The organism is Noviherbaspirillum sp. ST9 (assembly GCF_048799745.1).
GTDB lineage: Bacteria > Pseudomonadota > Gammaproteobacteria > Burkholderiales > Burkholderiaceae_D > Noviherbaspirillum.
In genome coordinates this window covers 171,068-228,738 of the sequence record NZ_JBLWFR010000002.1, presented here as the reverse complement: position 1 = coordinate 228,738, position 57,671 = coordinate 171,068, and the positions used below count along the sequence as shown (strand labels likewise).

42 protein-coding genes (2 of these 42 running past the window's edge) are annotated in these 57,671 nt (G+C 62.4%); 24 read left to right on the top strand and 18 right to left on the bottom strand.

Features of this window, described 5'->3' with window-relative positions; translation table 11 throughout:
• Positions 1-63, bottom strand: partial view of an EAL and GGDEF domain-containing protein gene (locus ACNOHI_RS04415; protein WP_420473434.1) — the 5' end (the start) only. The gene continues 2,439 nt to the left of window position 1, outside the view; 63 of the gene's 2,502 nt are visible here — the first part of the coding sequence; it begins with the start codon at positions 61-63; the stop codon falls past the left edge of the window.
• 128 nt (positions 64-191) lie between these two features.
• Between ACNOHI_RS04415 and ACNOHI_RS04410 the strand changes: the two genes are divergently transcribed.
• Complete coding sequence (locus ACNOHI_RS04410) at positions 192-371, top strand: hypothetical protein (protein ID WP_420473433.1); 180 nt, start codon at positions 192-194, stop codon at positions 369-371.
• Here the strand turns inward: ACNOHI_RS04410 and ACNOHI_RS04405 are convergent.
• Positions 368-538 (bottom strand): hypothetical protein, encoded by a 171-nt coding sequence (locus tag ACNOHI_RS04405; protein ID WP_420473432.1) that lies wholly within the window; start codon positions 536-538, stop codon positions 368-370. The two genes, ACNOHI_RS04410 and ACNOHI_RS04405, sit on opposite strands and share 4 nt — an antisense overlap.
• A 298-nt stretch (positions 539-836) precedes the next feature.
• On the opposite strand from ACNOHI_RS04405, the gene ACNOHI_RS04400 reads away from it, so the two are divergent.
• Positions 837-2,765, top strand: a complete 1,929-nt coding sequence (locus ACNOHI_RS04400; protein WP_420473431.1) for an AAA family ATPase — start codon at positions 837-839, stop codon at positions 2,763-2,765.
• 244 nt (positions 2,766-3,009) lie between these two features.
• Positions 3,010-3,417 (top strand): hypothetical protein, encoded by a 408-nt coding sequence (locus tag ACNOHI_RS04395; protein WP_420473430.1) that lies wholly within the window; start codon positions 3,010-3,012, stop codon positions 3,415-3,417.
• A 50-nt stretch (positions 3,418-3,467) separates the two neighbouring features.
• On the opposite strand, the gene mnmH is transcribed toward ACNOHI_RS04395, so the two are convergent.
• From mnmH to nosP, 3 genes are read right to left on the bottom strand one after another with little or no spacing between them, the layout of a single operon-like run.
• Positions 3,468-4,517, bottom strand: coding sequence for a tRNA 2-selenouridine(34) synthase MnmH (mnmH, locus tag ACNOHI_RS04390; protein ID WP_420473429.1), 1,050 nt, complete (start codon positions 4,515-4,517; stop codon positions 3,468-3,470).
• A 28-nt stretch (positions 4,518-4,545) separates the two neighbouring features.
• Complete coding sequence (locus ACNOHI_RS04385; protein WP_420473428.1) at positions 4,546-7,464, bottom strand: EAL domain-containing protein; 2,919 nt, start codon at positions 7,462-7,464, stop codon at positions 4,546-4,548.
• Positions 7,457-8,614, bottom strand: a complete 1,158-nt coding sequence (gene nosP / locus ACNOHI_RS04380; protein WP_420473427.1) for a nitric oxide-sensing protein NosP — start codon at positions 8,612-8,614, stop codon at positions 7,457-7,459. The genes ACNOHI_RS04385 and nosP overlap by 8 nt, the downstream gene beginning before the upstream one ends.
• Before the next feature lie 160 nt (positions 8,615-8,774).
• On the opposite strand from nosP, the gene selD reads away from it, so the two are divergent.
• From selD to ACNOHI_RS04350, 6 genes are all read left to right on the top strand, one after another.
• Positions 8,775-9,833 (top strand): selenide, water dikinase SelD, encoded by a 1,059-nt coding sequence (gene selD / locus ACNOHI_RS04375; protein ID WP_420473426.1) that lies wholly within the window; start codon positions 8,775-8,777, stop codon positions 9,831-9,833.
• 346 nt (positions 9,834-10,179) lie between these two features.
• On the top strand, positions 10,180-11,865 hold the full coding sequence (locus ACNOHI_RS04370; RefSeq protein WP_420473425.1) for a TolC family protein: 1,686 nt from the start codon (positions 10,180-10,182) through the stop codon (positions 11,863-11,865).
• A 3-nt stretch (positions 11,866-11,868) separates the two neighbouring features.
• Positions 11,869-12,672 carry an efflux RND transporter periplasmic adaptor subunit gene (locus ACNOHI_RS04365; protein WP_420473424.1) on the top strand — a complete coding sequence of 268 codons (804 nt, stop codon included), beginning with the start codon at positions 11,869-11,871 and terminating at the stop codon, positions 12,670-12,672.
• A gap of 45 nt (positions 12,673-12,717) precedes the next feature.
• On the top strand, positions 12,718-22,272 hold the full coding sequence (locus ACNOHI_RS04360) for a VCBS domain-containing protein (protein WP_420473423.1): 9,555 nt from the start codon (positions 12,718-12,720) through the stop codon (positions 22,270-22,272).
• A gap of 13 nt (positions 22,273-22,285) precedes the next feature.
• Complete coding sequence (locus ACNOHI_RS04355) at positions 22,286-23,650, top strand: efflux RND transporter periplasmic adaptor subunit (RefSeq protein WP_420473422.1); 1,365 nt, start codon at positions 22,286-22,288, stop codon at positions 23,648-23,650.
• A 2-nt stretch (positions 23,651-23,652) separates the two neighbouring features.
• Positions 23,653-25,767, top strand: a complete 2,115-nt coding sequence (locus ACNOHI_RS04350) for an HlyD family efflux transporter periplasmic adaptor subunit (RefSeq protein ID WP_420473421.1) — start codon at positions 23,653-23,655, stop codon at positions 25,765-25,767.
• Positions 25,768-25,773: 6 nt separating this feature from the next.
• Here ACNOHI_RS04350 and ACNOHI_RS04345 read toward each other — a convergent pair whose 3' ends face one another.
• The gene (locus ACNOHI_RS04345; RefSeq protein ID WP_420473420.1) at positions 25,774-26,898 is read right to left on the bottom strand and encodes an ABC transporter substrate-binding protein; all 1,125 of its coding nucleotides are present in this window, start codon (positions 26,896-26,898) and stop codon (positions 25,774-25,776) included.
• Between the two features lie 237 nt (positions 26,899-27,135).
• Between ACNOHI_RS04345 and ACNOHI_RS04340 the strand changes: the two genes are divergently transcribed.
• From ACNOHI_RS04340 to ACNOHI_RS04310, 7 genes are all read left to right on the top strand, one after another.
• On the top strand, positions 27,136-27,900 hold the full coding sequence (locus ACNOHI_RS04340) for a DeoR/GlpR family DNA-binding transcription regulator (RefSeq protein ID WP_420473813.1): 765 nt from the start codon (positions 27,136-27,138) through the stop codon (positions 27,898-27,900).
• Positions 27,901-28,055: 155 nt separating this feature from the next.
• A complete protein-coding gene (locus tag ACNOHI_RS04335; RefSeq protein ID WP_420473419.1) occupies positions 28,056-28,829 on the top strand; it encodes a ferredoxin--NADP reductase in 774 nt (257 codons plus the stop codon).
• Between the two features lie 229 nt (positions 28,830-29,058).
• On the top strand, positions 29,059-30,084 hold the full coding sequence (locus ACNOHI_RS04330) for a glycosyltransferase family 4 protein (RefSeq protein WP_420473418.1): 1,026 nt from the start codon (positions 29,059-29,061) through the stop codon (positions 30,082-30,084).
• Positions 30,085-30,118: 34 nt separating this feature from the next.
• Positions 30,119-32,287 carry a glycogen debranching N-terminal domain-containing protein gene (locus ACNOHI_RS04325; RefSeq protein WP_420473417.1) on the top strand — a complete coding sequence of 723 codons (2,169 nt, stop codon included), beginning with the start codon at positions 30,119-30,121 and terminating at the stop codon, positions 32,285-32,287.
• Between the two features lie 159 nt (positions 32,288-32,446).
• Complete coding sequence (locus ACNOHI_RS04320) at positions 32,447-33,076, top strand: DUF4254 domain-containing protein (RefSeq protein WP_420473416.1); 630 nt, start codon at positions 32,447-32,449, stop codon at positions 33,074-33,076.
• Positions 33,073-33,906: a glycosyltransferase family 2 protein gene (locus tag ACNOHI_RS04315; protein ID WP_420473415.1), complete on the top strand. Its 834-nt coding sequence runs from the start codon at positions 33,073-33,075 to the stop codon at positions 33,904-33,906. The genes ACNOHI_RS04320 and ACNOHI_RS04315 overlap by 4 nt, the downstream gene beginning before the upstream one ends.
• 5 nt (positions 33,907-33,911) lie before the next feature.
• Complete coding sequence (locus ACNOHI_RS04310) at positions 33,912-34,985, top strand: glycosyltransferase family 9 protein (RefSeq protein ID WP_420473414.1); 1,074 nt, start codon at positions 33,912-33,914, stop codon at positions 34,983-34,985.
• Here ACNOHI_RS04310 and ACNOHI_RS04305 read toward each other — a convergent pair.
• From ACNOHI_RS04305 to ACNOHI_RS04295, 3 genes are all read right to left on the bottom strand, one after another.
• On the bottom strand, positions 34,964-36,022 hold the full coding sequence (locus tag ACNOHI_RS04305; protein WP_420473413.1) for a glycosyltransferase family 9 protein: 1,059 nt from the start codon (positions 36,020-36,022) through the stop codon (positions 34,964-34,966). The two genes, ACNOHI_RS04310 and ACNOHI_RS04305, sit on opposite strands and share 22 nt — an antisense overlap.
• Positions 36,023-36,164: 142 nt before the next feature.
• On the bottom strand, positions 36,165-37,271 hold the full coding sequence (locus tag ACNOHI_RS04300) for an SRPBCC family protein (RefSeq protein WP_420473412.1): 1,107 nt from the start codon (positions 37,269-37,271) through the stop codon (positions 36,165-36,167).
• 187 nt (positions 37,272-37,458) lie between these two features.
• Positions 37,459-37,926 carry a CreA family protein gene (locus tag ACNOHI_RS04295; RefSeq protein WP_420473411.1) on the bottom strand — a complete coding sequence of 156 codons (468 nt, stop codon included), beginning with the start codon at positions 37,924-37,926 and terminating at the stop codon, positions 37,459-37,461.
• A 66-nt stretch (positions 37,927-37,992) separates the two neighbouring features.
• Here ACNOHI_RS04295 and ACNOHI_RS04290 point away from each other — a divergent pair, with 66 nt between their 5' ends.
• The 5 genes from ACNOHI_RS04290 to ACNOHI_RS04270 all read left to right on the top strand — a co-directional run bounded on the left by ACNOHI_RS04290 (position 37,993) and on the right by ACNOHI_RS04270 (position 42,898).
• Entirely contained in the window at positions 37,993-38,277 is a 285-nt protein-coding gene (locus tag ACNOHI_RS04290; protein WP_420473410.1) for a hypothetical protein, read from the top strand.
• A gap of 27 nt (positions 38,278-38,304) precedes the next feature.
• Complete coding sequence (purT, locus tag ACNOHI_RS04285) at positions 38,305-39,519, top strand: formate-dependent phosphoribosylglycinamide formyltransferase (RefSeq protein ID WP_420473409.1); 1,215 nt, start codon at positions 38,305-38,307, stop codon at positions 39,517-39,519.
• A 208-nt stretch (positions 39,520-39,727) separates the two neighbouring features.
• Positions 39,728-40,291 (top strand): alkyl hydroperoxide reductase subunit C, encoded by a 564-nt coding sequence (ahpC, locus tag ACNOHI_RS04280; RefSeq protein WP_420473408.1) that lies wholly within the window; start codon positions 39,728-39,730, stop codon positions 40,289-40,291.
• Between the two features lie 157 nt (positions 40,292-40,448).
• A complete protein-coding gene (gene ahpF, locus ACNOHI_RS04275; RefSeq protein ID WP_420473407.1) occupies positions 40,449-42,035 on the top strand; it encodes an alkyl hydroperoxide reductase subunit F in 1,587 nt (528 codons plus the stop codon).
• Positions 42,036-42,220: 185 nt separating this feature from the next.
• Positions 42,221-42,898 carry a DUF6064 family protein gene (locus ACNOHI_RS04270; RefSeq protein ID WP_420473406.1) on the top strand — a complete coding sequence of 226 codons (678 nt, stop codon included), beginning with the start codon at positions 42,221-42,223 and terminating at the stop codon, positions 42,896-42,898.
• Here the strand turns inward: ACNOHI_RS04270 and ACNOHI_RS04265 are convergent.
• From ACNOHI_RS04265 to ACNOHI_RS04255, 3 genes are all read right to left on the bottom strand, one after another.
• Positions 42,892-44,247, bottom strand: a complete 1,356-nt coding sequence (locus ACNOHI_RS04265; RefSeq protein WP_420473405.1) for an HD-GYP domain-containing protein — start codon at positions 44,245-44,247, stop codon at positions 42,892-42,894. The two genes, ACNOHI_RS04270 and ACNOHI_RS04265, sit on opposite strands and share 7 nt — an antisense overlap.
• A 145-nt stretch (positions 44,248-44,392) precedes the next feature.
• On the bottom strand, positions 44,393-44,809 hold the full coding sequence (locus tag ACNOHI_RS04260) for a response regulator (RefSeq protein ID WP_420473404.1): 417 nt from the start codon (positions 44,807-44,809) through the stop codon (positions 44,393-44,395).
• A gap of 49 nt (positions 44,810-44,858) precedes the next feature.
• Positions 44,859-45,485: an MEDS domain-containing protein gene (locus ACNOHI_RS04255; RefSeq protein WP_420473403.1), complete on the bottom strand. Its 627-nt coding sequence runs from the start codon at positions 45,483-45,485 to the stop codon at positions 44,859-44,861.
• A gap of 223 nt (positions 45,486-45,708) precedes the next feature.
• Here ACNOHI_RS04255 and ACNOHI_RS04250 point away from each other — a divergent pair, with 223 nt between their 5' ends.
• The 3 genes from ACNOHI_RS04250 (at position 45,709) to ACNOHI_RS04240 (ending at position 52,580) form a co-directional block, all read left to right on the top strand.
• Positions 45,709-47,505: an autotransporter assembly complex protein TamA gene (locus ACNOHI_RS04250; protein WP_420473402.1), complete on the top strand. Its 1,797-nt coding sequence runs from the start codon at positions 45,709-45,711 to the stop codon at positions 47,503-47,505.
• A 31-nt stretch (positions 47,506-47,536) separates the two neighbouring features.
• On the top strand, positions 47,537-51,439 hold the full coding sequence (locus ACNOHI_RS04245) for a translocation/assembly module TamB domain-containing protein (RefSeq protein ID WP_420473401.1): 3,903 nt from the start codon (positions 47,537-47,539) through the stop codon (positions 51,437-51,439).
• 61 nt (positions 51,440-51,500) lie between these two features.
• On the top strand, positions 51,501-52,580 hold the full coding sequence (locus ACNOHI_RS04240; protein WP_420473400.1) for an alpha/beta fold hydrolase: 1,080 nt from the start codon (positions 51,501-51,503) through the stop codon (positions 52,578-52,580).
• 17 nt (positions 52,581-52,597) lie between these two features.
• On the opposite strand, the gene ACNOHI_RS04235 is transcribed toward ACNOHI_RS04240, so the two are convergent.
• The 6 genes from ACNOHI_RS04235 to ACNOHI_RS04210 all read right to left on the bottom strand — a co-directional run.
• The gene (locus tag ACNOHI_RS04235) at positions 52,598-52,945 is read right to left on the bottom strand and encodes a hypothetical protein (RefSeq protein ID WP_420473399.1); all 348 of its coding nucleotides are present in this window, start codon (positions 52,943-52,945) and stop codon (positions 52,598-52,600) included.
• 99 nt (positions 52,946-53,044) lie between these two features.
• Entirely contained in the window at positions 53,045-53,545 is a 501-nt protein-coding gene (bamE, locus tag ACNOHI_RS04230) for an outer membrane protein assembly factor BamE domain-containing protein (protein WP_420473398.1), read from the bottom strand.
• A 101-nt stretch (positions 53,546-53,646) separates the two neighbouring features.
• Entirely contained in the window at positions 53,647-54,600 is a 954-nt protein-coding gene (locus ACNOHI_RS04225; protein ID WP_420473397.1) for an AAA family ATPase, read from the bottom strand.
• 302 nt (positions 54,601-54,902) lie between these two features.
• Complete coding sequence (locus ACNOHI_RS04220; RefSeq protein WP_420473396.1) at positions 54,903-55,808, bottom strand: ribose-phosphate pyrophosphokinase; 906 nt, start codon at positions 55,806-55,808, stop codon at positions 54,903-54,905.
• Positions 55,809-55,828: 20 nt separating this feature from the next.
• A complete protein-coding gene (locus ACNOHI_RS04215; protein ID WP_420473395.1) occupies positions 55,829-57,367 on the bottom strand; it encodes a thymidine phosphorylase family protein in 1,539 nt (512 codons plus the stop codon).
• A gap of 2 nt (positions 57,368-57,369) precedes the next feature.
• On the bottom strand, positions 57,370-57,671 hold the end of the coding sequence (locus ACNOHI_RS04210; protein WP_420473394.1) for an MBL fold metallo-hydrolase RNA specificity domain-containing protein. It continues 1,060 nt past the right edge of the window; 302 of the gene's 1,362 nt are visible here — the last part of the coding sequence; its start codon lies off the right edge, out of view; its stop codon occupies positions 57,370-57,372.

The window sequence follows — 57,671 nt, the reverse complement described above, 5'->3', positions numbered from 1 at the left end:
GCGTGCTACGGGACTATCGGCAACCGGGCTGCGTAAAGATAGGGAAAGGGAACTGGAGGCCATGTTGCCGATATGTTACCACTTTGACACGTTCCAAAGATGGTGCGGCGCAGCGGAACTAAGGGTGCGTTCATCGCGTCACAAGAGGGATTTCCCAAAAGAATTTCTTCTACCCAACGAGGGCGGTAAAGATGAAAAACCATCACAACGAATTGAGACGCGACGAAATCCTGGAACTGGCTCACCAAGCCAGGTTAATGATCGTCGATGGGGAGTTGTACTACCTGAACGACATGGCGACGGACAAGGAGCTGTTGAATTTTGCCCGAATGATCGAGGCCCGCTTTGCCGAGCACAAGCAGGCTGTCTAGAAGCCTGAGTCTGTCTGAACGGGTAACACTAGCGTATTTCCCTGCGCGGTGCGCGGACCGTCGGTAATTTCGTCGATCTCATTGAGCTCGATGATCGCAACGACAAATACGCCGACGACAAGCGCCGCCGTCAGGACCGCCAATGCCAGTATGATTGTTGTCACCATCGCCCCTGTCTCCTGAGACGCGCTGTCCGATAGAGTCCATTTAAGCACCTCGTCTCCCGTGCGACTTGCGCACGATCAAGAGCCAGTTGCGCCTCGACATTGTTTCTGTGCGAAACCTTTTCTCCTGTCGAACCTCGGCTCTATCGCTCCCATAGAAAAAATCTGTGGATTTTTCTTTTGTGCGGGGCAACCAAAGTCCGCATGCCCTGTCCTATTGGCTTCTGACCAGAAACGTTGCGCGACGCTGGACATTGCATCCGGGACACGCGCTCTTAGTTACCCCTCAAAGGACGAACGAATGCCAAGATGTTCCAAGGTGTATGAAGCCTTCAACAATGCCTATGTCGGCGCGGTTCTGATGGTGCTGCTGGCCTTTGCCAGCGTGGCTGCCGTCGTATTCAAGCCGCTGGCGCTGCGCGACGCCAACCCGATCGTGCACTCCCAGGATATTTCCGAAATCACCCGTCTGGCCACCAACCCGGCTCGTCTCGAATACCTGCTGGTCGCGCAGCCGCTGTCGGACTTTCCCCGTTATGTATTCAAATACAAGGACGCCGCGCAGATCAATGTCGTCAAGGTGCCGAGTACTTCGCATAGCAACCTTGAGCGCGAAGTTCTGCTGAAAAACGGCATTCCGTACGCGATTGCCAACGCCGAGTACCTCGCCGCGAACAAGGAAATCCTCGAGGACAAGGAAACCAAGGCCAGCGCTGCCAGCGAAGTTGGTGCATTTCTCGCACGCAATGCGCTTGGTATCGCGCTCCTGATTTTCCTGTTCGTCGGCCTGCGCAAGGGCCTGCCGGGCATGGGCTTGGGCGGCGGCGCATCCGTTGTCAAGCCGGAAAACCTCAAGGGCAGCATGGACGACCTGATCGGGATGGAAGACATCAAGCAGGAAGTCGCGCACCTGGAAGAAATGATCCGCAACCGCGACCTGTACCGCTCGCACAATATCGACAAGCCGTTCAACGTGATGCTGACCGGCCCGGCCGGTACCGGCAAGACCAAGCTCGCCGGCTATCTCGCCAAAAAGCTGGACATCCCGCTCATCCAGGCATCCGGTTCCGGCCTCGAATCCGGTCTCGTCGGCGGCGGCTCGAAGGCCCTTAACGCGATCTACAAAAAAGCGTGCTCGATGGAACGCTGCATCATCTTCCTGGATGAAGCGCAGAGCCTGTTCATGCCGCGCGGCCGCGGCGACAAGAAGTGGGACGACGATACCGCGAACACCCTGCTCTCCCTGCTCGACGGCATCAAGAGCGACAAGGGTTCCGGCGTGATCTGGGTGGTCGCCTCCAACTTCAACGACGCCACCACGGCGATGGACGAAGCGATGCTGCGCCGTTTCGCGGTGAAGATCAATTTCCGTCTGCCGAACAAGGCGGAACGCCGTGAACTGCTGAACGTCTTCCTGGCGAAGAAGGATCCGGAGTGCGTCGACTGGGCGAACCTGAACCTCGACTATGCTGCCGAGATCACAGCCAACCTCAGCCCCGCGCTGCTGGAAACCGTGGTCGACCGCGCCAGCATGATCGCGATCCAGGAAAAGATCCTGATCACCACCGATGTCATGTTCCGAGCCTTCGAGCGTTCGATGATCGGCCTGACGGACCGCGCGACGACGGCGGATCTGGACAAGAAGCGCGAGCGCGTCGCACTTCACGAACTCGGTCACTTCTTCATGCAGATCGATCCGTTCCTGCGCCAAGGCATGAGCTGGGACGAGGTGAAAGCCAAGTCGCCGCTGCTCAAGATCAGTACCGAGTCGGTGTCCAAGGTCGGCGCGCTGGGCTATGTTCTGTCGTCCAACGAAGATGTCTCGCTGCAGACCCTCGAAGAAATGGAACAGGACGTCATCCAGCTCTATGGCGGCGTCGCGGCCGAGGAGTTGTTCTATGGCGCGCGCGGCATCTCGACCGGCAGCCAAAACGATATCCAGAAGATCACCGCCAAGCTGGACCTGATGGTGAACCAGCTGTCGATGTACTCCCGTTCGAAAGTGGACTACACCCAGTTCAAGCGCGATGGCGCCAGCGACGACGCCATGCGCCAGGTCGAATCCAAGGCGGACGAGCTGTACACCCGCACCCTGGAATCGATGAAAGCCTACAAGGATGTCATGTGGTCGCTGAAGGACACGCTGCTCGAGCGCTATGTGCTGTCCAAGGATGAAGTCTTCGAACTGCTCTCCGATATGAGCGTCCCGCAGCAATCCGAAGCTGCCTGACGTTTCACGCTTACCCGCATTTGGCCCCGGTGATCCCGGGGCTTTTTTTTTGCCCCGTTCCCGAATCCGGGAAAAATTCTGTCCCGCAATCGGGACTTTTTTGCGTTGAGAATCGCGCAAACCGGCTGTTTACCCCGCCAACACGTCAGACGAATGCTGCTGGCGCGAAAGATGCTTTATCGGGAAACGATTCTGAAAACGACAGGCTGCCTGTCGTTTCTTTACCTACAAAAGGACAATATCGATGAAAGCCATCTCCGCCCTGTTTGCACTGGCCGCCCTGACCGCCGCCGTTTCCGTTCAGGCCGCGCCCGCCGGGCATCCTTCTCCGTCCATGTCCGCCGGGCATCCCTCGCCGGCCATGTCCGCCGACATGCTGAAGGCCCCCAAGAACACGCCGGATGCAGACCTGCCGCTCAAGGGCAAGGTGCTGAGCACGCTGGAAGCAAGTGAGTACACCTATATCGAAGTCGCCCAGCAGGGCAAGGAAAAACTGTGGCTGGCCGCGCCGAAGGTCGCCGTGAAGAAGGATGCCGTGGTGCGTTTCGAGGATGGCGCCGTCATGACCAACTTCCGCAGCAAGCTGCTGGACCGCACCTTCCCGAGCGTGATGTTCGTGAACCGCGTCGTGGTCACCAACGAAAAGTTCTGATTATTGTTGTCTCCTCCCCTTCCGGGCGGCATTGCGCCGCCCATTTTTTTTTACGTTTCCCGAACGTCCACGGCAACGTCAAACCGCGCACGCAAGTCCTCCGCCACCGGCAGCAATCCATTGATCGAGAGATCCTCGAGATGGATCATGGGCGACTTGTCGATCTCCGGATAGTTGCGCAGGATGGAACGGCGATAGGTCGGATCGTAGTGGTTGCGCATCAGGCGCTCGAACAGCGCGGGGACTTCCCGGCGCTCGGCCAGATCTTCCCATAGGGAGAATTCCTCGCCGCCGATCATCGGGCGCAGGAAAACCAGGCGCTCGATCATCGATTTCGGGTCCTGCTCGAAATGCGCGTAATCTTCCCGCAACAATTGCACGCGCTGCGGCATCGATGCATCGACGGCGATGGTCTGTCCGTTGCGCATGGCGCCGAGCAAGGCATCCGGCAACTGCACCTGTCCGATCTTCTTGCTTTCGGACTCTACCCACACCGGCCTGGCCGGGTCGAATTGCATGAGCTGTCGCAGCAGCATGCTGTCGAACATCTTCTGCGTCGGCTGCTTTTTCCCCGGAACCGCGCCGATGATCGAACCGCGATGCGTCGCAATTCCCTCAAGGTCCAGCACCTGCGCGCCCGCCTTGTGCAATGCCCCGAGCAATCGCGTCTTGCCGCAACCGGTCGGCCCGGAGACGACGATGTACTTGAATCCGGACGGGAAGACGGCCATCTCCTCGTTCACCCAGCGCCGGTAGGCCTTCCACCCGCCCTTGAGCTTTTCGACGCGATACCCGATGGTGTCGAGCACGTCGAACCAGACCTTGCTGCGCTTGCCGCCCCGGAAGCAATACACCAGGATACGGCTCTTACCCGGATATTTCGAGATGCACTGCTCGATGTGACGGGCGATGTTCATCAGGGAATAGCGCGCGCCGAGCTGGTAAGCGGCCAGAGGATCGGTTCGGTGCAGGATGCCGACTTCGGCGAATTCCGCATTGTCGACGACAGGCAGGTTGATCGCGCCGGGAATATGGTCTTCCTCATATTCGCGCGGACTGCGGGCGTCGATGATGAGGTCGTAGGAATCGAAATTTTGCATCCCGCCATTGTACTCGCAGGGACACGCGCTACGGTGTGTCGGGACTGGAACGCGGAAGGGTTGATTCGCGGAGCGCCGCATACAAGCCGAATGCCTCGCGGATATTCTCGATGAGCAATTGGTCGACCCATGGCTTGACCAGGATCTTGTAGATCGCCCCCTTGTTGATGGCATTGACCACCGTGGCGATTTCCGCCTCACCGGTAAGCAGGATGCGGATGGGATCGGGATGCAGGCTTTTCGCGCGCGCAAGGAATTCGATCCCGCTGTCGCCGGAAATGTCCAGGTCCGCAAGGATGACGCCGACGCTGTTCCTCGCCAGGAGCTCGAATGCCGCGTCCACGCGCGTCGCGCACAGCACATGGAGACCCTCCTTGTGCAGCAGGCGCTTGAGCGCTTCGCCGACCCGGGCGTCATCGTCGACCACCAGCAGCGTATGGTCGCCCAGCGGCAAGTGCGAATACAGGGGAATCCGCCTGTCGGACTTCAGCAACGCGGTCATCTCCTCCGCAGGGAAAGGCGGGCTGAACAGGTAGCCCTGGATCTCGCCGCATCCCTGTTGCCGCAGGTAGCCCAGTTGCGCTTCCGTCTCAACGCCTTCCGCAATCGCGCCGAGGCCGAGCTTCTGCGACAGGGCGAGGATGCTGCGCACGATGTCCGCGCCGCCGCTGTCCGAGGTCATGTCTTGCACGAACGAGCGGTCGATCTTTACGCGATCCACCGGGAAGCGCCGCAGGTAGGACAAGGAGGAATAGCCGGTGCCGAAATCGTCGAGCGAAAGGCTGACGCCCATGCGCTTGAGTTCATTCATGGCATGGATGACGCGTTCCGAACCGTCGAGAATCAGGCTTTCGGTGATTTCCAGCTCCAGCCATTCCGGCCCCAGGCCGGTCTCCTGCAGCGTGTCCGTCACGGTGCGCACGATATCGTCGCCGGCGAACTGCCGCGCCGACAGGTTAACCGCCAGCCGGATCGGCGGCAGCCCCATTTTCTGCCACTCCGCAGCCTGGGTGCAGGCTGCGCGCAGTACCCATTTGCCGGCTTCGGCCATCAGGCCGATTTCTTCAAGGATGGGAATGAACTGGGCGGGCGGAATCAACTCGTCCGCGCCGCGTTTCCAGCGCACCAGCGCTTCGACGCCCACGATGGCGCCGGAGCGCAGGCTGACCTGCGGCTGGTAGTGCAGCACGAACTCCTCGCGCGAGACGGCCTGGCGCAACTGGTTGGATGCGATGAGGCGCTGCTGCGCGGCGACGTTGAGCGCGGGGGTGAAAAACTGGTAATTGGCGCGCCCTTTCGACTTGGCGTCGTACATCGCCGTATCCGCCGCGCGCATCAACGCTTCCACGTTATCCCCGTCGAGCGGATACAGGCTGATGCCGATGCTGCTGCCGATCTGGAGCGCATGGCCGTCAATCAGGAAATCCTCTCCCAACGCTGCCTGGATCTTCTGCGCCACGGCCGCGGCGTCACGGTTGCGGCTGATCTCCGCCAGGCAAATGACAAATTCGTCGCCACCCAGGCGCGCAATGCTGTCGCCGTCGCGCAGGCAGGCGTGAAGGCGCGTGCCGACGGACTGCAGCAGCCTGTCGCCGACGTGATGGCCGAGGCTATCGTTAACGTGCTTGAAGTGGTCGAGGTCGATAAAGAGGACGGCCACCAGCGTCCGATAGCGTACGGCGCGCGAGATCGCCTGGTTGAGCCGGTCTTCGAGCAGCAGGCGGTTGGGCAGGCCGGTCAATGCGTCATGATGCGCCATATGCCGGATATAGGCTTCATCCTGCTTGCGCTCGATGGCGATACCGGCAATGCGAACGGCCAGTTCGACAAGCTTGCGTTCCTCCGGCTCAGGGAGGCGCGCCTGGCGGTAGTAGACGGTAAATGCACCCAGCACCTTTCCCGAGCCCGACATGATGGGATGCGACCAGCACGCCTGCAAACCGCCGGCGGCCGCCAGCTCCTGCTGCCCCCGGCATACCGGATTGACCAGGATATCCATGACGACGACCGCTTCACGCCGGTGCATGGCCGCTCCGCAGCAACTCGATGCGGGACCGACGGAACATCCTGCCAGGACCTGCGCATACGATGCAGGCAGGCTCGGCGCAATGCAGACCCGCGTCTTTCCACCCTCCTCGTCGAGCAGCACGATCGACGTCAGCATGCCTGGGTACTGCTCCTCGATACACCGCTGCATTGCGCCGAGCGACTCCTCCAGCGGCGCGTCGACGGCGATCATTTCAAGCACCCGGTTCTGCCCTTCGCGCAGCGCGTCGGCACGCTTGCGTTCGGTGATGTCGCGCGCGATGCCGGTGAAGTAGCGCCGGCCGTTCTGCACGAATTCGCCGAAGGAGAACTCGAGCGGCACAACCCTGCCGTCCTTGTGCACGCCGGGTATCTGCACGCCCAGCCATGCCATTTTGCGCACGCCCGTCGTCAGGTAGCGATGCATGCCCTTTCGGTGCGCCTCGCGCCGGTCCTGCGGCATCAGCATGCCGACATCCTGTCCGATCACCTCCCCGGGCGCATAACCGAGAGTGGCCTCGATGGATGAATTGACGAAGACAACTTTGCCCGCCTCATCCACCGTGATGAAGATATCCCGCGCGGCTTCCGTTGCAGTCCGGTAGCGCTGCTCGCTCTGGTAGAGCGCATCCTGCGCCTGCTGCCGCTGTCGGATTTCCTTTTCCATGCGCGCCGTCGCATTCTGCAGCGCGCGGTTGATCTTTTCATTCTCACGGAGCGCAGCCTCAAGATCCTCGGTGCGTCGGCGGACCTGGTCTTCCAGCATGACTGCGGTCTGGAACAGGCTGAAGTCGGAGCCGCGCGCGCTGGTACTCCGCTCGGCGCGGTTCATCAGCGCCACGACCATTTTCTTGAGCCGTACGATCTCGTCGCGCAGTGCCTGTGCTTCGTCGGCGCGGCTGCCAAATTCAGGATCATTCATCGGCGGACTTTCGCGAATGGCCGATGGCGATGGCGGTAAAAGTTTGATTGACGTGGACGCCCGCGAACTGCTCGCCGTACGTGTTGAAACCGACGGTGTTGTAGTCGCGCAGGACGGCGGCGACGCGATCCTTCAGGCCGCATTGCGACATCTCGAGATGCCGCAGGATACAGTCGCATCCGAAGACGACCTGCGGATGCCCGATCTCGGACACGACGCGCTGAAAGGCATGCTGCAGGTTCTCGACCAGATCCACCCCGCGCGCCACACGCAGCACCAGGCCTTCCTCGATGGCGCAATAGAAAGTCAGGCTGCCGTCCGGATTGGCCTTCTGGATCGCACGGACATAGTCCACACCGTCAATCAGCACAACGACGGGTGATGCGGCAAAGCGCATCGGGTCGAGGTCGTTGACGTCGACGCCCATGATCCGTGCATACTCCTGCGCCGCGGGCAGGCCGTTGATTTCCCGCACGATCCTGTTTTCCGCATCCGCCTCGGTCACCACCATTCTCTCCTCGGTGGAAACGAAATGCTGCGTCTTGAAGATCCTGAATGGCAACGTGGTCGTCGCCAGGATCAGGACCGCGCTGTCGCGGTGAAAACAGCCCTCGTGAAAGACCTGGGTCGAGGAAAATTTCAGGTCGTCGCCTGCCGAACCGCCGAACATGGGGATACGCCCGAGGGCATTCTGCAATGACCGCGTAACGGGTTCCTCGCGCACGGACATGCCGTCGATCAGGAGGAAGGCAAAGCTGTTGTGCGCGTCTGTGCCCGGCGCCTGGATTTCGAGACGCTGCAGCAGGGAATGCGCGAAGACTTGTCCGCGCGCGATCTCGAAATTCCTCAGGCCGTCGAGGTGGCCTGTCACGGCGGTGCACGTGCCCGAAGGGAAACCGGCCCCGGCAAGGCTTTTACCCCGGTAACCAGCGGGCCCGATCTCGCCGGCCGTAGTGCAGCCCACCACGGGAATACCGGCGAACATCCGCCGCATCTCGTCCGCGACGGTGTCCAGGTCGTATTCGATGGAGCAGAAAAACACCACAAGCACCGTATCGGCGCATGCAACACCCGCATGGAACTCGCGAACGGCTTCGCGGGGATCCAATGCACAGGACTGCGCAGTACGTATCTCTTGCGGCATGCTCATGGTGGTCTCCGTCACCCTGCCTGCTGTGTTTTGCAACCGATAGTCTCTTGACTATAGTCAATAAAATTACGAAACGTCAATATGACGACGAGCGCTTTCCGGAGTATTCTTGCGCCTTCCCGGCCGCCCGGCCCTGCCACCGTCCTTTATCCAGAAAACGATGAACAAACCTGTCGATACCAGCATCCGCCTGACGTCCTTTTCCCATGGGGGCGGTTGCGGCTGCAAGATCGCGCCCGGCGTCCTGGCGGATATCCTGAAGCGCTCGAGCGGTTTTCCTGTTCCCAAGGAATTACTTGTCGGAATTGAAACGTCCGACGATGCCGCGGTCTACAAACTCAATGACGAGCAAGCGTTGATTGCCACGACCGACTTCTTCATGCCGATCGTGGACGATCCCTACGACTTCGGGCGGATTGCGGCGACGAATGCGATTTCGGATGTGTACGCCATGGGCGGTACACCCATCATGGCGCTGGCGCTGGTGGCCATGCCCATCAACCAGCTTCCGGTCGATGTGATCGGGAAGATCATCCAGGGCGGCGAAGCCGTCTGTGCGGACGCTGGCATTCCGATCGCGGGCGGCCACACCATCGACTCGGTTGAGCCGATTTACGGTCTGGTTGTCATGGGACTGGTGCACCCGGACAAAGTCAAGCGCAACGCGGATGCGCGGCCGGGGGATGTACTGGTACTCGGCAAGCCCCTTGGTGTCGGCGTGCTGTCGGCGGCGCTCAAGAAAAACGCGCTCGACGACGCTGGATACCGGGCAATGATCGACAACACGACGAAACTCAACAAACCGGGCAAGATGCTTTCGGCCATGCCGGGTGTGCATGCGTTGACCGACGTCACCGGCTTCGGGCTGCTGGGGCACACACTGGAGCTGGCGCGCGGGGCGCGCGTCACCATCGAGCTGGACATGAAGAATGTCCCGCTCATTCCGCAGGTGCGCGAGCTTGCCGAACGCGGCTTCGTCACCGGCGCTTCCGCACGCAACTGGGCAGGATACGGCCGGGATGTCACACTTTCCGCCGGCATCGGCCCTGTCGAGCAAGCCCTTCTTACCGATCCCCAGACGTCGGGCGGATTGCTCGTTTCCTGTGACGAGAGCGCGTTGGATGGCGTGCTCGCACTGTTCCGCAACGAAGGCTTTGACCATGCCGCAGTCATCGGGCGTGTCACCGACGGCGCCGCCCGCGTCTGCGTGAACGTCTGATTCCTTCCTCGTACCATTGGGGAATTGCCCTTGAGGAAATTCCCTCTCTCCTCCCGACTTCTCGCCACTGACAGACGCGACAGTGTTTGTCCTACACCCCTTTACCACTTTCGCCAGTTATTTTTCCACACGGAAATTTATTGTTGCAGGGATGTTCTTTCAGCCGAGATTTATTCCCGAAATCACGCATTCCGTGAATCAATATTTCTCATGGGACAGTACAATTGATATAAATCAACTACTCGGGTCAATTTTGTTTACAAAAAGCAACAAAAGCACGTCTGTCGCCGTATAGCCGCGCTGCCCGAATCCGCCGTCTTCTCCCGGATCCTTTTTCGTTCCCGCCATGATTGCTTCGTCTCGCGTCGCGTCCCGACCGTTTCCCCGCCTGCGTGCCACCAGCGCCGCAGTCGCCGCCGCCCTTGTACTTGGTGCCTGCGGCACCGTGCAGGTACAACCGCTCAGCACACCAGAGATCGCCGAACAGGCCGCGCTCGATCGCGAAACCGCCCGCGCCGGCGTGCAGCCGATTACCGGCGAGCTCTCCATGGACGAGGCGATTGCGCGCGCACTGAAGTACAACCTGGACCGGCGCACCCGCCTGATGGAGGAAGCACTGGCGTTCAATCAGCTCGACAGCACCAACTGGGACATGCTGCCCAAGCTGACGGCCAACGCCGGCTACTCCACGCGCGACAAGGACTTGATTACGCGAAGCGTCGACTCGGTGACGGGCCTGCCCTCGCTTGCCAATCCGTTTATTTCGTCCGAACGTTCGCACGCTTCCTATGATCTCGGCCTGACCTGGAACATCCTCGACTTCGGATTGAGCTATATCTCCGCGAAACAGCAGGCCGACCGCGTGCTGATTGCGTCCGAACGCCGCCGCAAGGCCATGCACACGCTGATCCAGGACGTCCGTTTCGCCTTCTGGCGCACCGCAAGCGCACAGCGCTTGAAGGAAGACGTGCGCACCGCAATTGCCCTGGCGGAGGATGCCCTGGAAGATGCGCGCAAGGCGGAGAACGAACGCCTGCGCAACCCGGTGGACGCGTTGCGCTACCAGCGCCAGCTGCTCGAAAACCTGCGCCTGCTTGAAAGCATCGAACAGGAATTGTCGACCGGCCGGATCGAGCTCGCCAACCTGATCAATGCGCCGCTCGGCCAGGATATCAAGGTGCAGGAACCGAGCGACAAGGTCGACGCCTCCCTGCTCGACGTTCCCGTCGAGCGCATGGAACAGCTCGCCGTCGAGCAGAACGCCGAATTGCGCGAACATTTCTACAGCGCGCGCATCGCCGTCGAGGAAACCCGCCGCACCATGCTGCGCCTGTTCCCCAACCTGTCGTTCCGCTACACGGCGCACTACGACACCGATCGCTTCATGATCAACAACAGCTGGAACGACGCGGGTCTGCAGCTCTCCTACAACCTGCTCAACCTGCTGAGCGCGCCGTCGCAAAAGGCCCTGGCCGACGCCGGCGTGCAGCTCGCCGATCAGCGCCGCGTTGCCGCGCAAATGGCCGTACTGACGCAGGTGCACCTGTCGCGCCTCTCCTACACGATTGCCTACCGCCAGTTCCTCCGCGCGGATGCGATCTGGCAGGCCGACGCGAAAATCTCCGCTCACATCCGAAACCGTGAATCGGCGGAAACGCAAAGCAAGCTGGAGCAGGTGGCCAACAGCACCACCGCGATTCTCAGTCTGCTGCGCCGCTACCAATCGCTCTCGCAACTCCAGGGTGCGGGCAGCAAGCTGCAGGCAACGATCGGCCTCGAACCGGCGATCGGAAGCACGACCGACATGCCGCTCGACGAACTGACGAAGAAGGTATCCGATGCACTGCGTGACTGGAACAAGGAAGTGGTCAAACCCGCCGCGGCAGCACCTGCGCCTGTCGAAGCGCCGGCCGCTGCAAAGAAGCGTACCGCTGCGGCAGCGCCGCTCAAGCTGAAACTCACGCGCGCGCCGGTAGGCTGGCAACGCCACACCGAACCGGTCCTGGCCTTCACGCGCGACGAGGAGAACTGAACCATGCCGCGCCATCTCCACTTTTTTTCCGTTTCCCTGGCGCTGCAGGCCGTCGTCCTGTCCGCCTCGGCGCAGGTTGCGCAACCTGCCGCGCCTGCGAAGGCAGTCACGTCCGCGCCCCGGCCCAGCATTGAGAAGCAGGACATTCGCGCGCAGCTTTCCCCGCGCCGCTTCACGACAATCGCCGCCGAGATCGGCGCAAAGATCAGTCGCATCCCGGTGGTGGAAGGCGGCAGTTTCCGTGCCGGCCAGGTTCTGGTGTCGCTCGACTGCTCACTCCAGCAGGCGCAACTCCAGAAAGCGCGCGCCGCACTGTCGGCCTCCGAGCGCACCTTTGCGGCAAACAAGCGGCTCAACGAGCTCAACTCCGTCGGCAAGGTCGAGCTGGATGTCTCCGAATCCGAAGTCGCCAAGGCGCGCGCCGAAGTCTCGCTGATGAATGTCTCCCTCGAGAAATGCCAGGTCACCGCCCCCTTCGCCGGGCGCGTTGCCGAGCAGCGGGTGCGGGAACAGCAGTACGTACAGCCGGGACAGGCAATGCTCGACATCCTCGACGACAGCGTGCTCGAACTGGAATTCATCGTGCCATCGCATTGGCTTGCGTGGCTCAAGCCGGGTTACGGGTTCCAGGTAAGGATCGACGAAACCGGCAAGTCTTACCCGGCAAAAATTCTTCGTATTGGTGCGCGCGTGGACCCGGTCAGCCAGTCCGTGAAGACGGTGGCCGCGATTGACGGCAGCTACAAGGAACTGATGGCTGGAATGAGCGGCAAAGTATCGATCGTGCCGCCATCGGGACAGAACTAAGAAAAGTCAGACAAAGCGCAGCGGCCTTCCCCAAGGAACAAGAACATGAAGACAACGAACAGGAATCGCAACCGGCTTGTCACGGCGAAGCCACGTCCCCTTGCGCTGGAAGCGCGCATCATGTTTGACGGCGCTGCCATGGATGGAGCGCTGGCACCACGGCAGGCGGCGGACGCGATCGTGAAGGAAGCCGCCCCAAGCGAAGCGTTTGCCAAGCCTTCCATGCAAGCGGCGGCGCCGGCGGCTGAGGCTCCCGCCCTTCCTCGTGACCGTGCAGATGCATCGTCCGACCTGTTTGTTACGGGCGCATCTGGTGCGACCGTTGTCGACGCCGCTTCCGCCGCTGCGCAGCACATTCGCGACTATCTCATGGCGAATCCGGACAACGCTGCACTGTTCGCACTGTTTAATGGCGGTCAGGAATCGGCCTCGCAGGAATGGCTAGAGGCCGCGCGTGCACTTCGCCAGGACATTCAGGACGGCCGCTACACGGTGCAGATTCTTGCCATCAGCGGAAACGATATCGGCGGTGTTTTCGCTGCATTCACGGCGGACGGCCCCGGCGGCGATCCGACCATTTTCGTGAACCGCGACTGGCTGGCGTCCGACCCGGCACCCGCCGCGCTGACCCGCGTCCTCGTGGAAGAATTCGGCCACAGTATCGACGCCGCGTTGAATGCTGGCCGCGACACACTGGGCGACGAAGGCGAGGCCTTTGCCGCTGCGGTCCTGCACGTTGACCAGAGCGAGGCCGACCGGCTGCGCATCGCCGCGGAAAACGACCGTTCCACGATCATGGTCGACGGCCTGACCTATGAAGTGGAAGAGGCGGCAATCACCTTCAGCGTCGTGTACACCGGCACACCGAGCTCCTGGAGCGAAGAAGCCAACCAGATCGAGAACGTGTCATTGGTGAATGGTACCCAGTTCCGTTTCACCTCGGCCGATCCGAACGAGCCGTATTTCAAAGGCAACAACGTATCCGGGACGCTGAGTTACTTCGACGTCAACAAGCAAAAGGTAGAAATCTTCGGCGTCGTGAGTCGTCTGTTCAAGACAAACGGCGTCGTGTACGGCTTCTATTTCTACGCCCCCGGTAACACCATTGCCATTGGTGACGGCGGTCTAGGCGGCGACGTGAACGAACGCGCCTATCTGTTCGCGATGGATCCCAGCAAATTTTCAGCCGGCAGTACCTATCGCACCAGCTCGGACCCGGTGGACACTGGACTGAACACCTACCTGTTGCCGAACAGGGTGCCGGTGGCGAACAACGATTCGGCAAGCGTTTTGGAGGATGCGAACGCGCCGGTGACCGGTAACGTTCTAACTAATGATACTGACGCGGATGCCGATACCTTGCGTGTCAGCGGCTTCTCGTTCTCGGGACAGAGTTATACGATCAATGCCGGCAGCAGCCAGAGCGTAGTGGTGGCCGGGATCGGCACGCTGGCGATCGGCAGCGACGGCGCCTACAGCTTTCAGCCGGCAACAAATTATTCGGGCCCCGTTCCCGTGGTCACCTATACGGTAACCGACGGTTCCGCCACCGCCTCGGCAGTTCTATCGCTCAGCATCACCCCGATCAACGACGCGCCGTCGGGTGCTGACAAGACTCTCGTACTCAAGGAAGGCAACGCCTACACCTTCTCGGCGGCAGACTTTGGCTTTTCCGACCCGAACGACAGTCCTGCCCACACCCTGGCATCCGTAATCATCACTACGGTACCGCCCGGCGGCATCCTGACGCTGAACGGCGTCGCCGTCATCGCTGGGCAGGAACTTTCGGTTCAGGACTTGACCAAGCTGCAGTTCAACGCCAGCACGCCGGGCACGGCGAGCTTCACGTTCCGCGTGCGTGATTCCGGCGGCACAAGCAACGGCGGCATCAACCTCGACCCGACGCCGAACACGATCACACTAGAGATTGCGGCAAGCAACAGTGCGCCGGTGGCAATCTCTGGTTCCACGACGGCTGTCGAAGCTGGCGGAGTATTGAACGCCACGACGGGCACTAACCCGACCGGCAACCTGATCACATCCTTCGCCACGGATCCTGATAGCGATAGCCTTGTTGTGAGCCAGGTACAGAGCGCGACCGAGTCGAAGACCGTTGCCGGTTCCGGAACGACGCGAATCGAGGGCATCTATGGTGCCCTGGTCATCGCCGCCAACGGCAGCTACACCTATGAAGTTTCCAACACTGCGGAAGTCACGCAGGCCTTGCTAAGCAACAGCGGCACCGATGTCTTTACGTTTACCGTAACGGATCCTTCCGGTCTGACCTCGACCAACACCTTTACAGTGACCGTTAACGGACGCAATGACGCCCCAGTTGCCGTCAATGATTTCAACAGCGTAAAGGAGCCTCATACCGGGGCAAGCTATACCGGCGTAAGCACGGGCAACGTACTGACGAACGACACCGATGTGGATGTCGGCGACACGAAGACGATCGTCGGCCTGCTAGCGACGGCCGATGCGGTATCGAGCACTTCGGCGACTGCCTCAACCATCAAGCTGTCCAATATTTCGGGTTTCGATCCATCGAAGGACTATGCGGTTTATCGTGGTTCGGATCAAACCACGCGTATCGGGACGGTAAGCAAGAACACGATGAACCTGACCGACGTCGACGGAGCGGGGCCCGGCACGATCGGTACCATCACGCTGGATTCGGCGATTACCGTCACCAATGGCGAGACGCTGACCTTTTACCAGCGCAATGGCGCCAGCTCGAACTTCAGCAGCCAGTCGATCACGACAACGGCCATCGTGTCGGGTAGCAGTACCACCATTGTCGTCTCGAACGTTTCAGGCAGCATCCTTGCCGGAATGACTGTCAGCGGCGGGGGAGTTTCGGCCACGGTGGCGAGTGTAAGCGGCTCTACCGTGGTCCTGAACACCGCCGTCACGTTGAGCAGCAGCACAGGGCTCACCTTTACCGGTGCTCCCGGTGGCACGATCACGGGCACACGCGGCACCCTCGTGCTCGATGCCAGCGGTGGCTATTCCTACACCGTCACAAATACGGGCCTGCTGGTCGGCCAGACCGCCGACGAAGTTTTCACCTACACCATGCGGGACGCTGCCGGCCTGACGAGTAGCGCGACCCTGACCATCCGAATCGAAGGCACGACCGACGCCACCGAACCGGTGGCGACGAACGCGACCGCAACGGCCATCGAGTCCGGATTCGCTGCAAATGGCGCCGCCGTCGGCACCAATCCTGCCGGAAGCGTGAGCTGGACTGGTGGCGGCACTGTCACCGCAGCCTGGTCCGAATCGGCTCCGTCGACCGCCGGCATGTTGGTCTCCGGCAGCTATGGTTCGCTTACCATTGCAGCCAATGGAAGCTATACCTACACGCTCAACAACAGCAATGGGACCGTCGACGCGCTCAACATCGGCGCCACGCTTAGCGAGGTGTTCTTCTATCGGGTGACCAACGGGTCCAAGACTGACGTTGCGAAATTGACGGTCACCATCCAGGGCGCCAACGACGCGCCCGCGGCGGTATTGGACACTGCGATCGCGATGGAAAAAGGCGGAGTGGCCAATGGCAGCGGCGGCCTTGATCCAGCCGGAAATGTGTTGATCAACGACACCGACGTCGATGCAGGAGACACAAGGACGGTCACGCGCGTTGTTGCAGGTGCCGCGGCGCCTTCCATGGCAGTAGCTGCCAGCAGTACATCCAGCTCGAACGCGACCCAGGTAATCGGAAGCTACGGTACGCTTCGCATCGGTGCTGACGGCAGTTATACCTATGCGGTCGACAATGCGAATGCAGCGGTGGAGGCCTTGTCGGACGGGCAGAGTCTGAACGAGGTGTTCACCTATCAAGTGACCGACGTCAACGGCAAGACCGCAATGGCCGCGCTCACAGTGACGATCCACGGAACGACCGACGTCAATCCTCCCGTCAACACGCTACCGGCCGCCCCTACCCTGGCCGAATACCAGGTGCAGGCGCTGCCGCTGTCCGTGACCGATACCGACGGCGACGTGACCAGCGCACGGGTGACGGTCACCCATGGCAAGCTGAATATCGACACGGCCCATGCCGCCCTGATTTCCTCCGGCGCCAACGGCTCGAATGCCATTACGTTGAACGGCACACAGGCGCAGATCAATACGGCGCTGGCGACACTCACCTATACCGTTGGCAGCACGTTTGCCGCCAACGACACGCTGATGCTTGTCGCCACGGATGCCGCCGGCAATACCGACACAGATACCCTGGCCATTACCGTGACGTCCGACGACAGGGACCTCACAGTCGACAGTCCGACTGTCAATGAAGCTTCACCCTATGCGGTCTTCACGGTCGGTGGGGAAGCCGGGCAACGCGTAACGCTGACGCTGGCGCAGACAGGCTCAGGGGCCGGCCACGCCGACAGTGGCCTCGATTATCTGCCCAGCATCGAATACTTCAACGGCAGCGGCTGGGTTACCTACGAGGGCGTTCCGGTAACAGTCCCCGGGACAAGCGGTGCGGCGAACCTGCTGGTGCGCGTGGCAATCCTGAACGACGCCAGCTACGAAGGCGCCGAGACCTTCACGCTGACTGCAGCCAACTCCTCCGGAGAGAGCTTCACGGGCACCGCTACCATCGTCGACGACGGTAGCGGAACCGTTTACAAGCCGGATGGAACGACGGATCCGGCAGCCGGCAAGGACGACGACCGTCAGGTCACCGTGAACGACATCACGGTCAATGAGGATTCGGCGTACGCGATCTTTACCGTTACCGGCTACGATGGCCAGCGGATTGCGCTTTCCCTGGTCAACGGCACCGCCGGCGTCGGCGCCGACACCGGCACCGGGCTCAAGTACTACGACGGCATCAGTTGGGTCGACTATGACGGGGTTTCGGTCACCATGACTGGCAGCACGCTGCTGGTGCGCACCACGATCGTTGATGACAACACGTTTGAAGGCGTGGAGAGCTTCGGCTTGCGCGCAACCAGCCTCGGCGGTGGCGCATCGGCACTTGGTGTCGGACGCATCGTCGACGATGGCACCGGGGTCAAGCATACCGGGTCGGTCAGCAATGGCGCACCGGACACAAGCGCAGCCGGCCTGGACGACGACCGGACGGTCACGGTGTCCGCCCCGATCGTCAACGAAGCTTCGCCGTTTGCAGTATTTGCAGTGACCGGCAATGCCGGCGAGCAGGTCTTACTGCAGCTCATCGACAATAGCAGCAGCGGCAGCGTTGCTGGCCAAGCCAACGTCGACGAAACCCAGACATTGCAGTTCTGGAACGGTAATGCGTGGGAAAACTTCGACGCGAATTTCCTCCCGGCGGTCCCCACCGGTGGCGTGCTGTATGTGCGCGCCAGTATTGTCGACGAGCGCGACAATGTGTTTGAAGGCTCTGAAACCTTCCAACTGCGCGCGACGTACGCGATGGGCGGTGCCGGCATTGCAGGAACCGGGACAGCATCGATCCTGGATGACGGCAACGGTGTTCGTTATCCGGATGCCAGCATTAGCAACGGCCCCTCAACCGATAGTACGGGACTGGACGATGACCGCGTACTGACCGTCAGCAATCCGACCGTCAATGAGGGTTCGCAATGGGTAGTCGCTTCCGTAACCGCCACACCTGGCCAGGCCCTGACCCTTGCCTTGCAAGAGGGCTCCGGCAATGGTTTTGCTGACATAGATGAAACCCAGAAGATTCAGGTGTGGGACGGTACCGACTGGGTCGACTATGCAGGAAATAACCTGACCGTTTCGTCCAGCGGCGTTATCTACGTAAGGATCGACATTTCGAAAGAAGCGGATAGTCCGTTGGAAGGTGCGGAGACTTTCCAGCTGCGTGCCACCTACACCAGCGGCGCCACGCGGGCATCGGATGGCACGATCACCATCGTGGACGACGGAACCGGCGTCAAGTATCCCGGTACGTTTAACGGCGGCGGCGAGCCGCATACCGACACGACCAATCTCGACAACGACAATGTCACTCCCGCGCCGGTGGTCATCGCCGATGCTGAATCGGCAACCGAAGCCGGCGGCACCAGCAACGGCACGGCCGGAACCAATGCGAGCGGTACGGTGATCGCTAACGACACGGGCAGCAGCATCACCGTGGTCAAGGCGCAGGCCGGGAACACGCTCGACAGCAATGCGTCCGCGGTTGTAGCGTCCAGCACCTCCGTCATCAACGGCACCTCGGTCACCGGCAGCTACGGCACCCTGGTAATCGGTGCCGACGGCAGCTACACCTACACCGTCGACAACAGCAACACCGCCGTGCAGGCGCTCAATTTGGGCGACTCGCTTTCCGACACCTTCAGCTACCAAGTCAAGGATTCCGCCAACCAGACTGCGAACACCACGCTCACGGTCACCATCAACGGCGCGAATGATGCACCGGTGGCCTCCGTGGCTGCAGGCAAGACCGCAACTGTTGGTTCGGCCATGACAGCCTTTACGGTCGGCGCCTTTACTGATGTCGACAATCATTCACTCACCTACAGCGCCACGCTTGTCGACGGCAATACCCTCCCCGCATGGCTGAGCTTTGACGCCGCCACCCGCACTTTCAGTGGCACGCCGACAGCAGGCGCCAGCGGCGTCTACAGCATCCGGGTGACTGGCAGCGACGGCAGCCTGAGCGGCAGCACAACTTTCTCGCTGACGGTTAACAACCCCGGCGGGCCGAACACGGCCGCCGATACCGCGACGGCGACGGAAGCCGGCGGGACCAGCAACGGCACGGCCGGAACCAATCCGAGCGGCACCGTGACCGATAACGACACCGGCACCAGCATTACCGTGGTCAATGCGCAGGCTGGCAATACGGTCGATGGCAGTGCATCCGCGGTTGCTGCGTCCAGCACTTCTGCCAGCAACGGTACCTCGGTCAACGGCACCTACGGCACGCTGGTCATCGGCGCCGACGGCAGCTACACCTATACCGTCAATAACAACAACGCCGCCGTGCAGGCGCTCAACACGGGCGACTCGCTGACCGACACCTTCAGCTACCAGGTCAAGGATTCCGCCAACCAGACTTCGAGCACTACGCTCACGGTCACCATCAATGGCGCGAACGACGCACCGGCAGCGTCCGTGGCGGCCGACAAGACGGCGACCGTTGGTTCGGCCATGACTGCCTTTGCGGTCGGCGCATTCAATGACGTCGACAACAATTCGCTTGCCTACAGCGCAACCCTTGCCGATGGCAATGCCCTGCCGGCCTGGCTGAGTTTTGACTCTGCCACGCGCACCTTTAGCGGCACCCCGACGACGGGCGCCAACGGCACTTACAGCATCCGCGTCACCGGCAGCGATGGCGCCTTGACCGGCAGCACGACCTTCACGCTTACGGTCAACAATCCTGGCGGCCCGAATACGGCTGCCGATACGGCGACGGCGACGGAAGCCGGCGGAACCGGCAACGGCACGGCTGGAACCAATCCAAGCGGCGACGTCATCGGTAACGACACGGGCAGCGGCATTACCGTGGTCAAGGCACAAGCTGGCAACACGGTCGACGGCAATGCGTCCGCCGTTGCCGCGACCAGTACCTCCGGCAGCAACGGCACCTCGGTCGCCGGCACTTACGGCACCCTGGTTATCGGCGCCGACGGCAGCTACACCTATACCGTCAACAACAGCAATGCGGATGTACAAGCGCTGAATACCGGCGGTTCGCTCTCCGACACCTTCAGCTACCAGATCAAGGACACCGCCGACCAGACCGCGAGCACCACGCTCACGGTCACCATTAACGGTGCCAATGACGGACCGGTCGCATCGGTAGCGGCCGACAAGAGTGCAACGGTCGGGTCCGCCATGACGGCGTTCACCGTCGGCGCGTTCTCCGATGTCGACAACAATTCGCTCACCTACAGCGCAACGCTGGCCGATGGCAATGCCCTCCCCGCATGGCTGACATTCGATGCCGCCACCCGCACCTTCAGCGGCACCCCGGCCAGCGGCGCGAACGGAACGTACAGCATACGCGTCACTGGCAGTGATGGCGCCCTGAGCAGCAGTACAACCTTCACGCTCACCGTGGTCAATCCCGGCTCACCGACGCAAACGGTGGGCATCGCGTCAATGACCAAAGACACCGGATCGTCGCAATCCGATTTTGTCACGTCGGATGGCTCGGCAAACCGCACGGTCAGCGGCACGATCAGTGCTGCGCTCGGAGCAAATGAAGTCGTGCAGGTTTCCTTTGACGGCGGCAACACCTGGAGCACCGCCACCACGACGGGAACGAACTGGACGCTCAACGATCCCAACGTGCATGCCGGCGACTGGGTAATCAAGGCGCGCGTCTTCAACACCGCTGCCGGTCTGGATGGTGCGGCGGCCGCCCAAAATGCGGTTCTTGACGCGACTGCTCCCAATGCGCCCACCGTCAACACCCTTGTCACCACGAGCACGACGCCGACGCTGACAGGCAGTGCAACCACCGGCAACGGAGAAACGTTGACCGTGGCGGTAAACGGCGCGACGTACACCGTTGTTCCGGCTGGCGGGACATGGACGTTGAATCTTGCGACCGCCCAGCCTGCTTCCGGTGCACTGACGCCGCTCTCCCAGGGACAATCGTACGAAGTAACGGCAACGATTACGGATGCCGCCGGCAATGCATCGCCGGATTCCACGAGCAATGAGTTGACTATCACGGCGCCTGCACCGGCACCCGCACCGGCCCCTGCACCGGCACCCGCACCAGTACCTGCACCCGTGCCCGTGCCAGCACCTGCGCCAGCACCCGCTCCAGAACCGCCCCCCGCACCCGCACCCGCACCTGCACCTGTCCCTGCGCCGGAACCAGTGCCAGTGCCAGTGCCAGTGCCAGCGACGCAGCCCGTCCCCGTTCCATCGCCCGCACCCGCCCCGGTGCCGGCTCCGGCTCCTGCGCCCGCGCCACCGGCTGTCGAAGTCGCTCCGCCCGTCTTCACGCCGCCTCCGGTCGTCGATGCCAAACCCACCGACACGACCGCCCCGGTCATCCCCGGAAGCACGGTCGGCAATGATTCGCTGAAGGTCAGCAACACCCGCGGCGCAACATCGTCCGACGCGCCCATCGAGATCCAGGTACAGCGTCAGGGCGACCTGAGCGACGTGTACACCCGGTCCGAGGGATTCCGTACCGTCGTGGTCAAGGCGGAAGAACCGGCGCTGGTCGTTTTCCGCGGCGTGCCGGACCAGTACACCGAGAGTGGGGCGCGAATTTCGCTGACCGTGCCCGCGGATGCCTTTGCCCATACCCAGCCGAAGGAGGTGGTGCGACTTGCCGCCACACTTCAGGATGGCCGCCCACTGCCGGCCTGGGTGCAGTTCAATGCCCAGACCGGCCAGTTCGCTGGCGAGGTGCCTCCAGGCACGACCGGGGAACTGCGCATCAAGGTCATTGCGCGCGACATGCAAGGCCGCGAGGCGACATCGCTGTTCCGGGTCAACATCGGCGTCACCGTCAAAGGCACGGCAGAGCGGGATGGCGACAAGGCCCCGGCCGGCAAGACGGGCCTGTCGGACCAGCTGCGCCAGCGCGGAGCATCGGTTCAGAGGGATGGCCGCCTGGCCTCGCTCGGACGCGCTGCGGCGGTAACACGTTCCTGAGAAGAGGAAGCAGATGGATGTTTCGGTACAACCAGGAACGGGTGGCATCACCCGCCTGCTTGACCTTGCCCACCGGGCCCGACATGTCGACGACAGCGTCGAGCTCGATTTCATGGCCGTCAATTCGACCCACACGCTCGCACCTTACCGGCAGGCGGCGTTGTGGTTCGCCGACCGTCGCGTATGCGCATTGTCCGGCGTCGTGCAGATCGAAGCCAATGCGCCCTATGTCCAATGGCTCGAACGCGTCTGTGGTGCCTTGCAGACGCCCGGCCCCGTCGATGCCAGGTCGCTTGATCCGGAAGTCGGCGATGATTGGCACGACTGGTTGCCGGCTTACGGCCTGTGGATCCCGTTGACGTCGGCGTCGCGCGAGGCGGGTGGCACGCGCGGCGGCCTTCTCCTTGCACGCGATGTTCCCTGGCTTGAAGATGAAATCGCGCTGCTGCTCGAATGGGGCGATATCCTGCAACATGCGTATGAAGCAAAGCGTCCGGCACACGCGTGGAACCTGGCGTCCCTCAAATCCGCAATCAAGGGCGCACTTGCCGTCAAGACCGGTGCGCCGTGGTGGAAACGCCGCTCGACTGCGGTCGCCGGCTTGCTCCTGCTCTCCCTGCTGTTGCCCGTTCGCCTGACGGTTCTTGCCCCCGGCGAACTGGTTCCCGCGAATCCGGCGGTCATCCGCTCTCCGCTCGAAGGCGTGATCGCACAATTCCATGTGAAGCCGAACGAGTCCGTGAAAAAGGACCAGCCGCTGTTCGACTTCGACGAAGCGCAACTGGCGAGCCGGCGCGCCGTCGCCGAGCAGGCATTGGCGACGGCGGAAGCCGAATACCGCCAGGCGCTGCAACAGGCGCTGAACGACGGCAAGTCGAAAAACCTGCTGGCGAGCTTGCAGGGAAAGATCGAGGAACGCCGTGCCGAAACCGAGTACCTGCGCGGCATGGTGGATCGCGCACGCGTGGTGGCGCCGCGCGGCGGCATCGCGTTGTTCGACGACCCCGGAGAATGGATCGGGCGTCCGGTCGCGACCGGCGAGCGGGTCATGCGGATCGCGACGCCGGACGATATCGAGGTGGAAGCCTGGCTTCCGGTCGGCGACGCCATCCGCCTCGAGGCCGGCGCGGACGTCGAACTCTATCTGAGCGCCGCGCCGCTCTCGCCGGTCCCGGCACGCATCCGGTACATCGCCTATGAGGCCGTGCAGCGCCCCGACGGCAACTACGCCTATCGCGTGCGCGCGGCATTGGACGAAAAAACCGGCCACCGTGTCGGACTCCGCGGAACCGCGAAATTGTCCGGCGGCCGCGTGCCGCTTGTTTACTGGGTGCTTCGGCGTCCGCTCGCGGCGGCCCGCCAGTTCCTCGGATGGTAGCCATGGATGTCGCCCTGCCTCCATTACGCGAGGAGCTGTCCCTGCATCCCGGCCCCATCCTCGCCAATGGCGAACCAAGCCACATCCTCGAAGACCCGGTGCGGAACCAGTTTTTCCGCATCGACTGGATGACCTTCGAGATTCTGCAGCGCTGGTCCTTCGGCAATCCGGAGGACATCGCGCTGTCGGTGCGGTCATCCACCACATTGCATCCCGACGCTGACGATGTCGCCGGCGTTCTGAAATTCCTCGCTGACAACCAGCTCGTGCGTCCGGACCCGACGTCTTCGGTGAAGCCAATGGCGCGCCGCCATATCGAATCGCGCGGTTCGTTGAGCAAGCAGTTGTTGCATCATTACCTGTTCTTCCGCATTCCGCTGCTCAAACCCGATCGATGGCTGGCGCATATTGCTCCGGCCTTCGACTGGATGTTCTCCAAGACCTTCGCCCGCCTGACCCTGCTTGCACTCGTGCTTGGCGGCGCGCAGGTATTCCGCGAATGGGAGCGGTTCACCACGACGCTCGCCGACACCTTCACCCCGAGCGGCTTGCTGGCCTATGCGATTGCAATGGCGGGCGTGAAGTGCGCGCACGAACTCGGCCATGCGCTGACGGCCAAACGGTACGGATGCCAGGTGCCGTCCATGGGCCTGGCCTTCCTCGTGCTGTGGCCGGTGCCCTACACCGACACGAATGCAGTCTGGCGGCTGCGCGACAATCGCAAACGCCTGCATGTCGCCGGCGCTGGGGTCGCCACGGAACTCGTTATTGCAGTCTGGTCCACGCTGGCCTGGACACTGTTGCCGGACGGCTTGCTGCGGTCCATCGTATTCCCGCTGGCGACGACTACGTGGATTGCGACACTGGCCATCAACCTCAGCCCCTTCATGCGCTTTGACGGCTACTTCCTGCTGTCCGATTGGCTCGACATGCCAAACCTGCACAACCGCGCCTTCGACCTCGCGCGCTGGGACCTGCGCGAAAGGCTGTTCGCTCTCGGCGCGCAGCCGCCGGAACACTTCACGCGGCTGCGCCATGCCGGATTGATCCTTTTTGCATGGGGCACCTGGCTGTACAGGCTCTCGCTATTCCTGGCTATCGCGCTGCTGGTGTATCACTTCTTCATCAAGGCCGTTGGCATCTTTCTCTTCGCGGTGGAAATCGTGTGGTTCATCCTTCGCCCGATCACAAACGAGATCGGTACCTGGCGCGCGCTCTGGCCGCAACTCCGGCACAGCAAGCGCGCGCGCCGCAGCGCAGGCGTTCTTGCCATCCTGGTGCTGCTGTTCGTCATCCCCTGGCCGTCCCGCATCCAGGCAGGCGGCAGTCTCCACGCATTGCAGGTATTTCCGGTTCACGCGCCGGTGCATGCGCAGGTGGTCGCTACGCCGGTGACGGAAGGCAGCGAGGTCAAGGCCGGACAAGTCCTCATCGCCCTGGGCGCGATGGAAAACGACAAGCGCCGCCAGGCCCTGGAATCACGCATCGAACGGTTGCGCTGGCAAGTATCGTCGGTGGCGGCCTTCGATAGCGAGCAACGCGCGCGCATGGCAACGTCACGCGAGGAGCTGGAGACCGCGGAAGCGGAATGGCGCGAGCTCCAGCTGGAGGCGGCGCGCTTCCAGCCCGTCGCGCCTTTTGACGGCCGGCTGCACGATGTCGAGCCGGATCTCGCGCCGGGCGTATGGGTCCGAAAGAATGAGCGTCTTGCGCTTCTCGTTGGCAAGGATGGCAGCGAAGCCGAAACCTTCCTCGACGAAGAAAGCGTTCAGCGCGTATCCGTCGGCGATTCCGCCCGTTTCTATCCCGATGGGCTGGACGGCCCGGCCCGCAGACTGGTCGTCACCGGCATCGACCAGGACGCAACGCGCGTTCTTCCCAGCGGCTGGTGGGCGGCGCAGCACGGCGGCTCCGTCGCTGCGCGTGAAAAGCAAGGCGCCTGGTACCCGGAGCACGGCGTATACCGTGTCAAGCTCGCCCTTGCCCCGGATGAGGCCGTGGAACCCGCGCATCAGGCGCTGCGGGGCACGGTCGTCATTGCAGGAAAGTGGGAAGCACCGGGACTGCGTTTTGTCCGCAATTTCTTCTCGGTGCTCTGGCGGGAACTGGGATTCTGACGGCGATCAGTACGACAGCCGCCCGTTCGCACCGACGACGGCAATGTCGAGGTAATGCGCGCCGCGGCGATTGGATTCGCTGAAATTGATCGGATAGCCCGCCAGCATGAAGCTGTTCATCGAGGTCAGCGCGTGCGTGACCTTTTCCGGTGTCGGCTTCGGTCCGGCCATGCGGATCGCTTCGACGGCCAGGCGCAGGTTGAGGAAGACTTCGAAGTTCAGCGGGTTGGAGCTGATGCCCTTGCCGTAAGGCGACTTGAGGAAGGTCTGGAACTCCTTCGCCAGCGGCAGCGTCGTCGATGCCGGGTTCGGCACCACCTGGCTGATGCCGACGCCGCGCACCCGCTGCTCGCCCGCGAAATCCGCGAGCTGCTTGGCAGGCACGAAGGACAGCGCATACACCTGCGCCATGGACCGGGACTTGTCGTAAACCTTCATGAAGCGCGACACCGCCTCGGGCACGCCCATCAGGAAGATGGCCTGCGGGCGGGCATCCACCATCTGCGCGGCGTGCGCCGTAAAGTCCGTCTCACCCGGCTTGTACGGCACCTTCTGCACCACCTCGAAGCCGTAGGTCTCGGAAGCCTTGGCAACCGCCTGGTTGATGCTGGCGCCGAATCCATCCTCCTGGAACAGCACGGCAACGCGCTTGAGTCCGAGCGTGCTGGCCAGGCGCGAAATCTTCATCACCTCGTCGGTGTAGCTCGCCCGCGTGTGGAAGATCTGCTCCGAACCCGGGCCGCGGATGATGTCCGAACCGCTGAATACGCCGACCAGGGGGACGCGATGGTGGGTCAGGACGCCCGATTTCATCAGCGCGGCGGTATTGGCGGTGCCCAGTCCGTTCACCAGCGCGACGATGTTTTCCTTGCTGATCAATTCGTCGACGAGGGCCGGCGTCTTGCGCGGATCGTACTGGTCGTCGCGCACGGCGAGCTTCAGCGTGTTGCCGTTGATGCCGCCTTTGGCATTGATCATTTCCAGGTAGCCGTTGGCAATCGCCATGCCCTCGGCCGCCGTAGACGCGGTTGGGCCGGTGAGGCCGAAAACGGAACCGATCCTGACTTCCGCGGCGTGCGCCAGAGTAATGGCAGAGAAGGCAGCGACCGCTGCCAGTGATTTGATGAACATGTTGTCTCCTCGTCAATGAATGGGTTGGCCCGGATGTTTTTGTATGGCCCCTTGTATCGCTCCGGGCTGCCTTGCCGACGAAAAATCTTGACGACAGGCACTTTTCTTTTTGTCAGGCCAATCTAGCTACTTTTCGTCAAGCAAGAAAGTGCCCGTTGTAGAGCAGTTGTTCTAAAATCATGCGGTTTGCGCCGGCCATTCGGCGCGCAATACCCCTTTTCGGAGAACACCTTGGCACTGAATCCCCGGCAGCGACAATTGCTCGAGTTCGTCAGGCAACACGAGACGGTGTCGGTCGAGGAACTGGCCCGGAAGTTCGACGTCACGCCGCAGACGGTGCGCCGCGACATCAAGGCCATGGAAGAAGCGAGGCTGCTCTCGCGCTATCACGGCGGCGTCGGGCTCGCATCGTCGGTCGAAAACATCGACTATCTGCAGCGCCAGACCTTGCATCTCGGCGCCAAGCGCGGCATTGCCGCTGAGGTAGCAAAGCGCGTCAAGCCGGGATGCTCCCTCCTGATCAACATCGGCACCACGACCGAAGAAGTCGCCCGTGCGCTGGTTAACCATGAAAACCTGCACGTCATCACCAACAATCTGAACGTCGCGACCATCCTGTGCGACAACCCGTCGTCCGAAGTCATCCTTGCCGGCGGCGTGGTGCGCAAGCGCGACCGCGCAATCATCGGTGAGGCGACCAGCGACTTCATCCGGCAGTTCAAGGTCGATATCGGCATCATCGGGATTTCAAGCATCGAGCCGGACGGGACGCTGCGCGACTTCGATCCCCGCGAAGTACGGGTGGCGCAGACCATCATTGAACAATCCCGCGAAGTCTGGCTGGTAGCCGACGGCAACAAGTTCGGGCGCGAGGCGCTGGTGCGGATGGGTCACATCACCCAGGTTGACAAACTGTTCACGGACACCCGGCCGCCCGAATCGCTGCTGAAAATCATGAAAACCGGGGGCGTCGAAGCCATCATTGCCCATCCTTCCGCCTGAAACCCGCATTTCCACAGGGGTTTCAGGGGCAATTCAGCGCTTTTTCGGGTCACCTGCAGCCCGGAAATGGTAAAATCCCACGTTTCGCTTCACGCGACTGGCTCATCCGCGTCGCGTCCGCAATCCCGGTTTCATTCCGCCTACTGTCATCAATCATGAGTGCATTTAACGAAGAGCGCGTGCTGAGCGTGCATCACTGGACCGACAAGCTGTTCACCTTCACGACCACCCGCGACCCGTCCCTGCGGTTCTCCAACGGCCATTTCACGATGATCGGCCTGCGCGTGAACGACAAGCCGCTGCTGCGCGCCTACAGCATCGTCAGTGCCAACTATGAGGACCACCTGGAGTTCCTGAGCATCAAGGTACCCGACGGTCCGCTAACCTCCCGCCTGCAGCACATCAAGGTGGGCGACACCGTGATCGTGGGCCGCAAGCCGACCGGCACGCTGCTGATCGACTACCTGCTGCCCGGCAAGCGCCTGTATTTGCTGTCCACCGGCACCGGCCTCGCGCCCTTCATGAGCATCGTGCGCGATCCGGAAACCTACGAGAAGTTCGAGCAGGTCATCCTCGTGCACGGCGTGCGCGAAGTGGACGAACTGGCGTACCACGACCTGCTGGTCGAGCACCTGCCGAACCACGAATTCCTCGGTGAACTGGTGTCGAGCAAGCTGCGCTACTACCCGACCGTGACCCGCGAGCAGTACAGGAACATGGGCCGCGTGACCGAGCTGATCGAAAACGGCAAGATCTTTGAAGACCTGCAAGTGCCGCCGCTGGATCCGGCCGTTGACCGCGTGATGATCTGCGGCAGCCCCGCCATGCTGCGCGACCTGAAGCAAATGCTGGAAAAGCGCAACTTCAAGGAAGGCAACACGTCCACCCCGGGCGACTTCGTCATCGAGCGCGCTTTCGCCGAGCAGTAACCGCAGTTCCCCTGCCTCGCCGGACTCCCGGCGGGGTAATCTTCCTCCTCCGGCAGTTCAGCCAACCCTTCCTCTTCTTTCGGCCGGTCAAGCTCCGTGACGCGTGTCGGGAACAAGCACGCCCTGTCGACTCTCTATCCTCGACACAACGCCGGGAATACATGCGTACGCCCGCGTCGTGCCGTCCGGCGCGTGCCGGCATCCCAACGACTGAAACCGGGCACCGATCATGAAGATTGCACAGGTTTCCCCCTTGTTCGAGAGTGTTCCTCCGAAGGGTTATGGCGGCACGGAACGGGTTGTTTCCTTTCTTACCGAAGAACTGGTCCGGCAAGGGCATGAGGTCACGCTGTTCGCGTCCGGCGATTCAACGACGCGGGCGCGACTTGTCGCCACCGTAGACCAAAGCGTCCGCAACAGTGCCTTCGACCAATCGTGGCTCGCCTATCACCTGATCCAGCTGGACCAGGTCATCGGAATGTCGGATGACTTCGACGTGATCCATTTCCATACCGACTTCCTGCAGTTCCCGACGCTGAGGAATTGCGGCACGCCCCACCTGACGACACTGCACGGGCGGCTCGACCTTTCGTACCTGGTTCCGGTATATCAACATTTCCGCGTTCCGCCGCTGGTGTCCATTTCCGACAGCCAGCGCACGCCCTTGCCCTGGGCAAACTGGGTTAACACCGTCTATCACGGCTTGCCGGCGAACCTGTACGCCTACAACGAGGAACCGGGCGATTATTTCCTGTTCATCGGCAGAATATCGCCGGAAAAGCGCGTCGACCGGGCCATCGACATTGCCGTACAGTGCGAACGGCCGATCTACATTGCCGCCAAGCTGAACAAGTCCGAAGAAGGCTACTTCAAGGAAGTCATCAAGCCACGGCTGCGGCATCCGCTTGTGACCTATGTCGGCGAAGTCGGCGAAACCGACAAGCGCGAATTGCTCGAACATGCACGCGCGCTCCTGTTTCCGATCGACTGGCCCGAACCATTCGGCCTGGTAATGATCGAAGCGCTTTCCTGCGGCACTCCCGTGATCGCCTACGCCAACGGATCGGTTCCCGAAATCATCGACGACGGCGTCACCGGCTTCGTCGTTTCCGATCTGGAAGAGGCAGTGCGCGCGGCACGCCGCATCGAGTCCATCAGCAGGCAGGACTGCCGGTCTGCGTTCGAACGCCGCTTCACCGCGCCTTGCATGGCGGCGAACTACCTCGACACGTATCAGCGGCTGCTGTCGCAATGAACCTCCCCCCGCCCCAACGCAAACGGAGAGTCCCATGGTTGAAAAAATCCGGCTAGGCGAACAGTGGTACATCCTTGCAACCTCATCGCCGGCAGACGAGCGCCGCCGCGTGCTGAAGCACAACGACCTGTTCGCGATGTTCGACCGATTCGGCGACGTGCAGCCCATCGGCCTCGGCGAGGAAGGCATTTACCACGGCGACACCTGCTTCCTCTCGCACCAGGAACTGCTGATCGAGGGTGTGCGCCCGATGTACCTGAACTCGACGGTGAAGGATGACAACGGCCTGTTCATCGTCGAACTGATGAATCCCGACCTGCATCCGAACGGCAGGAACAGGATCGCGAAAGGCGACCTGCACATCTTCCGCGCCAAGCTGTTGTGGAACAACGCCTGCTACGAACATGTGCGCGTGGTCAATTACGGACTCGATCCGATCGAGGTCACCCTCTCCCTCGAATACGGTGCCGACTACAAGGATATTTTCGAAGTGCGCGGTTTCAGCCGCGAGCGGCGCGGCAGGATGCTCGATCCACAGGTTTCCGCGCGCGAAATGCTGCTCGGCTATTGCGGCGTCGACGGACAGGAGCGCCATACGCGCATCACCTTCGATCCCGTGCCGGACAAGATCGCGCCCTGCCGTGCCGATTTCCGGATCTCGCTGAAGCCGAAGGCCGAGTCGCACATTTATGCCACGATCGGCTGCGAACCCGACGGCCACAAGGTACAGAACAGCACCGACTACTTCGGCGCTTTCACCGAACTGAACCGCACGGTCAGCGCCCGCCTGGAGGACCGCTGCCGCGTGGTCACGTCCGACCCCTTGTTCAACAACTGGCTCGACCGCTCCACTGCCGACCTCGTGATGCTGACCACGGACCGCAAGGAAGGCGACTATCCCTACGCCGGCCTGCCGTGGTACTCCACCACGTTCGGGCGCGACGGCATCCTCACCGCGCGCGAGTATCTCTGGATCGATCCCGGGATGGCAAAGGGTGTGCTGACCTTCCTTGCTGCCACGCAGGCCACGGAGTTCGATCCGGTGCGTGACGCCGAGCCGGGCAAGATCCTGCACGAGGCCCGCCAGGGTGAACTTGCCGCACTCAACGAAATTCCGTTCGGCCGCTACTACGGCACGGTAGATGCGACGCCGCTGTTCGTCGGGTTGGCCGGCGCGTATTACGAACGCACGGGCGACCTCGAATTCATCCGCAGCATCTGGGGCAACATTCGCAAGGCATTGAACTGGATCGACGAGTACGGCGATCGTGACGGCGACGGCTTCGTGGAATACGAGCGCTACAGCGAAACGGGCCTGGCCCAGCAGGGCTGGAAGGATTCGAACGACTCGGTGTTCCACAAGGACGGGCGCCTCGCTGACGCGCCGATTGCGCTTTGCGAAGTGCAAGGCTACGTCTACGAGGCAAAGCTGCGCGCATCTGAACTCGCGCACCTCCTCGGCGACGCGGCACTCGCCAATCGTCTGCAAAGTTCCGCCGAAGCGCTGCGCAAGAAATTCAACGAAGCATTCTGGTGCGAAGAAATGGGCACCTACGCGATCGCGTTGGACGGCAACAAGCAGCAATGCGCCGTTGCCTCTTCCAACGCCGGCCATACACTCTGGTCCGGCATCGCCACACCGGAATACGCCGCACGCATCGCCGAGCAGATGCTGACGGAGGAATTCTTCTGCGGCTGGGGCATCCGCACCATTCCGACCAATGCCTCGCGCTACAACCCCATGGCGTACCACAACGGTTCCGTCTGGCCGCATGACAATGCGCTCATTGCCGACGGCATGGCGCGTTACGGTTTCACCGGCAAGGCCATGCAGGTCTTCAGCGCCCTGCGTGAAGCAAGCCTCTACATGGACCAGAGCCGCATGCCGGAACTGTTCTGCGGCTTCGAAAAACGCCCTGACGAAGGCCCGACCCTTTATCCCGTCGCCTGTTCGCCGCAGGCGTGGGCCGCCGCCACGGTATTTTCCCTGCTGCAGGCTTGCCTCGGGCTATCCTTCGACCCGCACAAGCCGGAGATCCGATTCCGGCATCCGCAGTTGCCACCTTTCCTCGAGCGTGTCGAGATACGCGGCCTGTCGATTGCCGGCTCGACAGTCGATCTGTTGCTGCAACGGTATCCGAACAATGTCGGTGTCAATGTGATCCGCAAGGAAGGGCCTGCGGAGGTGGTCGTAGTTGCCTGAGCACAGTGCTCGAACCTTTTTTACCACCGCTTGTATTAATTGCCATGTAAGGGATGCGCCATGCGGCAAATCTGCGCTGCATGGCGGCATAGCACGGTTCTTGCAGCCGGCACTTTCGATATTTCCTCGATATGAAATTGAAGAATCGAAAGGGACACCATGCTCAATGACCTCACCGCTGCATCCCTCACCCGTTTTCACGATGACATGCTGGCCAATGCCGAATGGCCGGCCGTACAGCCGCTCGGCGAGCGGCCCGGCGCATGGTTCTGGATCGAAGCAAACCATCGCTACAACACGCTGCTCTGGAATGAAGAAGACAAGGCACGGCGCACGGATGTGAGCCCGAGCGAAATTGCCGCCTGCAAGCGCCTGATTGACCAGTACAACCAGAAACGCAACGATGCGGTGGAAGCCATCGACGAGGCCATCCTGGACGCGCTCGAAGACAGCGAGCCGGAAAGCAATGCCCGCCTCAACAGCGAAACGGCCGGCGCAATGATCGACCGCCTGTCGATACTGAGCCTGAAGATCTTTCATATGCGCGAGCAGACACAGCGCGTCGATGCCGGCCCTGAGCACATCGCAAAGTGCAGCGACAAGCTGCAGCGCCTGCTCGTCCAGCGGCAAGACCTCGGCGCCTGCTTCGACCAGTTGCTTGCCGACGCACAGCAGGGACGTGCGTATTTCAAGGTGTATCGCCAGTTCAAGATGTACAACGACCCCGCCCTCAATCCCTATCTCTACGGCGCGCAGCAACGCGCGGTGGCAGGAGGCGTGGCGACATGATGCAGCGCGCGACGATCGACGTGCTTGTTCCAACCTGCAACCGGCCCTGCGCGCTGGCCGTGACGCTGGCATCGCTGTCTGCACAAACGTTCAGCGACTTCCGCACCATCATGTCGGACCAGTCGGATGGCCAGGCATCGTTCGACAAGACGGAGGTGCAGGCCGTCATGCGCCAGATGCAGGCCAACGGCCGCGATGTCCTTGCGCTGCGCAACCTGCCACGACGCGGCATGGCGCAGCAGCGCGCCTTTCTACTTTCACAGGTCACCGCGCCGTATTGTCTGTACCTGGATGACGACGTGTTGCTGGAGAACGATGTGCTGGAACGCATGTTGCGCATCATCGAGGAACAGCAATGCGGCTTCGTCGGCAGCGCGCTGCATGGCATGAGCTTTCTCGACGACATCCGCCCCCAACAGCAGCACATCGAATTCTGGAATGGCAAGGTGGAACCGGAACGGGTGACACCCGGCAGCGCGGAATGGGCACGGCACCATCTGCACAGCGCGGCGAACCTGTTTCATGTGCAGTCCCGGCTCGGACTGACGCGGGCAACAACGCGGCTTTATCGCATTGCATGGATCGGCGGCTGCGTGTTGTTCGACACGGAGAAGTTGCGCAGCGCCGGAGGATTCGACTTCTGGGAGCAGCTTCCGGAGGCGCACTGCGGCGAGGACGTGCTGGCGCAGTTGCGCGTCATGGAACGCTACGGCGGCTGCGGGATCATTCCTTCGGGCGCCTATCATCTTGAGCTGCCGACGACCGTCACTACACGCGATGTGGATGCCCCCAGGGTCCTGCCAATCTCTTCCGCCGTGGACATGACCTGAGCGCCTTGGACGATTTCCCGCCCTTGCCCGGCGTGCGCCGGATTGTCGTCATGCGTCCGAGCGCCGTGGGCGATTTCGTGTTTGCCCTGCCCTGCCTGCATGCCTTGCGCAACGCCTACCCCGATGCCCGGATCACTTACATTGGCAGGCAATGGCACGCCGACTTTCTCGCCAACCGGCCTGGCCCCGTCGACGATGTCATTGTCCTGCCGCCCTGTCCCGGACTTGGCGTGCCGCCCGATGCCAACATCGATCCCGCCCCGGGCAAGCGATTTGTTGACGACATGCGCGCGGCGGGAATTGATATTGCGCTGCAGGTGTATGGCGGCGGTCTCTACTCAAATCCCTTCATCATGCAGTTCGGTGCACGGCTCACCGTCGGCATGAAGACGCCTGAAGCCGCGCCGCTCGACCGATGGGTGTCCTTCGGCGATTTGCAAAACCGCCGCCTGCAATTGCTCGAAGTGGCGGCACTCGCCGGCGCCACCAACGTGCGCATCGGCCGTGAACTGCATCTGACCGACGACGACAGGCGCGAAGCGGCGCAGGTCCTGCATATTCCCGACCGGCCGCTGGTGGTCCTGCAACCCGGCGCCAGCGATCCCCGCCGGCGCTGGCCGGCGGAGCGGTTCGCTGCGCTCGGCGATCTCCTTGCGCGCGAAGGTGCTGTCGTCGCCATCAACGGCAGCCACGAGGAAGCCGCTGTCGTTGCACGCGTCCTCGAACACATGCATCATCCTGCCATCAACCTGTGCGGACAGCTGTCCTTGTCCGGACTATGCGGCGTGCTGGAACGCGCGTCACTGGTCGTGTCCAACGATACCGGCCCGCTGCATCTCGCGCTCGCGATCGGCACGCCTGCGGTGGGCATCTACTGGCTGACCAATGTGCTGGAGTCGGCGCCGCTGCGCCAAAACCATCACCGGGCAGCGATGTCGCTGCGTGTGCATTGTCCGGTCTGCGGTGAGGAAAATATCAAGACGCGCTGTGCGCACGATGACAGTTTCGTGGACGGCGTGAGCGTCGAGGAAGCAAGTCAGCTTGCGCTCGCGTTGTATCAGGAGCGGACGGGCGGCTGATCGCTCTTCAGCAAGGACCGTGCATGCTGCAGCGCGAGCTCGACGCGCTGACCTTCGGGATCCCAGATGCAGCGATGACGATCCTGGTCGAGCGGCGCCCAGCGCTGCATGTCCGCCTTGCTGAACACCACCACGCTCGGCAACCGCAATCCGGCAGCGATATGCGAAACACCGGTGTCGTTGCAGACGAGCAGGCGAGCCCGGCTCATCAACGCCGCCATGGCACCCAGGGACAATGGAGACGCCGTATCGACAGCTGCATTGCGCATGCGACCGGCAACTGCGGCGGTGAGGTCGGCCTCTTTGGCCGAACCTGTCAGGACAATGCGCAACTTGAATTCATCCGCCAGGGCATCCGCCACTTCGGCGAAGCGTTCCGGCGGCCAGCACTTGTCGCGAATCCGCGCGCCCGGATGGATGCAGATATAGCCTCCGGGTTCGAGTCCTGCCGCCAGACCGCTGTCCCGCAATTCGCGCTCATCCTCGTCGGTCAGTGGAAATTCGAGATGGTTGCCGATGGCCGGCGCGCCAATGAATTCCGCGAGCCTCAGCAGGCGCAGCGGCTCCGGCCCTTCCTCCGGATATTCCATGAACGAAATCGGATCGACAACCGCACTGCCTGGCGCCACGCAACCCGCGACAGCGCCGGCGCCGAATTCGGCAACGATGCGGTTGCTGATCTGGCCGCTGCCATGCATTTGCAGCGCGAGATCGAAGCTTCTCGCGCGCATGCCGGCATAGAAGGCCTCCAGTTCCGCCTCGCGCACAGGCTGCTCGGGAAAGGCCGGATGGCCGGGGAAAGGGACGAATTCATCGACGTAGCGCCGGTAACGCTGCACGAACTGCGCCGCCCACGGCAACCCGACCAGCGCGATATGCGCGCGCGGCAGCGCGGCGCGGATCGCACGCAAGGCGGGAACCGCGCACAGCATGTCGCCGACCTGCAGCGCGCGGAATATCGCGAGCCGGTCGACCCTCATCCTCTTCAGAAGCGGCTCTCCCATCAACGGTTCATCCACGATATCTGCAAGCGCCACGCATGGCCTCCTGTCGGTTTTGCTTTCCCAGATCATGATAGGGAGGCACCGCCGCCCCGGCTTGATCCTGACCAACCGCGGACTTTGCCTGCATCAACAAAGATGGCCGCCCGCTTTCCAGGGGCGGCCTGTCTCCGTGATGTCAATGCAAGATGGATGTGGAGGACTGCGGCTGCTGCGCGGCATCGGACGGCATCCTGCCGGTCTCGATGAACGCCTTCATGCGTGCGAGGTCCTCGTCCATTTCCTGCTTCGGGTTGGACGCGAACATCGATGCGATGGCATGGCCGATACCGCCGCCGGGAGGCGAGTACGACATGTAGACGCTGACGCGGGTGCCCTTGCCCTCGGGTTCGAACCGGACCTGCCCGCTATTGTGCACGTCGGCGTCAGCTTCGCTCTGCCAGGCGAGCACCTCGCCCCGGCGCGAATCCGTCAGGCGCGCATCCCACTCCACCAGCGCACCCGCCGGCCCCTTCACGACCCAGTGGGAACGGCCGTTGCCGAGGTCGCGCACCTCCTGCACGTTGGACATGAAGCGCGGGAAGTTTTCGTAATTGCTCCACAGTTCGAATACGCGCTCCGGTGGAGCATCGACGTAGATCGTCTTGTTGAGGATGATCGGTTCGCGCGTGCCGCTCAATGCCGACGAGCGCTGCGACAGAAGGTAAAGGCCGAGTGCGCTGCCGGCGAGCATGACGATCGTCCGGACCGACGGCGACCAGCTTTCCATGGACGCGTCGGGCTGGTAGCTGCTATACCCTTCCCGCGTCGCCGTATAGCCTCCGGTCTGTTCCTGCGTATCCAGGAAATCCTCCACCTGGACGACGCCCTCCACGCGGCGGACGCTGTCGAGCAGGAAATGCCGCTCGTGCTTCGGAATGGTACCGCTCAGCGTGACCACCCCGTTGGCGATCTGGATATCGATGTTTCCCGGCTGCGATGCCGCCGTCGCAATCTGCTGCCGCACGCGGGCCTTCAGCACCTGGTCGTCCATCTGCTCCTTGCCGCGGGTCAGCATGGAATCAGCCTGCGCGCGCCAGCCCTGCACGCGGCTTCCCAGGTCACGTCGTGCCACGTCGAGCACGTCGCCCGTGCTTGCAGCCGCGCCGCGCAATGCCTCCTTCGCCATCGCGCGCCGTTGCGGACCGCGCTCGGGATCGGCGAGGTACATGGCGATCGCGCCCAGCGACAGACCGCCCAGCATCCATGCCAGGCGGGACTGATTGCTTTCATACTCCTCTCTCATTGCCTGCTCCTTTCTGCCATACAAGGTTGACTATGCCAGGCGCTGGTTCATTGCTTTTCTTGTGGGAATCAGCAGAACCGGACCCATGTCGCCTGCCCGCCCTTTGGACTCGGGGAAGCGGACAATCGTTGCGTCGCCACATGTCGGTCTGCGCAAACATCGGGCGAATGGAGGAGGAGTTGGCGTGCTATTTGACCGGGATTTTCTGCTGGGCGGCGACAGGCACCGCCGTGATGCTGTTCTGCGGACTGCCCTCGATCAGGCGGTCCGAGTAAACGAGGTAGACCAGCGCATTGCGTTTCGGATCGACCATGCGGACCACGCGCACACGTTTGAACAGGATGGACGCGCGCTCGGTGAACACTTCTTCCTGCTTCGGAATGGCGCCGGCAAAGGCAATCTCACCGACCTGCCGACAGGCAACGGATGCCTCCGCCTTGTCCTCGGCCAGGCCCAGCGCGCCCTTGATTCCACCGGTCTTCGCACGTGAGAGAAAGCAGCTCACGCCGGTGACCTTGGGGTCGTCAAACACCTCGACGACAATCTTGTGGTCGGGGCCGACCAGCTTGAAGGCGGTGTCGACCTCGCCGACCTGTTCTGCCAGCGCGGGCATGGCAAGAAATGCCGCAAGGAAAGCAGGAAAAACAGTTTTCATGGGGAATCCGCTGTAAGAAATCGCTATTGAAAGTACACTACCACGCAAATCGATGGAAGCCAGACAATGAAAATCGAACTTGATCCTGATCGCATGGAAGAAATGCTGGACATGTGGCGCAAGTCCGTGGACCTGCAGATTCCGATGATGGACGATTTCAAGATCCGCATGATGCAGAACCGGCGAGAGATTCTCGAGAATTTTCTGCAGACGGGGACGGGCTGGACGCTCGCCCTTGGCTGCATGGAGCCGCTGGATGATGCCGCGCGCTTCGATGATCTCCGCATCAAGGTCAAGGCGTTCGTCGACTGGGCAGCGTCCGAAATCGACGCGCTCGACGCCATGCGCTGAACCCGATCAATCACTTTTCCCGACGCAATGACAATCACACGCCCGCTCCGCCTTGGTACCCCGTTATCCCCCTCCGCCGTCAAGGTGATGCTGCTCGGCTCGGGCGAACTGGGCAAGGAAGTCATCATCTCCCTGCAACGCCTCGGTGTCGAAGTCATCGCCGTCGACCGTTATGCCAACGCACCGGGCCACCAGGTCGCGCATCGGTTCCACGTCATCGACATGACCGACTCCACCGCACTCACGGCACTCATTGAACAGGAGAGGCCGGATCTCGTCGTGCCGGAAATCGAGGCAATCGCGACGACGGCGCTGGTGGAGCTGGAAAAGAATGGCGTCGCGACGGTCATCCCGACCGCCCGCGCCGCGTGGCTGACCATGAACCGCGAGGGCATTCGCCGGCTCGCTGCTGAACAGCTTGGTTTGCCGACGTCGCCCTATCGCTTTGCCGACAGCCTCGACGAGCTGAAAACCGCCTGCGTTGAAGTCGGCTTCCCCTGCGTCATCAAGCCCGTCATGTCCTCCTCCGGCAAGGGCCAGTCGAAGATCGACGGCCCGGGCGAAATCGAAGAAGCATGGAACTACGCAGCCTCCGGAAGCCGGGTCGACGCCGGCCGCGTGATCGTGGAGGGTTTCATCGACTTTGATTACGAAATCACGCAGCTCACCGTACGGGCGATGAAGGATGACGCCGTCGTCACGCATTTCTGCGAGCCGATCGGGCATGTGCAGGAAAAAGGCGACTACATCGAATCCTGGCAGCCGCATCCGATGCCTGCGATCGCGCTGGAGAAGTCGCGCGAGATCGCCAGGAAGGTCACCGACGAACTCGGCGGCCTCGGCATCTTCGGCGTCGAGCTCTTCGTCAAAGGCGATATGGTGTGGTTCTCCGAGGTTAGTCCGCGTCCGCACGATACCGGGATGGTGACCATGGCCAGCCAGAAGCAGAGCGAATTCGAGCTGCATGCGAAGGCCATCCTCGGCCTGCCCGTCGATGTGACGGTCATTTCCCCCGCCGCTTCCGCCGTCATTTACGGGCGGCACGAGGCAAAGGCGATTGCCTTCGAAGGCGTGGCCGACGCGCTGCGCGTCCCCGGCGCCGACATCCGCCTGTTCGGCAAGCCGGAGTCCTTTGCACGCCGCCGGATGGGCGTGGCACTCGCAACGGCCGGCGACATCGACACGGCGCGGCGCCGCGCCAAGGAGGCGGCGGCGAATGTCCGGCCGGTCACCACCGGCTGACGGCTTTCCGAACCAATCGCGCCGGTCTTCATCTGATGACGACTGGATGAAATTCCGGCAACGCCCTGCAGCGTGTGACGCAGATAAATAAAATATCGGCCTGTAATTAAGACAAGCTATCACATATATAGAAACTATTGATTTTACAAAACAATAGGTCGGATCTATTATTCACTCATCCGAGTTTTTTCAACCAAGAGAGGTAGATATGTCCCTGATCAATACCCAAGTTAAGCCCTTCAAAGCAACCGCGTTCCACAACGGCAAGTTCGTCGACGTCACGGAAAACGACCTGAAGGGCAAGTGGTCCATCGTGTTCTTCTACCCGGCCGACTTTACCTTCGTCTGCCCGACCGAACTGGGCGACCTGGCTGACAACTACGACACCTTCAAGTCCCTGGGTGTGGAAGTCTATGGCGTGTCCACCGACACCCACTTCACCCACAAGGCATGGCACGACACGTCGGACACCATCCGCAAGATCCGCTACCCGCTGATCGGCGACCCGACCGGCGCGATTACCCGCAACTTCGAAGTCATGATCGAAGAAGAAGGCCTGGCCCTGCGCGGCACCTTCGTCATCAATCCGGAAGGCCAGATCAAGCTGTGCGAAGTGCACGACAACGGCATCGGCCGCGACGCCAAGGAACTGCTGCGCAAGGTGCAGGCAGCCCAGTACGTCGCTTCCCATCCGGGCGAAGTCTGCCCCGCCAAGTGGACCCCGGGCGCAGAAACCCTGGCGCCGTCGCTCGACCTCGTCGGCAAGATCTAAGCATGCTTCGCGCCTCATCCGAGGCGCATCCGCTCCCCGGGCGCAGCGCAAGCGCCCGGCGGCAGCGCCAATTCCCGATCAATCCTGTCTGGTCCGATTCATCCGGAATTGGCACTGCACATCCTGAAGAATTCGCAACCTCACAAAGGAGGCAATCATGTTGGACAACAACTTGAAGACCCAACTCAAAGCGTATCTCGAAAAAGTCACCTACCCGATCGAGATCAGCGCGTCGCTGGACACCAGCGAGAAGTCGCACGAAATGTCCTCGCTGCTGAACGACATCGCCAATCTGTCGGACAAGATCACGCTGGACGAACGCCGCAACGCCGGCGACGGCGAGCGCGTGCCCTCTTTCGGCATCACCCGCGCCGGCAGCAACATGGGTATCCGCTTCGCGGGCATCCCGATGGGCCATGAATTCACCTCACTCGTCCTCGCCCTCCTGCAAGCTGGCGGCCACCCGCCCAAGGTCGAGGCCGACGTGATCGAGCAGATCCGCAACCTCGAAGGCAAGTTTCATTTCGAGACCTATATCTCCCTGTCCTGCCAGAACTGCCCGGATGTCGTGCAGGCGCTGAACCTAATGGCCGTCCTCAACCCGAACATCACCCACGTGATGATCGACGGCGCGCTGTTCCAGGACGAAGTCACGCAGCGCCAGATCATGGCCGTGCCGACCGTGTTCCTGAACGGCGAAACCTTCGGCCAGGGCCGCATGGGCCTCGAGGAAATTCTCGCGAAGCTCGATACCGGCGCCGCGCAGCGCGAAGCCGCCAAGCTGGCGCAGAAGGACGTGTTCGACATGCTCGTCGTCGGCGGCGGTCCCGCCGGTGCGTCTGCAGCCATCTACTCTGCACGCAAGGGCATCCGCACCGGTGTGGTGGCGGAGCGTTTCGGCGGCCAGGTGCTGGATACCATGGGTATCGAGAATTTCATTTCGGTGAAGGAAACCGAAGGCCCGAAGCTCGCCGCCGCGCTGGAGCAGCACGTGAAGACCTATGACGTCGACGTCATGAACCTGCAGCGTGCCGAGGCCCTGGTCCCTGGCGACGTGATAGAAGTGAAGCTCGCCAGCGGCGCCAGCCTCAAGGCAAAGACGGTCGTGCTGGCGACCGGTGCACGCTGGCGCGAAATGAATGTGCCGGGCGAGAAGGAATACCGCAACCGTGGCGTTGCCTACTGCCCGCACTGCGATGGTCCGCTGTTCAAGGGCAAGCGCGTGGCGGTCATCGGCGGCGGCAACTCCGGCGTCGAAGCAGCGATCGACCTGGCCGGCATCGTCGCCCACGTGACGCTGCTGGAGTTCGACAGCAAGCTGCGCGCCGACGCCGTCCTGCAGCGCAAACTGTTCAGCCTGCCGAACGTCACTGTCATCACCCAGGCGCAAACCACCGAGGTGACGGGCGACGGCAACAAGGTCAACGGCCTGCGATACACCGACCGCCGGTCCGGCGACGCGAAGCTCGTCGAGCTGGAAGGCATCTTCGTGCAGATCGGCCTGCTGCCTAACACCGACTGGCTCAAGGACACGGTGGCGCTTTCCAATCGCGGCGAGATCGAAGTCGACGCGCGCGGCCAGACGTCGGTGCCGGGTGTCTTCGCCGCGGGCGATGCAACGACCGTCCCGTACAAGCAGATCGTGATTGCAATGGGAGAAGGTTCGAAGGCAGCGCTCAGTGCCTTCGACCACCTGATCCGGACTTCAGCGCCGGCGGAGGAAAAGGTCGCCGTTGCCGCATGACATGATGGTGGCCGGTTAAGATGAACTGGCAGAAGACAACGCCGCCTCAGGGCGGCGTTTTTCATTGCGGAAAATGCGGGTCCTCGGGAAAGAACGGTTTGAATCCGCTTGACCTGAAACATGGATTTTCTTCCTCGTTGCGAGGATAGTCATTCTTGCAATCGCAACCCTTGCAGGAGGATGCCATGCAGATCCCCTTCACTGCGGAGCAGTTCTTCGCCGTCTTCCACTTGTACAACGAGGCGGTCTGGCCGGCCCAACTCTTTTTGCTGGCCCTTTCTCTCGTCGCGGTCGTCCTGGTCTGCACGAACCATCCTTCGGCCGGACCAACGGTGTCGGCAATCCTGGCATTTCTCTGGACGTGGAGCGCCACCGTCTATCACCTCACATTCTTCTCGCGTATCAATCCCCTGGCCTTTGGATTTGCAGGCATGTCGCTGATTGGCGCCGCTGTTTTCCTCTGGTACGGCGTCATTCTCAGGCGCCTTCAATTTGAGGTCGGGAACAATGTACGGTCATACGCGGGGGCATCACTCATCGCTTTCGCGCTCATTGTGTATCCCGTGTTGTCATGGCTTGCCGGTCACACCTTTCCGGCGATGCCGACATTCGGGCTGCCGTGTCCCACCACAATTTACACCCTCGGGCTGCTGGCATTTCTGAAAGCGCCCGCACCTCGCGCCCCGTACATTGTCCCGGTGATGTGGTCAGTGATCGGCGGACAGGCCGCCTTCCTCCTGGACGTGCCGCAGGACCTTGGGCTCGTCGTGGCAGGAATCGTTGGCGTATGGATGATGGCGAGGCCGAAGACAGGCCGGTCGCGGCGAGGGACTGCCCTGCCGCTCGGCGGCAAGCGCTACTGAGGAAGTTTCGCGATAGCGCTCTTGAGCGCCTCAAAGCAGGCAGGATCCAGTGCCGTGCCGACTGTCTGCGCCATCATCTCCAGCGCTTTTGGAATGGGGATCGCGCCGCGGTAGGGACGATCGGCGGTGATGGCATCAAAAATGTCCGCGGTGGTGATGATGCGGGTCTCGGTGCAGATGTCGCGTTCCGTCAGGCCGCGCGGATATCCGCCTCCGTCGAGTCGCTCGTGATGGGCGCTAGCGACCCGCGCCAGTTCGGAAAAGGCGCCGATACGTCCGAGGATGGTTTCGGTATATACGGCGTGTTGCTTGACGGCGTCCCATTCTGCCCGGTCCAGCTTGCCCGCCTTGTCCAGCACGCTATTGCTGACACCCAGTTTGCCCACGTCGTGCAGCAGCGCTCCACGTTTGAGCCATCGGCGGCGCTCGTGCGACACGCCAAGCACTTCGGCAATCATGTCGGTGTAGAGGGCGACGCGGATGCTGTGCCCGCTCGTATAAGGGCTTTTTGAGTCCACCACCTGACCGAAGGCCGCAGCAATATCATCCAGGTAGTCGTCGTCCAGCGGAACCTCGTAGCCGGAGGGCTCCAACGCCTGTACCGCCCCATCGACGCCGGGCGATTCGAGCGTGCTCCAGAACGCCTCCGACAGGGCGACCTGTTCGAAGGCACGCACTAATTTCGGGTCGAACCAGTGACCGGAACGGTGGCGCACTTCGTCGAGCGCACCGCCGCGGCCGCCGGCTGTATGAAATACGTCGATGACCTGCGCCAGCAGGGCGATGCGCGAATAGACGGGAATGGCATCCCCTGCCAGCCGGTCCGGCTTGCCACTACCGTTGTAGTGTTCATCCAGGCTGTAAATGCCGGCAGCGACGCCATCCGGGAAGTGCAGCAGCCTGGCGATATCCGCTCCGCGCTGGCAACGGGTCGCGATCAGCTCGTGCGCGATTTCGCTCCCGTTGCGGAAAATGGTCATCACACTCCTGAAACGTTCCGCCAGCCCGGCTTGCAAGCCGGTATGGGTCAGGACAAACGACAGGACTTGCGGAAGGCTGTCGCCGACGCGCTTGAAATCCCGTTTGAACTGGAGGTCATCGGTCAGGTACAGCTCGCAGATGCGCGCGGCATTGCTGCTGCAACCGAGGTCCTTGAGCAGCAAGGTGTAATACAGCTCCCACAACTGGTCCCCGGACAGACCCGCTTCCTGGCCGATATGCATGCCGATCCAGCAGCATCGGATGCAATGGCCGGGAGGCTGGCCTTCCGTGAGGTCGAGCGCATAGCTGAATGCGCCGAGAAGCTCGGACAACCTGAGGGAAGGTGCGATTGGAAGGACGGCCGCCATATCCGGACAGTTCGATGCGCGGCGAAAATTGCCGCATAGCAATTAGCCGATTGTACGCGATATGGGAAAACGCGCCTGACGCGACGCTGAAATACGACACCGGGATTTTGCCACCGTCGGCGGGCGCCTTGGCGGCGGAGCGCCCCTACTCGCCGCGTATGCTGTTGAGCACTTCCATCATCTGCGCGAACTTCACCGGCTTTTCAAACACCCGGTTGAATCCGGCCTGCAGCGCCTTTTCCCGCTCGGGGCCATCCGCATAGCCGCTGACAGCAATCAAGGGAATGCTTGCCAGTTCCGGATCCGCGCGCATCTCCGCAGCGAAGTCGAAGCCACTCTTGCCGCCCGGCAGGCGCAGGTCGCAGAAAACGAGATCAGGCGCCTTCGCACGCGCGCTGTCGAGTGCCGCACGGACATTGAACACCGCTTCGGCGACACAGCCCATTACCTGCAGCAAGTCGCAGAACAGCTTGGCAAGGTCGCGGTTATCTTCCACGACCAGTACGCGCAAGGGGGATTGCTGCAGAAGGGTGTCGTCGCCCCTGTCCGGTGAAGTTTGCATGGTATTTGCTGGTTATCGCCCGATGCCATGGGCCTAATGCCATCGTCCGCTACGGCTTGGCCGAACGCGGGTCATCCTCTTGCGGTGCGTTTGCTTCCCGGCTCTCCGGCCGGCTGCCGTCCATGCTGGCATGCGCGTTGTGTACGCTGTCGAGGGCCGAATTATACTCGCGGCGGCAAGCATCCGCCCGATAGGTGCACAGCAGGGTGAACGGCAAACGCGTCGCCAGGCCTTTCCACAAATCTTCGAGACGAAGTGCCGCCGCGCGGTTCCCCGATTCCCCCAACATGCCGGCGAGCTCCGTGACGATGCGTACCTTGCCGAAGCGGCCCAGTGCGCCTTCGACCAGTGCGCCGGCCCGTTCGCGAAAGCGGCTGTCATCCGGCATGCCGTTCTCGAGCAAACCGGCAAGCACCACGTTGGCGTCGATGTGGCGCAACTGGCCGCTCATCACGGCATCGACGAGATCGATGTTGCGCATGGCCGCCAGCTTGCCGACCATTTTCGCCCAGTGCGCCTGGGTGGCAACGATCAACACGGCTTCGCCCCGGTGCAAGCCGTCCATGATGTAGCCGCACGCGGCGTGCACCATCTGTTCGACGTCTTGATAAAAATGCGAAATGTGCTGCCCGAGTGTTACGCCTCCTTCGAGGCCCCGGAGTATTGAATCAACCAACTTTTCTCCCTGTCAATCATGTCTCTCGCCATGTTTTTCTGGCATTCGGCGCCTTCAGGCGCTGCGGAAAGACAGCACCCAAGGCAAATCGTTCCGCGCCGATACTGCAAATCGATCAAGCAAGCCATTGAAATGCTTCAAGTTGTCAATTGATCTAACCTAATGCGCACATTTTGCTTTCCCTCAATAATGGGCCGATTGTCCTGACACTTTCTTCACTCCCTTGCGCATCCGTTTCATTTCTAGGCACACGCCGGACGGCCTCAAGCGCGCACTCGCCGCGCTGGCGGCAGCGCTGATGCTTGCGGTACCGGCCATGGCGCAGGAGGTGCGCAGTTACACGCTGGAGATCGAAGGTGCGGAGGAATACCGCGAGATGCTGACGGAGCATCTCGACATCAGCCGCCGCGCCGCCGAAGGGTTGCCGCCGGAACAGCTGGAAAGGCTGGTCGATACCGCCCCCGCGCAAGTCAGGGACCTGCTCTCGACCCAGGGCTACTTTTCCCCCGTGGTGCGCACGCGCCTGGACACATCGGGTGCGGAATGGCGGGTGCGGCTGGAGATCGATCCTGGCACGCCGGTACGCATCGCCAATGTCACGATCCGGTTCAAGGGCGGCGTCGCGGAGGGACCAACGGCTGACGAAAGCCGCATGAAGCGCCTTCGTCGGCGCTGGGGACTGGACCCGGGCGAGGTCTTCAGGCAGTCAGCCTGGACCGAGGAGAAGAACGACCTCCTGAAAGACCTTCTTTCCCGCGACTACCCGACGGCCGTCATCACGCACAGCGAAGCACGGATCGACCCGAAGGACAACAGCGCGTTGCTGACCGTGGAAGTCGACTCCGGCCCCGCTTTCACCTTCGGCGAACTCGATGTCCACGGCCTGACGCGCTATTCGCGCGCGATGATCGACAACCTGAACCCGATCCAGCCCGGCGAACCCTACTCGCAGGACAAACTGAACGAGCTGCAGGCGCGGCTTGAAGACAGCGGTTACTTCCGATCGGCATTCGCGACGCTCGAACCTGACCGCGCGCATCCCGAGCAAGTGCCGGTGCGGCTGGACCTCGTCGAGAACCCGCGCAAGCGCCTGGCCCTTGGCGTCGGCTTTTCCACGGATACCGGCGCCCGTGCCCAGGTACGGTGGCTGGACCGCAATTTCCTGATGCGCGACTGGAGGCTGGAGTCCGAATTGCGGATCGACCGCGAAACGCATGTCCTTGGCGGCGATGTCTTCCTTCCGCCAGTATCGTCGGGCTGGCTGCCGCCCGGATGGCAGCCCGGCTTCGGTGCCCGCCTTGAGCGGACGACGAGCGGGGGCGAGATCAACGACAAGATGCGCATCGGTGCGCGCGTCACCAGCCCCAATCGCTTCGACGAGAAAGTCTGGGCGCTGACCTACCTCGGCGACCGGCAACGGATTGGCGATGCGTTCAGCAACAACCGGCAGGCAATGATTGCGTCCTTCACCTACACCAAGCGTCGCCTCGACCATCCGCTGCGGCCGCGCGAAGGGTATGTCGCGTCGGTGGAACTGGGCGGCGGTCTGCGCGGCGTCATCAACGAGAGCAATATCTTCCGCGTCGTCACCCGCGCCACCCTGCTGCAGCGGTTGGCGCCGCGCTGGCAAGCGGTACTGCGCGCCCACGTCGGACAAGTATTCGGTGGCAGCCGCCTGACGGTCCCGGCCGACTTGCTGTTTCGTACCGGCGGCGACCAGAGCGTGCGCGGCTACGGATTCAATTCGCTCGGTGTTCCCCAGAACGGGGCCATCGTGGGTGGAACCGTGACCGCGGTGGCAAGCGCGGAGCTGGTAAGGCAGCTGGCGCCGCAATGGGGCGCGGCGGTGTTCGTCGACGCGGGCAACGCGGCGGAATCCTGGAATGGGTTCCGCCTCGAACGCGGCACCGGCGTGGGCGCGCGCTGGCGCAGCCCGATCGGCCCCGTCAATATCGACCTCGCGTACGGCCATGCCACGCGCAAGCCGCGGCTGCATTTTTCGGTGGGATATGGCTTCTGAGTCCCGACCTGCGGCTTCCCGGACACGCCATGTGGCGGTTGTCCTCCTCGGGATCGTGGCCGTCGTCATCGGCGTCGTCGCGTGGCTGCTCGGCACCGGCAGCGGCGCACGCGCGGTCCTTGGCGCAGCGGGAGGCATGAGCGGCGGCGTGTTCCATGCCGAAGGAATCAGCGGCAGGATCACAGGAACACTGCACGTCCAACGCCTTTCACTGGCGCAGGCCGACGGCCGTACAGTCCTGTCTGATGTGCGACTGCACTGGCAGCCGCGCAGGCTGCTGGATGGCACGGTACACGTCGAGACGCTGCATGTCGGCCATCTGCAGATCGACCGTAGCGAGAGCAAGGAGCGTGAGCCGCGCAAGCTGCCTGACCGCATCGGATTGCCCGTCAAACTGCAAGTGGATGACTTGCGGCTGCAATCGGGCGACATCCGCAGCAACGGCACGAGCCTGGTGCGGCTCGGGCCGACGGCATTGCGCCTCGTTTTCGACGGCAATCGCTACGACCTCCAGCTCCGCCACCTTGCGACCGATTCCCCGCTTGGCAGCGGGCGTCTCGCCAACGACCTCAGGGGCAATGCCACGCTGTCGGCCGCCAAACCCTACGCCCTGGATGCGCGCATCGCCAGTGACGGCACGGCCACCATCGGGCAACAGACGTTTGACGCAACCGGCACCATCAACCTGAACGGTTCGCTCCAGCAACTGCAAGCCATGATCGACATTGCCGTGGACCGGGCGAGCGTGGATGGCACGGTCATGCTCCATCCCTTTTCCGAAAGCCCGCTGGGGCGGGCCAGTCTTGCGGCACGCGCGATCGACCTCAATCGCTTCGATCCGCAATGGCCCTCTTCCGCGCTGGAGCTTCGCGTGAACGCCGACGAACATGGTGCGGGAGAACTGCATGTCGCCAATCCCGAGGCAGGACTCTGGGATGCGAAAAAGCTGCCGCTCCAGTCCTTGCAGCTCTCCTTCCGGCAGGAAGCCGGCCGCATGGTGCTCGATCGCCTGACGGCCGCGCTTGGCGCTGCGTCCCGTCCGGCAGGAACGGTGACAGGCCAGGGGGAAATTGGCGGCAACCAAATGACGCTGCAGATCCGCACCGAGGGTCTCAACCTGAAGCGTCTGGATGGCCGCGCCCGCGCGACGAAACTGGCCGGCTCCGCGGACCTGGAACGCAATGGCAGCCGCCAGGAGATCCGGCTCTCCCTCAGCGAGCCGCTGGAACGCCAGCAGCGTATTACGCTCGATGCGCACGCCTTGCTCGATGGACAGATCCTGTCCATTAAACAGGCAGAGTTGCGCGCGGGGAGCGGACGTATCGACTTTTCAGGGCAGGCCGCGCTGGACGGGGACAAGGCGTTCCGCGCGGAGGGCAAGGTGGACCGTTTCCGGCTGCGCGAGCTCGGCAATTTCCCGCAATTGCCGGCGCTGGAATTGAATGCCGGCTTCACACTTCGCGGAAAGCGCGAGCCGCGTCTCGACGCCGACCTCTCCTACACCATCGCCGACAGCACGCTCGCGGGCCAGCCGCTGTCCGGCAGCGGCGAGGTGCGCTTGCGTGGCGAGAACCTGGAAATTCCTCGCCTCCTGCTTGCTTCCGGCGCAAACCGCCTGAACGCGGAAGGCCGCCTCACAGGCGACGATGCAGTGCTGTCCTTCCGGCTGGATGCACCGCAGCTGGGCCAGCTCGGTGCGGATTTCGGCGGCGCGATCGCGGCCAGCGGTACCGCGCGCGGCACACTGGATCGTCCCCGGATTTCCGCCGAATGGACGGCGCGTTCGGCGCGCGTTCCCGGCGGCATGCGCATCGAGCGCATGCAGGGCAAGGCGCAACTCGCACTCGACCGCAAGCGCTCGCTGCCGCTGGAGCGTGGCACCGCCGAGCTGGATGGTTCCGGGTTGCAGCTCGGCGACGAACGGATCGCGGCCTTGTCGGGCCGCCTCCAGTTCTCCCCCAATCCGGATGCGCCGCTCGACCTCGTCCTGCAGGCAAAAGGAATCGCCACCCAACGCTTGAAGGCGGAGCGGTTTGCCGCCACCGCCAAGGGCACGACGGGTGCGCATACGATCGACCTTGCGCTCGACGAGACGGGCCAGGCATGGACAATGCGCGCCTCGGGTGGCTTGGGCCAGATTGACACGGCGCCGCGCTGGAAGGGAAGCGTTCAGGCGCTCGATGCCAAGGGGCGATTTTCCGCGCGCCTGTCGTCACCCGCCCCGCTCCTCCTGTCCGCCGAGAAGGTGCAGCTTGAGCAGTTCCTGCTCGACGCCGACGCCGGCCGCTTCGCCGTCGAGATGTTCGCGCGCGACAGCACGGGCATCGTCACACGCGGCCACATCGAGCGGCTGCAGGTCGCGCGTCTTCTCGGCCAGATCGAACCCGCGCCGCGTGTTCGGACCGATCTCGTCCTCGCTGGAGAATGGAATGTGCGTCTCGCGGATACGCTCAACGGCACGCTGGCACTGCGCCGTCAGGGCGGCGACCTCACCGTCCTCGCCAACGCTCCGGTCACGCTCGGCCTGTCCGCCCTCTCCGCCAGCGCCACCCTGACCGCCGGCAGGCTCAACGCCGATATCCAGACCGAGGGAAAACGTCTCGGCCGCATTCGCGTGCAAGGCGCAACCACCATCGGCCATGGCGACAATCGCCTCGCCATCGCGCCCGATGCGCCCCTTTCCGGGAATGCCGACATCGACGTCCCATCGCTGGCATGGGTCGCTCCGCTGCTGTCACCCGCCATGACGCTCGAGGGAAGCCTGAAGGGCGATGTCTCCCTGGGCGGCAATGTGGAGCAGCCGCGGCTGGCAGGCCGCATCACCGGGCAAGCGCTGCGCGTGCTGCTTTCCGACCTCGGACTGGACCTGCGCCAGGGATCGCTGGACAGCGAGTTCCAGGGCAATCGCTGGCTGGTGCGCAACCTGAACTTCCAGGGCGCGGAAGGACGCATCACCCTTTCCGGTCCTATCGATGTCAGCGGCGGCAGTGTCACGGCCAACCTGTCTTTACTCGCGGAACGATTTGCCCTCCTCAACCGCAGCGACCGCCGCATCATCGTCAGCGGCGCCAGCGAGTTGGAGTGGCGCGGCAATCAGGGCAAGGCCACGGGCACCTTCACCGTCAATTCCGGTTTTGTCGACCTGGGCAGCGCCGACAAGCCGCGCCTGTCCGACGACGTTGTCATTGTCGGCCAGGAACACAAGAATGGCGCCAACAAAACCGCCTTCGATGTCGACATTAGCGTCGCCCTGGATGACAGCGTCGCGCTGAAAGGGCGCGGGCTGGACGCCATGCTGGGCGGACAGGTGCGCTTGCTGAGCAAGGCAGGCGAAGCGTTGCAGGCGCAGGGTTCCATCAATGTCGCCAAGGGAACGTACAGCGCCTACGGACGCGAGCTGGCCATCGAACAGGGCTTGCTGCGCTTCCGCGGCCCGCTCAACAATCCCTCGCTGGACATCCTCGCCATGCGCCGCGGCCAGGAGGTCGAGGCAGGCGTCTCGATCCGCGGCACTGCCCTCACGCCGCGCGTCACGCTCGTTTCTGAACCGCCTGTCCCGGATGCGGAGAAGCTTTCCTGGCTGGTGCTGGGCCGCGGCCTCGCCGCCGCCGGCGATACCGACATTGGCGCGCTGCAGAGCGCTGCCGGGGCCTTGCTGTCGGAAGGCGCAAAGGCCGGCGTGCAGTCGCGTATCGCCAGTACGTTCGGCCTCGATACCTTCAGCATCGGCACCAGCCAGGACACCTTGCAGCAACGCATCGTCACCATTGGCAAACAGGTCTCCTCGCGCCTCTACCTCAGCTACCAGCAAGGCCTGGAGAGCGCCGGCAGCGTGGTACAGGTCCGCTATGCCCTCTCACCCAAACTGTCGCTCGAGGCGGAAGCAGGTTCCCGCAGCGCAATCTCCCTGTTCTACAACATCGCATTCGATTGAACAAATTGCATGTATTCACGATCAAGAGGAATCAAGGATCGTAAAACCCGAGGAGGAATCCATGCAAACAGTCTCGTCCGGCATCCGCTGGTGGTTTGAGTCGCTGGACAAGGCGCGCAGGCGCCGGGGCGCCGCCATGGACCAGCTCGGCTATGGCCCGACCGAGAGCCCGTACCAGACCGCCCTCTCCGTCCCTGGCGTCCGGCTGCGCTTTTACGGCGGCAATCCGGCAAGCAACAGCATCGCGCTCATTGTGCCCGCGCCGATCAAGCGGCACTACATCTGGGACCTCGCGCCGGAATGCAGCGTGGTGCAGCATGCGATGCGCGAGGACCTGCAGGTTTACCTCGCGGAATGGACCGATCCGATGGAACAACCGAACCGCCTGGGACTGGCCGACTACGCCTACCGGCTCATCGACCAATGCGTGCGCGCCGTCCGCACCACCCATCCGTCGTCACAAGTGTTCCTGCTCAGTCATTCGCTGGGGGGCATCTTTGCGGCCATCTACGCGGCCATGCGGCCGGAGCAGGTGGCCGGACTGGTCCTGGTGGAATCGCCGCTGCATTTTGGCGGCGCCTCCGGCTCCTTTACACCGCTGGTCACGTTCGGTCCGCCGGCAGACAAGGTGGCGCAATTCTTTGACAGCGTGCCCGGATCGGTCCTGAACATGGCCAGTGTGATCGCCTCGCCTGCGACGTTCAATGTCGAGCGCTACGGAGACTTCGTTGCCAGCCTCGGCTCAACGCGCACGCTGCGCACGCATATGCTGGTGGAACGCTGGATGCTCGACGAGTCGCCCATGCCGGGACGCCTGTTCGAACAGGTGGTGGAAGACCTCTACCGACGCGACAGCCTGATGCGCGGAAGGCTGACAATCGCCGGACGCCCTGTCTCACCAAAGGATGTTGTGGCGCCGCTGCTGGCGGTCTACGATCCGCATAGCGTTGTCATCCCGCCGGACTCCGTGATCGCGTTCCATGACGCGGCGGGAAGCCGGCAGAAACGCCTTCTTGCCTACGAGGGAGATACCGGCGTAGCGCTCGCGCATGTCGGGGCGTTGATGGGAGAGAACGCGCACCGCACGCTGTGGCCGCAAATCTTTGCCTGGCTCAGCGTGATCGGTGCGCGGCGGCACTAGCAGTGCCTGGAGGGGCGCTATTTCGACGTTCCCGTATCCTGGCCTGAAGAGGAATCGGAACCGCTCGATGCACCGGAGCTGCTGTTGCTGCTGCCGCCGCCCTTGCCGCGCTTCATCGACTTCTTCGACTGCATGCGCTTGCCGGCTTTCTTCGTGGTTGTCGTGTCGCTTGCACCGGATGACATGTCGGAGCTGGACGTCTGACGGTTCTGGATTTCCTGTGCCCGCCGCATGACGTCGTCATAACGTGCCGGATCCGTGCTTTCACGGATTTCGGACGTCGGTGACGGGGTCTGCGACTGAGCAAAGCCGGCTCCGGAAAATGCCAGCAGTGATGCGGCCAATGCGATCGTTGCTTTCTTCATTGTTGCCTCCTTGAATGATGTGATTCGTCATTCCGGACAGCGTTGCTTGCCCGGCTGCCAGTAATAGGACTGCGCGGACGTCTTTCAGTTTCGTCATTGTCAGTAATTCAACGCGTCGCTACTCGAGGTGGCGGTCACCTTGCCGGATGTCATGTCGAAATGCACATTGAACAGGCGCGGGACCGTCGCGTCCTGATAACGCCAGTCCCATACTTCTTCGTTCTTGAGCTTGAATTGCGCCACCGAGCGCGGCTTGCCAAGCATCCGCCGGATCTCGTCGCGGCTCATGCCCTGCCGCACCCGCGAGAAGTTCTCCTGCGTGAGGAGCTGGCGGTAGTCCTTGAGCTTGCCGGACTTGTCGATGGTGAACTCCCAGGTCCGCACGCCTTCCGGCCCCTTGGGATACTGGAGTGCCCGTGTGCCGTCCTCTTCCTCCCAGACGGTTTCGGGCTGTCCCATGACGGTACGGACGTCGCCTTCCGAAGACACGCCCCTGGCAAGCTTGTCGAGCCCGAATTCTTCGACCGGTCTTCCCTGGCGATCGCAACCGGACAGGCCGACAGCCAGCAAGACGAGCAGAATTGCAGACAGTTTCAGCATGGCATCTGGCTCCCGTTAACGTTGCGCTTCCATGAGAGGAGCAAAAGCGGTGCGTGTTTCCCGCCACCTGCCCCAACTTGCGGGCCGTCAAACCAGGGGGGTCAGAAGCCGATGCGCCGACGACCGGCGTCGGATTTCAGACGGACGTCCTCGGGCACCAACGCCGTCCGCCCTTCCGCCACGGCAAAACCAAGACCATCGAGCAGCGTCTTGCGCATCTCGCGCGGCGAGATCGTCGACAACTTGTCCAGCACGCTGTCGGGCAAGTCTTCCTCGACATGCTTCAGCTTCAGTTCGCGCAGCAGCCCGATATAGACGCGCCTGGCGATGCCCGCTGCTTCATCCGGTGTCGGCGATGGCACTTCATATACCGCCATGCGCGACAGCAAGGCCGGCGGAATGCCTTCCAGGCTGTTGGCTGTCAGCACCCAGAACACCTGGCTGGCATCAAGGTCGACGTCGATGAATTCATCGTGAAAGGCACGCGAGGTTTCGGGCTCGAGCAACTGATACAGCGCAGCCATCGGATCGGATTGCGTGGAGCCGGTTGCCTTCTCGACCTCGTCGAGCAAAACCACGGGATTGGCGAACTTGCCGCGCACGAGGCGTTCCGCCACCTTGCCGCACTTCGCCCCTTTCCAGGTGGACGACGAGCCGGTAATGACAAAGCCTGCCGACAGGGCGTTCATGCTGATGAACTCGAACTCGGTGCCGAGCACGGCGGCAAGCCGCTTGCCGAAATGCGTCTTGCCGACACCCGGGTCGCCCAGCAGCAGCACCGGCATGACATTGATGCTGGAGCCGCCGGCAATCGACAGGCCGAGGTAACGCGTCAGGTCGTCGAGCACTTCCCGGAAGTTCGGGCAATCCTCGTAGAGCGGCTGGAGCGCACTGGTCGACGACGGTGTTGTGACGAAACGTTCTGCTCCTTTTTCGAGCATGTCTTCGTAAAAGGCTTCCAGCTCCGGCGATTTCAGTGCACGCGCCCGTTCCTGGGCGCTTTCGACAGCTTTCACGCAGTAGATCGGATGAGAGCGGGCGAGAGTAATCGTCATGGTGAGCAACCTCCTCGAAACATGCCATTCTGAACGGTCGAAACACAAGCGGTCATGCGGCCCTGCACAGGCAATATCGTCAGCAAGCCAGATTTCCTTGATGCAGCGATGAAAGCAATGCCGGACAGACCTGATTCATGCAAGCTTCATTCCACCTGTGTATCAATTGATTGCAAGAATCATTTGAGCGAAATCGACATGCGCTGTCAATCGACGGTAGAGGAATGTTGTGCGAATACAAGGCTGGCAGCAGCAGAGTGCGAGTGCTACTCCGCTGCTGCAGAGGAGACAGCCGAAACGAATCAGCTGTTCACGGGAAGAATGGCCATCAGTTCAACCGCGGCGACGGCAATCGCCTCGGCCACATCGATCTGGTTGGTCGCGTGGCTGATCGTATTGCAGCTGACGATCTTGTTCACGCCTGCGGCCTGCAAGTCCTCATACGCAGAACCGGCGAACACAGGATGCACGGACACACAAACTGGGGCCGGCAGGCCCGCTTCCTTCAGCTTGCCTACTGCGGCGATCATCGTGTGACCGGTAGAGGTGATGTCGTCAACCAGTACCGGCGTGCCGCCCTTCCATTGTGATGCATCCAGCGAAGACACTTCCACATCCCGGTCGCCCTTGCGTGTCTTCTCCAGCACGACGTAGGGGCAGCGAACCGACTTCGCGACCTTCGCCGCCCACTGCTCGCTTTCGGCGTCCGGACCGATAATGACCGGATTGTCGACATGCTCCGCAATCCAGTCGCCGATGGCCGGCGCCGCATGTACCACCTTGGTCGGAATGCTGTAGATCTCGTTGAGCTTGTGGTGGCGGTGCAGGTGCGGATCCACCGTAACGAGCCAGTCGAGAAAGTCGGACAGAAAGGCCGCAAAATGCGTCGAGGTAATGCCCTCGCCTTCCTTGAAACGCGCATCCTGGCGCATGTAGGCGAGGTAAGGCGCAATGAGGCCGACTCGCCGGGCGCCGAGCTCGCGCGCGGTACGCGCGGCGAGGTAAAGCGCCATGGCTTTTTCGTCGGGCCGGTCGAGCGTGCAGACGAAGATCACGTCACGACCATGCACCTGCGACTGCAGGCGGACATAGGTTTCGCCGTCGGGGAAGCGGCGCATTTCCATCTGTCCGACTTCGCAGGAAATGGCGCGATCGAGATGCAGCGTGAAGGCTTCGTTGCCCGGCATCGCGAAGAGGATCGGTATCATTTTCTTCTTACTCCAAGTGGTCAATGTTCCTGTACCTGCACAAGGTCTTCCTGTGCATCGGCATATGTTCGTGCATACGCAAGTTCGCCGGGCGAGTCGGCATGGATGGTCAGCATCGGTTGCCCTGCCACGAGCATCGTGCCCAGTGGCGCATGGAAAACCACCCCTGCCGCATGCGCCTTTGGCGCGCCGGCCAGCTTGGCGATGCGTGCCAGACGGCGGTTGTCGATGGCAACGACGCGACCATCGTGCCTTGCCTGGACGACATGCGTAAACCGCGCGACGGGTGGCACGCGCATTCCCCCCTGCGCCTCGCAGATCGACTGGAACTTGGTCCACGCGGCGCCGCTCGTCAGCACCGCTGCGGCCATCGTCCTGCCCTCGCCTTGCGGCGCCTTGCCGCCCAGCTCCAGCACGTGTCCGGCGAGCAGCAAGGCACGTTGCCGCAAATCGTCGGGTGCGCCTGGCTGGTTCTGCAGTACTGCAAGCACATCGTACGCCTCCAAGGCGGGTCCGATACCGCGTCCGACCGGTTGCGCTCCGTCGGTGATGATCGTCCGCAAGGTAATGCCGAGCGACTGTCCGACCGTGGTCAAGCGTTCTCCGAGGGATTGCGCCGCTTCCGCCGAACGCACCTTGGCGGTCGGTCCCACCGGGATATCGATCAGCACGTGCGTCGATCCTGCCGCGTATTTTTTCGATAGCACCGAGGCCACCAGTTGCCCGTCGCTGTCGAGACCCAGCGGCCGTTCGACCCGGATCAGGATGTCGTCGGCGGGACTGAGGTTGACGCCGCCGCCCCATGCGATGCATCCCTGTTCGCGTTCGACGACGCGGCGAATCTGCGCAATGTCGAGGTCGACCGGCGCCAGGGTTTCCATGGTGTCCGCACTGCCTGCTGGCGAGGTGATCGCGCGCGAGGATGTCTTCGGAATCGTCATGCCGCAGGCGGCAACGATCGGCACGACGATCAAGGTCGTGCGATTGGCCGGCAGACCGCCGACGCAATGTTTGTCGACGACGGGATGCACATTCCACTGCAGGCGCTTTCCAGCACCGATCATTGCACGCGTGATCGACGCCGTTTCCGCGATGTCCATCCGGTTTCCCGCACAGGTGGCGATGAAGGCAGCCATTTCGATGTCCGAATAGCGGCCGTCGACAATGTCCTGCACGATCTCGCTGGCGCCCTCCGAGGTAATCGGCGATCCGTAGATCTTGGCGCGGACATGGGAGAAGGATTGCACCGGCGCGGGATGGAAGACCTTGATGTGGTCGCCATCGCGTCCGCCCAGCGAGCGCCACGCCGCTTCCGACAGACCCGCCTCGTCAACCTGGAGCAAGGGGGCGTCGACGACGTTCAGGGTGGCGACGATGTGCTTGTTGCCGCGCCACACTTCCACGCGCGAATGGGCTTCGAAGCCTTCCGAGCGGCAGATATGGCAGTCGCGCCGCATGTAGATGACCGGTTCGAGATAGGTATCGATTCCCATTCGCCGCATGCGCAGTGCGTGGGCGGGACCGTCGGCCGGCTGCTTGTCTCGGTGATGCGATCCCATGGCTATCCCAGCTCGACGCTTTCAAGGTATTCGGGGACGCTGCAGGGCCATTTCAGGCTCTCCTCGATGCGCCGCCGCAGCGCATCGGCCGCCTCGGGTTCGCCGTGCGTAATGAACGTCCGCTTCGGCGGCTGCCTGAACCGGGAAACCCATTGCAGGATTTCGTCGGCGTCGGCATGCGCGGACAGGTTCTCGATCTGCACGACCTGCGCGCGCAAGGGCACGTACTCGCCATGGATCTTGATGGCATCGATGCCGCCGAGCATCGCCGCGCCGCGCGTGCCGCCTGCCTGGAAACCGGAGA

Excerpts from the sequence above, each read along its gene's own strand:
- ACNOHI_RS04325 (WP_420473417.1), top strand. The coding sequence starts at position 30,119 with ATGGTTGAAAAAATCCGGCTAGGCGAACAGTGGTACATCCTTGCAACC.
- ACNOHI_RS04260 (WP_420473404.1), bottom strand. The coding sequence starts at position 44,809 with ATGCAAACTTCACCGGACAGGGGCGACGACACCCTTCTGCAGCAATCC.
- ACNOHI_RS04350 (WP_420473421.1), top strand. The coding sequence starts at position 23,653 with ATGGATGTCGCCCTGCCTCCATTACGCGAGGAGCTGTCCCTGCATCCC.
- ACNOHI_RS04330 (WP_420473418.1), top strand. The coding sequence starts at position 29,059 with ATGAAGATTGCACAGGTTTCCCCCTTGTTCGAGAGTGTTCCTCCGAAG.
- ACNOHI_RS04240 (WP_420473400.1), top strand. The coding sequence starts at position 51,501 with ATGCAAACAGTCTCGTCCGGCATCCGCTGGTGGTTTGAGTCGCTGGAC.
- ACNOHI_RS04360 (WP_420473423.1), top strand. The coding sequence starts at position 12,718 with ATGAAGACAACGAACAGGAATCGCAACCGGCTTGTCACGGCGAAGCCA.
- ACNOHI_RS04365 (WP_420473424.1), top strand. The coding sequence starts at position 11,869 with ATGCCGCGCCATCTCCACTTTTTTTCCGTTTCCCTGGCGCTGCAGGCC.
- ACNOHI_RS04225 (WP_420473397.1), bottom strand. The coding sequence starts at position 54,600 with ATGACGATTACTCTCGCCCGCTCTCATCCGATCTACTGCGTGAAAGCT.
- ACNOHI_RS04315 (WP_420473415.1), top strand. The coding sequence starts at position 33,073 with ATGATGCAGCGCGCGACGATCGACGTGCTTGTTCCAACCTGCAACCGG.
- ACNOHI_RS04395 (WP_420473430.1), top strand. The coding sequence starts at position 3,010 with ATGAAAGCCATCTCCGCCCTGTTTGCACTGGCCGCCCTGACCGCCGCC.
- ACNOHI_RS04300 (WP_420473412.1), bottom strand. The coding sequence starts at position 37,271 with ATGAGAGAGGAGTATGAAAGCAATCAGTCCCGCCTGGCATGGATGCTG.
- ahpF (WP_420473407.1), top strand. The coding sequence starts at position 40,449 with ATGTTGGACAACAACTTGAAGACCCAACTCAAAGCGTATCTCGAAAAA.
- ACNOHI_RS04295 (WP_420473411.1), bottom strand. The coding sequence starts at position 37,926 with ATGAAAACTGTTTTTCCTGCTTTCCTTGCGGCATTTCTTGCCATGCCC.
- selD (WP_420473426.1), top strand. The coding sequence starts at position 8,775 with ATGAACAAACCTGTCGATACCAGCATCCGCCTGACGTCCTTTTCCCAT.
- mnmH (WP_420473429.1), bottom strand. The coding sequence starts at position 4,517 with ATGCAAAATTTCGATTCCTACGACCTCATCATCGACGCCCGCAGTCCG.
- ACNOHI_RS04405 (WP_420473432.1), bottom strand. The coding sequence starts at position 538 with ATGGTGACAACAATCATACTGGCATTGGCGGTCCTGACGGCGGCGCTT.
- nosP (WP_420473427.1), bottom strand. The coding sequence starts at position 8,614 with ATGAGCATGCCGCAAGAGATACGTACTGCGCAGTCCTGTGCATTGGAT.
- ACNOHI_RS04370 (WP_420473425.1), top strand. The coding sequence starts at position 10,180 with ATGATTGCTTCGTCTCGCGTCGCGTCCCGACCGTTTCCCCGCCTGCGT.
- ACNOHI_RS04385 (WP_420473428.1), bottom strand. The coding sequence starts at position 7,464 with ATGAATGATCCTGAATTTGGCAGCCGCGCCGACGAAGCACAGGCACTG.
- ACNOHI_RS04270 (WP_420473406.1), top strand. The coding sequence starts at position 42,221 with ATGCAGATCCCCTTCACTGCGGAGCAGTTCTTCGCCGTCTTCCACTTG.
- ACNOHI_RS04410 (WP_420473433.1), top strand. The coding sequence starts at position 192 with ATGAAAAACCATCACAACGAATTGAGACGCGACGAAATCCTGGAACTG.
- ACNOHI_RS04400 (WP_420473431.1), top strand. The coding sequence starts at position 837 with ATGCCAAGATGTTCCAAGGTGTATGAAGCCTTCAACAATGCCTATGTC.
- purT (WP_420473409.1), top strand. The coding sequence starts at position 38,305 with ATGACAATCACACGCCCGCTCCGCCTTGGTACCCCGTTATCCCCCTCC.
- ACNOHI_RS04215 (WP_420473395.1), bottom strand. The coding sequence starts at position 57,367 with ATGGGATCGCATCACCGAGACAAGCAGCCGGCCGACGGTCCCGCCCAC.
- bamE (WP_420473398.1), bottom strand. The coding sequence starts at position 53,545 with ATGCTGAAACTGTCTGCAATTCTGCTCGTCTTGCTGGCTGTCGGCCTG.
- ACNOHI_RS04265 (WP_420473405.1), bottom strand. The coding sequence starts at position 44,247 with ATGGCGGCCGTCCTTCCAATCGCACCTTCCCTCAGGTTGTCCGAGCTT.
- ACNOHI_RS04290 (WP_420473410.1), top strand. The coding sequence starts at position 37,993 with ATGAAAATCGAACTTGATCCTGATCGCATGGAAGAAATGCTGGACATG.
- ACNOHI_RS04335 (WP_420473419.1), top strand. The coding sequence starts at position 28,056 with ATGAGTGCATTTAACGAAGAGCGCGTGCTGAGCGTGCATCACTGGACC.
- ACNOHI_RS04235 (WP_420473399.1), bottom strand. The coding sequence starts at position 52,945 with ATGAAGAAAGCAACGATCGCATTGGCCGCATCACTGCTGGCATTTTCC.
- ACNOHI_RS04220 (WP_420473396.1), bottom strand. The coding sequence starts at position 55,808 with ATGATACCGATCCTCTTCGCGATGCCGGGCAACGAAGCCTTCACGCTG.
- ACNOHI_RS04320 (WP_420473416.1), top strand. The coding sequence starts at position 32,447 with ATGCTCAATGACCTCACCGCTGCATCCCTCACCCGTTTTCACGATGAC.
- ahpC (WP_420473408.1), top strand. The coding sequence starts at position 39,728 with ATGTCCCTGATCAATACCCAAGTTAAGCCCTTCAAAGCAACCGCGTTC.
- ACNOHI_RS04345 (WP_420473420.1), bottom strand. The coding sequence starts at position 26,898 with ATGTTCATCAAATCACTGGCAGCGGTCGCTGCCTTCTCTGCCATTACT.
- ACNOHI_RS04355 (WP_420473422.1), top strand. The coding sequence starts at position 22,286 with ATGGATGTTTCGGTACAACCAGGAACGGGTGGCATCACCCGCCTGCTT.